The sequence below is a fragment of the bacterium genome (genome assembly GCA_035505375.1).
Classification (GTDB): Bacteria; Hydrothermota; Tepidihabitantia; order Tepidihabitantales; family Tepidihabitantaceae; genus UBA2258.
The window spans coordinates 1-44,286 of sequence record DATJQV010000038.1 but is presented as its reverse complement, the minus strand read 5'-3'; the positions used below and the strand labels follow the sequence as shown (position 1 = coordinate 44,286).

Sequence of the window (44,286 nt, the reverse complement as noted above, 5' to 3'; positions counted from 1 at the left end):
GGTTCGGATTGCAGGCTGCAACTCGCCTGCATGAAGATGGAATCGCTAGTAATCACTGATCAGCATGCAGTGGTGAATACGTTCCCGGGTCTTGTACACACCGCCCGTCACGCCATGGGAGTCGGCAATGCCCAAAGTCCCTCTTTTGAGGGCCTAAGGCAGGGCCGATGACTGGGGCGAAGTCGTAACAAGGTAGCCGTACGGGAACGTGCGGCTGGATCACCTCCTTTCTACGAGTTTTGCACGAACCCGGGCACGCTTTTTGTTGTTACATCCTGCATTGAAAGAACGAAGGCCGACACGGCCTTCTTTCTTTTTTCCGGCGGGCTTGGGCTAGCGGGAGGAGGCGAGAACGATGAACCGGCGCGGGATACCAGACAGCGGGAGCAGCACGTCGTGTGAACCGACGACACGTAGCCGGAACCGCGCCAGCAGCCTCGCCGCTTTCCGCAGTTCGGCCGCGCAGTCCTGCATCTTGTACAGCACAATCTTGCCGTCAGCCTTCAGGTGTCTGCCGGCCTGCTTGACCACGTCCGGCAGCGGGCCGGAAAGCCGGCTGAGCACTACGTCACATTCCAGCGGTGAAAGTGATTCCGCCCGTTCGTTCAGTACCTCGACGTTGCCGAGTCCCAGTTCGGACACTGCGGTAGCCAGGAACCGGCTTCGCTTCTGAGAAGACTCGATTAGCAGCGTCTTTAGGTCGGGCCGAACCAAGGCAAGAGGAATTCCCGGCAGGCCGGCGCCGCTGCCGACATCGCAAACCCTTGCGTCTTGAGGCAGCAACCGCTGCACGGCCAGCGAGTCAATCACATGATAGGACAGAATCCGGCCGGGATCGCGGCGGGAGACGAGGTTGATGCGCTGGTTCCAATCCCGCAGGATCTGCGTGTAGCGGGTGAGCAGGTCGTACTGCGACTGGGTCAGGTCGAGGTCGAATTGTTTGCAGGCGGACTGCAGGGTCGGGAAGTCCGGGTCGGCGCTCATCGCGCGGGACTAGGCTTCAGGCGGGTCTTTTATGTAGACGTTGGTATCCAGGTAGTTGTTGAAATCAGTCCATTTGACGTTCTTGTTTTTCTCAACCACCTCGCGGAAGATGGCCAGCCGCGAGTCCGCGTAGTCGAGGGAGAATACCAGGAAGGCCTCGGCGAACTTCGGGGTCTTCGGCGAGCCGTACTCAAGTTCGCCGTGATGGGAGAGGATGATGTGCCGTATCATCCGCGAGAGCTCGGCCGGGAAGTCCTTGATGGCCGCGATCTTGTCCTCGACCATCTTCGAACCCATGACCAGATGACCCATGAGCCTGCCGTCAGGCGTGTGGTCGATAGCAACTTCGTAAACGTATTCTTTGACCTTGCCCACGTCGTGCAGAATGACCCCGGCCAGAAGGAGGTCGCGGTCCACCTCCGGGTAGATCTCGGGCAGGGGCTGCGCGGCGCGGCACATCATCACGGTGTGTTCCAGCAACCCGCCGAGGCAGGCGTGGTGTACCCGGGCCCCGCCCGGCGCGAGGGAGAACTGCTCGGCGAAGTCCGGGTCGGTGAAGAATGATTCGAGCAGCGCTCGAATGTAGCGGTTCTTCACGGCGGCTACATAGCCGCGGAGTTCGGTCAGGAGCTGTCCTCGGTCAAAACGGGAGGCGGCGATGAAGTCGTCACGCGAGATGTCGGACGAATCGGCAGGGTAGATGAGGCTGACGGTGAACTGCGGTTTGCCCTGATAATCACCCATCCGGCCAACGACGCGGTAGAAGCCGCCGACCTCGACGCAGCGCAGGGCATCGTCGATCCTGTCCCACATGATGGCAGCGACCGATCCGGTCTTGTCGCGCAGTTCGAGTGTCAGAAAGGCGCCGCCGTCACGGCGTTCTTTCACGTCCCGGCGCGAGCAGTAGAAAACGTCGTCAACCTGCGTACCGGCTTTGACGTCCTTGAGGAATTGTTTCTTCACTTAAGTCTCTGCAGGTGCCGGCCTAAAGAGAAAACGCCAGCGAGAGGCGGTGGGCGGCCCCGAGTTCGATCATGGGGATGAAGCAATAGTCCAGTTCGTATCCGTGCCAGCGGAGTCCGAGTCCGGTGGTCAGCCCGGCCAGAATGTCAGTGCCACCTCCCGACTTGAGGTCAGGGCCGTAGCTGTCGTACCCGGCGCGCAGACACAGGACGTCCGTAACCCAGCCTTCAACGCCGGCACGGACCCTGACTTGATCAGCGGTCGGTTTGTGCACGTCAAGCACCAGATTGAGCGATGGGTTCGGCTGATATGCAACTCCCAGTCCGATATCCATGGGCAGGGGGTCAATGCCGCTCTGGAATGCTTTGAGCTGTCGCCCGACGTTTTCTACAGCTATGCCAGCGGTAAGGCCGTTGACCGGCAGCTTGTAATTCGCGCCGATATTGCCGGCCAATCCCATCGCGAAAAAGGTGTCGATCGAGCCGTATAGCCCCTGCACTCCCACTCCGACCTCCAGCGCCTCGCCGAATCGCATTGCTCCGCTCACGTTCAGATCGGCATAGGAAAGGCCGAACGTGCCTTCCTCATCGCCCTGCTGGTTCGTGCGCTTCATGGTACCGGAGTTCAGATACGTCACGCCCAGCCCGACGCCTTTGTCGCTGCCGACCGGCCGGCTGTACGCAGCGGAACCGGTCTGGACGCCCGCGACGTAGTTCAGGTATCCGACGTGCGCTCGCGGGCTCCCGGCCGACAAGACGTTCGCCGGGTTGTACCAGAAGCCCATCGGACTCGGCGTGCTCCCGATGGCTGCCCCGCCCATCGCCGCTTCGCGGGCGGTGGGAGTCAGCCGGAGGAAATCGAAGCCGGTAGTGCCGGCATCTGGATCAATTCCGACAAGGGTGATAACCAATGTCAGCGCGAGCATGGTACTTCTAAGTTAAGCTCGTTTGACGTTCTTGTCAAGCTAATCATCAGGCGGTGCGATGTTTGACATCAGCGTCTTCATACCTACAATAGTGTCTGGAACTGCAGGCGTCGAACCCGGAACGGTTCCCCGGCGGGTTCCGGCATCCAATCGACTTGACGACAACCGGTGCCGCGGCGCCGGCTGCTGAGGAGGATAGTTATGTCCGGACATTCTAAGTGGTCAACAATCAAGCACAAGAAGGGCAAGGCCGACCAGGCGCGCGGTGCGGCCTTCTCCAAGCTGATTCGGGAAATCACCACCGCCGCCCGGATCGGCGGCGGAGATGTGAACGCCAACCCCAGGCTGCGCACGGCGGTCGATTCGGCCAAGGCGATTAACATGCCGGCCGACAACGTCGATCGCGCCATCAAGAAGGGCACCGGCGAGCTGCCCGGAGTTACTTACGAAGAGACCATTTACGAAGGATACGGCCCGGGTGGAGTAGCCCTGATGATTCGTGCACTGACCGATAACAAGAACCGCAGTACGGCGGAAATCCGGCATGTCTTCGACAAGTATGGCGGCAGCATGGGCTCGGCCGGGTCGGTAGCATGGCAGTTCAAGCCACAGGGCCTGATCGTCGTATCCAAGGACAAGGCGGACGAGGACGCGGTGCTGACCGCGGCGCTAGAGGCCGGGGCCGACGACGTGCAGACCGAAGCCAGCGCTTACTCGATCCTGATTCCCATTTCCTCGTTTGAGAAGGTGAAGAAGCAGCTCAAGGACGCCGGCATCGCGTCCGAGAGCGCGGAACTCACCATGATTGCGGCCAACTCGGTCAAGCTGTCAGAGCAGGATGCCCCCAAGGTCCTCAAGCTGATTGAGATGCTTGAGGAGTTGGAAGAGGTCCAGCAGGTCTACGACAATTCCGACATCCCCGACGAGATACTGGAGAAGATAGCGGCCGAGGACTAGCCTCACTTGAGGATTCTGGGGATTGACCCAGGGCTGGGCGCGACCGGATACGGGATAATCGAAGACGGCGAGGCCACCGAGTTCGGCCTCATCACCACCGATACCCGCCAACCCATTGCTGATCGGCTGCGCTCGCTCGGTGATGGCCTCGAAGAGGTGGTCGGGCGCAATCGGCCGACGCACTGCGCTCTGGAGACGCTTTTCTTCAAGTCGGTCGGGGCGCGGAGCGTCATCCGCTCAGCCGAAGCGCGCGGCACGATTGTCTATGTTCTGGGCCGGAACCGCATACCGGTGACCGAATTGACCCCTGCCACCATCAAGCTGTCCGTGACCGGGAGCGGCCGGGCGTCGAAACACCAGATGAACTACATGGTCAAACGGTTACTCTCGCTGGGCGAGAGAGTTTCCGAGCACGCGGCCGATGCCCTGGCCGCCGCATACTGCCTTAACCGCAGGCTCCCGACAAAGGCGGGACGGCGATGCTAGCCCGGCTGCGCGGTGCCCTGGTCGAGAAGGAGCCGACGCGCGTCGTCGTCGAATGCCAGGGCGTCGGGTTCGACCTGAAGGTCCCGTTGTCGACATCACGGCGGCTGGCCGAGGTCGGTGGTGAGGTGGTCCTGCAGGTGCACACTCATTTTACCCGGGACGGGGTCCAGTTGTTCGGGTTTCTCGAAAAGGAAGAGATGACCGCATTCCAAAGGCTGACATCGGTTTCGGGCATCGGGCCCAAGGCCGGCCTGAACCTGTTGTCCCGATTCACTCCCGGGGAGATAGATTCGGTCATCGCCAACGGCAAGGCCGATGTGCTCCGAACCGTGCCCGGCATCGGGGCAACCAAGGCGGACAACATCATCAAGAAGCTGCAGGCCGAGGCCACGCCACCCGAGGCCGGCTCGGAATTGCTGGCGGATGCGGAGTCGGCGCTGGTCTCGCTGGGCCTCACCCGACGCGAGGCCCGGGACCGGCTGAGGCGGGTCGGTGCGGCCGAGAACCTGAGCCTGCAGGAGTTCCTGAAGCTGGCTCTGGCGCAGCGAGGCTAGCGGGGTGGTTCAGGCCGAACGGGTTTCGTCTCCCCAGCGGATGCGGGGAGAGGAGGCGTTGGACGAGGAGATCCGCCCCCGAATTCTCAAAGACTTCATCGGCCAAGACCGTCTGAAGGAGAACCTCCGGGTATTTATCGAGGCGGCCAAGCTGCGCGGGGAGCCCCTCGAGCACGTTCTGCTTTTCGGCCCACCCGGTCTGGGCAAGACTACTCTCGCCTACATCATCGCCGGCGAGATGGGCGCCGCGGTCAGGGCGAGTTCGGGCCCGATACTCGAACGGCCGGTTGACCTGGCCGGCATTCTTACCGGCCTTGCGCCGAAGGACGTCCTGTTCATCGATGAGATTCACCGGACCAACAAGTCGGTGGAGGAATACCTGTACCCCGCGATGGAGGATTTCTCACTCGACGTTCTCATCGACAAGGGGCCTGGAGCGAGGTCAGAGAAGATCGGCCTCCATGGTTTCACGTTGGTCGGTGCCACGACCCGCTCGGGCCTGCTCACCGCGCCGCTGCGTTCCCGGTTCGGCATGTCATTCCACCTCGACTACTACCCGGCAGAAGACCTCGTTCTCATCGTCCGACGTACCGCGCGCATCCTGAGCGTGAAGGTTGAGGACGACGCTGCGGCAGAGATTGCGAGAAGATCCCGGGGCACGCCACGAATAGCTAACCGCCTGCTGCGTCGCGTCCGTGACTTTGCTCAAGTCGCTGGTAAGGCATTGGTGGACAAGGAGATAACTCGCTACGCCCTGGCTCAGCTTGATGTAGATACGCTCGGACTGGACGAGATGGACAAGAAGATACTACTCACGATCATAGACCGCTTCAACGGCGGGCCCGTCGGTGCCTCGTCCCTGGCCGTGGCAGTCGGCGAAGATGTTGGCACGCTGGAGGAGGTCTACGAACCGTTTCTGGTTCAACAGGGCCTAATCCAGCGAACTCCGCGGGGACGCATCGCCCAGAAACGTGCCTATGACCACTTCAGCCGCAAGGTTTCGAATTCTCAACAGAGTGAGCTGGACCTCGGATAGGGTGTGATCCACAGATGTCCCAGGTTGTCACTTGCCAGTCTCGTGTCCCGCATGCGTAGGCGCCAGATTGCGTGTTTGAAATGCCTCAGCCGGCTTTCTGACCGACTGTCGACGGCCATCGTCTGGCCAGTGGCCAAGGTTGCCTATGGATAAGTAGCGCTATCACAATAGATTACACACCTGGAGTTTCAGTTGCCCGAACACGCCCCAAGGATTTTCTTGACACGAACGGTGAGATTTGGACTATATATCATGAGAAAATGGGCTGTAGGCCTGTTGCTGCTGGTGTCTACCTGTTTCCTGCCCAGGGCGCAGACCACAAGCGGCGTCGTTCGGACCGGCGTACAGCCGCCTGATTTTCTGCTTTCGGGTCGACAGGACAGCGTTGGGACGCCGCAGGCCCGCTACCTGGGGCGCTTCAAGATCACCTACTACTGGGCGGTTGATGAAGCCGAGTACCCTACCAGCAGATCTTCAGCAATCTACCTTGCCGACGGCCAACTTCTCGGCCGATTCTCCTCAGCCTTCGTGAAGGCCTTCCGCGAGGAGGCGGCAGCCTGTCTCAAGGACGGGCGTCGTATCAGCTACCTCAAGCAGGCGAATCGAGCCCAGGTAGTGGATGAGTATCTTGGTTGCAGCGGGCACAGACTCACGGAGCTCAGATCCATCGCGGTCGACCCCCGTATCATACCCTTGGGATCGATCGTGTACATCCCTCAGGCAGAGAATGTCTCAATTGACGGTCAGGTCTTGGGCGGCGTTTTCTACGCCCACGACGTGGGAACTGCCGTGAGAGGCAAGCACATCGACATATTCGTGGGACGGAAGCAGAACATGGACGCCTTTACATCAGCGGGGATGGGTAGTTCGAGTGGCGTCGATGTCTACATCCTGGAATAGCCGGCCAGAGTCCGACTTCGTAGTAACCCCCAGAAGTGTCCGCTTAAGTTTGTCCCGCCACCACTCGCGGTAGAGTTCCTCGAGCGTAACGACGCGAACCCGACGTTCGTGTATCCAGTCCAGAAGGGCAGCAAAGTCGGTGACCGGCCATTCTGTGAAGACGCGGGGCTTCTGGACAATCCGGTGCAGCAGGATGACGGTTGTCTTGTTTCGCCGGATGTGGGTCATGATAGCGGGCAGCCGGGCGTCGATCCTGAGTTCGACTTCCGGAATTCGATAGGGTTCTACCCAGAGGTTCGGTGTTCCCGCTCCGACTTCACGGGCCAGTTTGTAGCCGGCGCGGCGGACCAAGTCGCGGATCCTGCCGTTCATGTCGCCGTAGGGGTAGACAAAGGTTATCACCGGTCTGCCGAACATGGACTCGAGATGTCGCTTCGATTCGGTTATCTCCCACCATGCCGACGTAGTGCTGATCCGAGTCAGCCAGGCATGAGTAACAGTATGGCTGGCTATTTCGATGTCGCAGGAGTCCAGCATCTCCCGAATCTCGCGCTCATTGAGGAATCGGTCGGAAGGGCTGTAGGACGGCTTACCCTCGGTGATGCAGCCGGTGATGAGTGCCAGCGTCATCGTCATGTGATACCGCTTGAGCAAGGGATACACGTTCTCGTAGACAGAATGGTAGCCGTCGTCTACCGACAGGACTACGGTGTGGTCCGAGAGGTCAAAGGTATCGAGCCCCGGCGGGACCGCAATGTCCGGTCGCATCAGCTGTGCCGGCAGCAGCAACAATATTAAAGGGAACACTACGACAGATAATAAGCCCTGCGCCCGTTGTTGACAAGGGTTGCTGATTTGGCAGACTGAGTTCTGAAAATGACCGGACACAAGGATTTCCGGTGCCAGTGGCTCTGGCCTCGGACATGCGTATCCTTGAGACATCAGCCTATCACTCCATGAGAGTCGCTCTGGCTCAGCTGAATCCGGTAGTTGGCGACGTGCCCGGCAACGTCGGGCGCGTGCAGCAGTTGTTCCACCGGGCTTGTCAGATCAAACCCGACCTTGTCGTTTTCCCAGAACTCGTACTGACCGGCTATCCGCCGCGCGACCTGCTGGTCCGAAGCTGGTTCATCGACCGGGTGGAATCCGGTCTGGCCGACGTTGCGCGGATTTCCGAGCAAGCCCCCGAAATCGGGATCATCGTCGGGGCCCCAGTCCGTTCATCGCGCAGCCCGGGCAAGGGTCTGTTGAACGCCGCCGTGCTCGTGGCCGGAGGCAGGGAACAGTCCCGGCAGGCCAAGTCACTGCTGCCGACCTACGACGTATTCGACGAAACGCGGTACTTCGACGCTGCCGATAACGTGCGGCCGGTGAGATTCCGCGGCGAGATGCTTGGGATGACGATATGTGAAGACGCGTGGAATTCTCCGGAGATGTGGGAGCGGACGCTGTATGATCGCGACCCGATAGCGGAACTCGCATCAGCCGGCGCGACAGTGCTGATCAACATCTCGGCCTCGCCGTTCACTGTTGGCAAGGAGGCAGTCAGAAAGCGGCTGGTTTCCGGGCACGCGTCCCGGCACGGGCTGCCTTTTGTGTTCGTAAACCAGGTCGGCGGGAACGACGACCTGGTGTTCGACGGCCGGAGCATGGCGTTCGACCGGCGTGGAATGCCCCAGATGGTGCTGAAGTCCTTTGAGGAGGAGCTCACCGTGGTTGAGACCGAGACGGTCGGCGCGGAGAGCAACTATGCTGAGATCGATGCGGTTGGGTCCATCCACGACGCGCTTGTGCTTGGCGTGCGCGACTACGTGCGGAAGTGCGGGTTCAGAAAGGTGGTGCTCGGGCTTTCCGGCGGCATCGACTCCGCGGTCGTGTGCTGCCTTGCCGTGGCGGCGCTGGGGCCGGAGAACGTTCTCGGAATCACGATGCCGTCCGAGTACTCATCCCGCGGCAGCGTCGAGGACTCGCGCCAGCTTGCGACAAACCTCGATATCGATCTCCGCGAGATAGGGATCAGCGAGGCCTATCATGCCTACCTGTCGCTGCTCGAGCGCGATTTCGCGGGGCGCAAACCCGATACTACCGAGGAGAACCTTCAGGCCCGGGTCCGTGGCAACATCCTGATGGCGATATCCAACAAGCTCGGCCATTTGGTGCTGGGGACCGGGAACAAGAGCGAGATTGCCGTCGGGTACTGTACGCTTTACGGGGACATGGCCTGCGGCCTGTGCGTGATCGCCGACGTCCCCAAGACCACGGTCTACGCGCTGGCAAACTACATCAACCGCAGGGGCGATGTAATCCCTCATTCCATCATCCGCAAGCCGCCGTCAGCCGAGCTCCGACCTGACCAGACCGACCAAGACACGCTTCCCCCCTACGAGGAGCTCGATGCCATCATCGAGGCCTACGTGGATCAGGGCCGCTCGGCCGATGAGATCGTGGCGACCGGACACAGCCGCGACACGGTAGACTGGGTCATACGGGCCGTGACGAGGAACGAGTACAAACGGCGGCAGGCCGCGCCCGGTTTGAAAGTGACCAGCCGGGCGTTCGGCACGGGCTGGCGGATGCCGATGGCTGCGCGGTACTGAGGCCGGGGGCCAGAGGGCAGAGGCCGGGGACTGGGGTGACTTCAGCGCCGGTTCTGCGCAGCGCTGTCGAGGGCTGCGGCGCTGCGGAGTTCCGCGTTTGCTTCCTCGGTGCGGCCGGCTGCAGATAGAGAGTTCGCATAGTTGAGCCGGAGCGTGTGCGAGTTGGGGTACTTGGCGACCGCATACGCGAAAGTTGCCAGCGCGCTGTCTGGCTCACCCGCCTCGGTGAACGCCACGCCGAGGTCATTCAGTACCATTGCCGAGTTGGGGTCCAGATCTCTGGCAAGACGGAACTGGTGAATCGCGCGGCGATGGTCGCCTCTCTCGCTCAGCAGCCTGGCCGAGTTAACGTAGGCGTGGACATAGCCTTGGTCCAGCCGCAGCGCGTGATTGTACAGCGCGAGTGCGGAATCCGGCCGCTGCGCGGCTATAGCGTCAGCGAGGCCGGCGTAGGCCGTCGGCGCGTCCGGAGCTTCGCGGACCATCGCCGTGAACAGAGTTTCGTCGTTTCGCCAGATGCGCGAGCGGACCATTGTATCCACAGCCAGGAACAACACGATCGCGGCCAGCCCGATTCCGACCACCTTCCGAGCAGTGATTCGGAATGTGAGTAGACGCGACAGCACTGTGACCAGGACCATCACCATGCCCGCCGAAGGCAGGCAGAGCAGTCTTTCCGCGGCGAGCGGTCCAGGCGTCGCGATGCTCAAGACCGGGAGCAGAAACGCGATCGTCCAGGCGTAGCCCCAAAGCGTTGCCGTGAACCGGCGTTGGAGCGAGAGCAGGGGCACCGAGACCGCGAAAAGCAGGGCCAAGAGCAGGTTCGGAGTCAGCGTAAAGAACACGTTGCTGGCCGGGTATCTGACGCGGTGCGCGAGCGGCCAGAAGAACATCCGGATGTAAAGCCCGAAAGTATTGGCCGCAGCAAGAAGCCGGCGCCCGAATCCGGCCTGGATCGCGAGCGGAATCGGCGACCGGACCGCCGCCACGTGGAGCAGCAGATAGCCCGCCAGGACCGCCAGGGAAGCCAGCACCAACCACCAGTATCGACGGTCGTACCTGACGCCGACCAGGAGTGGGGTCAAAGCGACAAGCAGCGGAAACATGACCGCGGTCTCCTTGCTGAGCAGGGCGAGGCCGAACATGGGCGGAACTGCCAGCCGCCACCAGCGGTTGCGCTTGCGGAAGGAGCGGAGCAGCACAAAAGCGGCCAGCGCCGTTAACAAGGTCAGCATGATGTCGGTCCGGCCGGAGACGTAGGCGACCGTTTCGACGTGGGACGAGTGCGCCGTGAAAAGCAGGCCGCCCAGCAGCGCCCAGACCCCGGAATGCAGCAACTCCCACAAGACCAGGGTGACCGCCGCCGCGGCCAGTGCGAACAGCAGCACGTTGACGAAGTGGAACCAGTGTGCGTTGGTCCGAGAGAGCATTCGGTCCAGTCGGAAGCTCAGCGTTACCAGCGGACGGTAGTAGGCGGGGGATGGGAGTCGGGAGTCAGAGGTCGGGGTCCAGAATCCTGGTCCTTGGTCCCTGGCTCCGTGTCCGGTGATGAGTGACGCGTCGTCCCAGACGAAGTTGAAACGCGTGGCCGGGAGGTACATGGCCACGGCGAAGAGCGCGACTGCGGCCAGCACGACGGCCATGCCGGCACGAGTGCGCAATTTTTCCTGGAGGGACCTGCGGCCCATCGCCCCAAAGTCTTGCCGGAATCAGGCGGTATGTCAAGCAGACCGGGCAGCGAGGGTCAGGCGGTGACGGAAGTCAAATGAACGAGCGAGGTTTCAGATGGGCGTGGCTACGGGTGGCGGAGACCGCGCGTCAGCGCGGGGGCTCGTTCCAGGACGCGATTTCGGAAAGCGGTTTGCGGGGGCGTTCGCTGGTCGAGACGTCTGCGGCCGGGTAGCCGAGCGCGATGAGCGCGACCGGCTTGTACCCCTTGCCGCGCAGGCCAAGGTGCTTGAGCAGGGCCCGGCCGTCATACCAGCCAATCCAGCAGGTCCCGAGGCCCTGCTCGGCTGCGGCCAGCACGAAGTGCTCCCCACCGATGCCCGCGTCGACCAGTTGCCACTGCGTGCCCTGGATCATGCCCGCGACTTTGTTGACCAGCAGGTTCTCTTTGATGATCAGGCAGACAATGACCGGAGCGGAGGCGAACCGCTTCGATGGCGCGTAGGCGCCATGAAAGACCGCTTCGGCGAGTTGCGCCTTCTTCTCCGCGTCGTCGAACACGATGAACCGCCACGGCTGCATGTTGTCGGCCGAAGGCGCGCGCCGGGCTGCTTCAAGACAAAGCTCGATCTTCTCACGTTCCACCGGCCGGTCCGCGAACCGGCGCACCGACCGTCGGCTCCTGCAGAGCTTCAGGAACTGTGAATCATTCATCACTAGTCCTCCGATCTCCGTACTTCTGACTTCTGACTTCTAGCTTCTAGCTTCTCACATCTGACTTCGCTTGTCATAGCAGTCTCGGCAAGACCTCTCCGGCCTTGCCGCGCAGGTGCACGTCCACGAGCGAGCCGAGTCCCGTGTCGCGCGGGTTCACGTCAACGACCAAGGCCCCGGCCTCGCGCGCCAGCAGCGCCCACTGCACGATGTAACCGAACGTCGCTTCGGTGCCTACGATGAGGCAGAGGTCGATTCCTCCCTCCAGCATGTAGTGAACGATCTGCTCAACTGGTTGCCGGGGCAGTTCCTCACCAAACCAGACAATGTCCGGTCGCATGATTTCGCCGCACATGCACAATGGCGGGTTCTCGGACAGCGGTACTTCTCGGTTCTCGAGTACATTGCCGTCGCGCTCGCAGCGGATCCGCCAAAGTGAACCGTGGATGTGCACGACCTCTTTCGAGCCGGCCTGCTCATGCAAGTCGTCGACGTTCTGGGTCACGATGAACACGCGCCGGCCCGGACGTTGCATCGCGGCCAAGGTCTTGTGCGCCGGGTTGGGCTCGGCCTTTGCCATGTTGACCCGGCGCTCGTCGTACCACTTCCAGACTTTCACCGGGTCGCGCTTGAACGCCTCGTGCGTCGCGTAATCGAGCGGGTTGAACTCCTTCCACAACCCTTTCTCGTCGCGGAAGGTCGGGACCCCGGACTCGGCCGAGATTCCCGCGCCGGTGATGACCATCACATTCTTCGCCTTGGCGAGACGCTCGCGCACCAGCGCGATGCCATTGTCCAGCTCTGGCGCTGCTTCGGCCCCAGCTAGAGAGACCGGGGAAGAAGGTGTCTTGGTTTTTGGGTTTTCGGCCATGGCGCGTCGAGGAGTGATTCTACCCAGCCGCCAAAGTCAGTCAACGAATCGCGCTGCGAACCGCCTCGTGAACCGCAACCGGAGACGCGGTCAGAGTCGCCGTGAGAGTCGCACTGCGGGTGACGGCGCAAATCCCCGTCCAAGTCGCACTCCAATCCCGTCTGCCTGTGGCCTCAGAAGTCATGCCGACAATCGCCGCGACAGCCCCTCCGGTTTTCGAGCCGGGAGTCGGCGTCGAAATTGCCGTCCGACTGCCCGCATGAATCGCGGTCCGAACCACTCCGAGAACCGTTCCCGGGACGGTTCCCGGGGTGGTTCGCAGGGCGTCATCTTCGACCAGTTTCAAATGGACAATCGTACTAACACGCAGTCCTACAACGAGTTACAGGTATGACCTGTTACGGGAAGATAAAGATTCTTGAGCAAATCGGTCTCTGGCGGACACATAACTATATGAAGGGCCACACTCGAACGGTGCGGCTCGGCCGGAAGACAAAGATCTCTTCACAGGTTGTGCCTTCTGGCGAGTATGGCCATAGGAGGGCCGGTACCGAACCGGCCCCGATTGTGAGTGAATGACCGTAAACAGTAAAGGAGTTCCTATGTTTGACCCGAATCAGCGACTGATGAACTGGCAGATAAAGACCGATACCGGCAGGGTGAAGCAGATACTCGATGACCTAAGGCCGGACATGCTCAAACACTACGAGGCGGCGGTGGCCAGCCTCTGCGAGATGGAGACAAAGGCACGGCAGACGCTTAATGCGGCTGGAGTACACACCATCATGTACGTGCCGTACATTAACTATGCACGGCAGCTCTATAAGCTCTCGCGGCAGCAGGGTATTTCCGGGGAGAGTTTTGCGCTCGTGGCCCAGGTCCTGCTTGACAAATGGGCGAACCGCGGCTTGAACCCGGTCGTCCTGGCGCGCATCCGTACTGAAGTCTTCGATATCGTCGCTACCGCGCCATAGGCTCCGAGCCACCCGTGCCGTGATTGCTGTGTGCTGATTGCATTATCACCGGTCGCCGCCCGTCTTGCCCAGGAGCAGGACTACGTCCGGCGCCACGGTTCGGACCGAAAACGAATCCGCACCCGATACGCCTTGCGCTGAGATATTGACTGACTTGAGGAAATGACTAGACTTCGCAAACTAGCATGGAAGTCGCTGCGCAGCCTCCAGTTCGCCCACGGCTCCTGATACTGGTTGTTGCCTACTACGCCGAATCCACGCTCAGTTCGGTCCTCGAACGCATCCCAAGCCAGGTTCACCGGGATTACGACTGCGAGGTCCTTGTCATTGATGACGGGTCCGACGACCGGACGCTTGCCGTTGGTGACGACTACCGGCGGGGCCATCCCGAGCTCAATGTCACAGTCCTCCGCAACAGCTACAACCAGGGCTACGGCGGCAACCAGAAGGTCGGTTACCGTTATGCGATTAGCGGGGGCTTCGACCTCGTCGCCGTCCTTCACGGCGACGGGCAGTATGCGCCCGAAGCTCTGCCCGGTCTGCTGCAGCCGTTTCGCGAGGCACGGGCGGACGCGGTCTTCGGCAGTCGGATGATGCCGCCGCGGGCCGCACTTAAGGGAGGGATGCCGCTCTACAAGTTTGCCGGAAACCGGATCCTGACCTGGCTTGAGAACCGACTGCTTCGTACTCATCTGTCGGAATTCCACAGCGGCTATCGTATCTACTCGGTTCCGATGCTGGCGAAGCTGCCGTTCCTGCTAAACACGAACGACTTCCACTTCGACACCGAGATCATCATCCAACTGGTGAATTCCGGCGCACGGATAGTCGAGTTGCCGATACCAACCTACTACGGGGATGAAATCTGCCGGGTCAACGGCATTCGCTATGCGGGCAACGTGTTGATGGCCGTCCTGCGCAATGCAGCGCATCGGTCCGGCATCTTCTACGAGCGCCGCTTCGACTGCACCGGAGACGGCAATACCCGCTACGACTTGAAACTGGGATACCCGAGCAGCCACAGCTACGCGTTGCAGGCGGTTCCGACCGGAGTTTCGGTTCTCGATCTTGGCGGGGGGCCGGGTGGAATGGCGCGAGAGCTGGCGAACAAGGGATGCATGGTAGCGGTCGTCGACCGGTTCGAGCCGCCGGAGCGACTGCCCGGAATCGAATTCCACGTTCAGGATCTGGATTGTCCGCTGGATATCGATGCCCGTCGATTCCGCTACATCCTGATGCTCGATATCATCGAGCACCTGCGGCATCCGGAGCTGTTTCTGGACCGGCTCCGCAGCCAGTTTGACTACGCACCGCGAACGATCATTCTCACGGCCCCGAATGTCGCCTTCTTCGCCCAACGGATCATGCTTCTCTTCGGCCAGTTCAACTACGGCTCGGCCGGCATCCTCGACCGGACCCACTGCCGCCTGTACACGTTCCGTGGTGTTCGGCATCTACTGCGCGACGCCGGATTCCGGATCAGAACGATCCGCGGAATACCGGGGCCGTTTCCCAAGGCACTGGGTGACGGGTGGTTCAGCCGTTTCCTGCTGGGTGTCAATCTGGCCATGATCCGCGTCAGCAAAACGCTCTTTTCCTATCAAGTGTTCGTAGTCGCCGACGGTACGCCCGACGTCGACTTCGTGCTGGCCGATGCCCGGCACCGGAGTGAAGTGCGAGACGGTGCTTGATTCAGCGGCGATCGGCACGCGGGCAGCGTTGGCGATGAATTACGGTCGTGCTGCTGTGATCTGCTTCGCCCAGAGCGTGGGATCCTGACGAGATGCCGGGTCAACGCGTCGGCGCCGACATGGGGTACCGAGGTTCTTCGGACGGCAGTCTCGTGTCTTCAATCAGCGACTGGGTCGAACGGCACATGGCCATGGCCGTGCTGGTCGTTGTCGCACTCGGTTTTGTGCTCAGGCTTGTGTGCGCAACCAAGCAGTATTTCAACCCGGATGAGGCATTGCACTACCTGATTGCCAATCAGGCCGGTCTGGATCAGGTCTACAGAGCCAGCCTGACTACCGCCCATCCGCCGCTCTTCTTTATGCTGCTCTACTTCTGGCGGTTCCTTGGCAATTCCGAGCTGGTCCTGCGCCTCATCTCGGTACTTGCCGGGACTGCCGGTCTCTGGGTCGGGTTCAACTGGCTCGCCTATCGGTCCGGCACGACAACCGGCCTGGTCGGCCTGCTCCTGCTGGCGTTCAACCCGACCATGATTTCAATGTCAGCTGAGGTCCGCGGTTACGCTACGCTCCTGCTGACCATGATGCTTGCTCTCTACTACCTGGAGCGGGCTCTCCGCGAGAAGTCAAGGTGGATGCTGCTCTGGTTCGGCGTGGCTGCGTTAGTAGCGAACCTGATACACTATTCTGCCGTGTGGTTCACGATTGCGGTCGGGCTGTACGCACTGGTCCGCATCGTGCGCGAACGTCTGCCCGGCAGATGGGTCGGGGCTTGGGTCGCGATTCAGGCCGGCATCGCTGCGCTCTTGATTGTCTTGTACCTGACCCACGTCAGGACCATACACGGCAGCGGGATGGAGCGATATGCCCGGGATGGTTGGCTGCAGGAGTTCTACTTCCATCCAGGACGCGACAAAGTCCTGCCGTTTCTCGCGCGGAATCTCAGTTGGCTGTTCACGTATCTGTTTTGGTCCCGCGTTCCAGGGCTGGTGGCACTGGGTTTGTTCTTGGCCGGCGTGGTGACACTGTTCGTGCCCTATCGGAGAAAACCTGACACCTCGACACGCAATCAAGACCGGCGCTGGGTCGAAGACTCGAGCTTCGGCGTCCTGATAGTCGCGGCGTTCGTGGTCAACGCCCTGGCCGCACTCGCCGGGCTTTACGCGTTCGGGTACGATCGCCACGACGTCTTTCTCGGCCTGTTCGCGGTCGCTGGTGTCAGCTCTTTGTTCGGCCGCATGGCTGGACGACGCTCGGGCGCTGTCCTGCTTGCGTTCGCAGTCATCGTGCCCATGGTCAAGAGTACTAGCGCGAGCGCTGTATGGGACTACAAGCCGGAAGAACAGAGTAGAGCGGCCATGGGCGCAGCGATCAGGTACATCAAGGACTCGATTCCCCGGGCCAGCATTCTGTTTGTTGATTGCCAGACAGCAGACCTGCTCGGCTACTACTTGGGTCGTGACCAGATCGATAGCCTGACTGTGGTCCTGCAACGCGATTGTGAGAGCAAAGACCAGTTTCCTTCTCATGCCTCGGTGTCCGACGAGAAGTTCACTGAGTTGTCCTACGGCGGCTATCGCGTATTCGCCACCCCGCTGTGTGACTTCGTGCCACTCGATTTCTGCGCCGAGCTGGAAGCGATGAAGCAGCGCTACGGACTCGGACCGACGGTACCGGTCTGGGGCGTGGGTTGGAAATCGCAGCACTACTCTGATTCCTTGCTGTTCGATCACGCGCATGCCTTTCTTCGGTATCGTGCATTTGACCCCAGCCTGTCAGTTTTTCAGGTTCAGTAACGCCTATGGCGAATTGATCAGATGATCGGATGGTCGCGGGACGCTGCGTCATGTTTGACGCTGGCAGCTTGACGGCTATACTCCACACTGTGAGAAGCGCCAATCGCAGGTCGCCAATCGCAAGTCGCCATTCACCCAAGCCCAAGGTCGTTATCCTCTGCGGCGGACTCGGTACGCGGCTCTCTGAAGAGACCGCGGTCAGGCCCAAGCCGATGGTGGAAATCGGCGGACAGCCAATCCTCTGGCACATCATGAAGATATTCTCAGCCGGCGGGTTCAACGAGTTCGTGCTGGCGCTGGGCTACAAAGGCGAGGTCATCAAGGACTATTTCGTCAACTATCGCTACCGCTCTCGCAGCCTGACCGTGCGCCTGCCATCCGGCGAAATCGACGTTCACACCGAGGACGGCGACAACTGGACCGTTCATCTACTCGACACCGGTCCTGACACAAATACCGGCGGTCGCATCCGGCGAGCAGCAGGATTCATCGGGCGGGATACGTTTCTGCTGACCTACGGCGACGGAGTAGCGGACATCGACGCGCGGCGTTTGCTTGAGTACCACCGCAGCCACCGCAGCCTGGTCACGGTCACCGCCGTCCGGCCGCCGGCACGCTTCGGCGGCATCGTTTTCGATGGGGACAGCGTTTCCCGCTTCGCCGAGAAGCCGCAGGTCGGTGAGGGCTGGATAAACGGCGGGTTCTTTGTGGTGGAGCCGGAAGCCGTCGACTACATCAAGGACGATTCGACGCTCTGGGAGGGCGAACCGATGGAGCGGCTGGCCGGCAATGGCCAACTCGTCGCCTACCGCCACGAAGGCTTCTGGCAGTGCATGGACACCCTGCGTGACGTTCGTAACCTCGAAAGCCTCTGGCAGTCGGGCAAGGCAGCCTGGAAGGTGTGGAAATGAAACCCGCGGCCCCAGGTCAAAAGCCAAAAGCCGAGGGCGCAGCACCAATCGCCAATCGCCAATCGCCAATCGCCAATTCTTCGTTCTGGCATGACCGCTCGGTTCTCGTCACCGGCCATACCGGCTTTAAGGGGTCATGGCTTGCACTCTGGCTTGCCGAGCTTGGAGCGCGTGTGACCGGCTACTCGCTGGCTCCGCCGACCCAACCCAGCAACTTCGAAGCTACACGTCTGGGAGAGTCACTGGCCGGTCACTACGAGGCAGATATCAGAGACGGCGCGAGACTGTCCGCGGCACTGGCTGCCTGCCGGCCCGACGTGGTCTTTCATCTTGCGGCCCAGGCGTTGGTGCGGACCGGCCACGACATTCCGCGCGAGACCTTCGAGGTCAACGTCATCGGCATTGCCAGCCTGCTGGACGCAGTGCGGGAGCTCAAGCGGCCCTGCGTAGTCGTCGTGATTACCAGTGACAAGTGCTACGAGAACCGCGAGCAGGTGTGGGGCTACCGTGAAAACGACCCGATGGGCGGCTATGACCCCTACAGCGCCAGCAAAGGCGCGGCCGAACTGCTGGTTGCGTCCTACCGTCGTTCGTTCTTCAATTCCGACCGGCTCGCTCAGCATGGGGTGCGGCTCGCATCGGCCCGGGCCGGCAACGTCATCGGCGGCGGCGACTGGGGTAAGGACCGGATCATGACCGACATGGTCCTGAGTCTGAGTAAGCGGCAGCCGGTTCCGGTTCGGAACCCCGGGTCGGTACGCCCCTGGCAGCACGTACTTGAGCCGCTGAGCGGCTATCTAGCGCTGGCTTCAGCGATGCTGTCGAGTGAAGACCCGAAGTGGTGCGGGGCATGGAATTTCGGGCCAAGGCCCGACGACGAGGCCACGGTCAAAGACCTGGTCGAGCGGTTCTGCACCGCATGGGGAGGCGGCAAGTGGCGGGATGCAAGTGACCCGACCCAGCCTCACGAAGCCGGCGTTCTGCGGCTGAGCATCGACAAGGCGGTCCGCGAACTGGGCTGGCGTCCGCGTTGGAATCTGGAACAGGCAATCAATCATTCCGTAACCTGGTACAGGAGCTATTATCGTGACCCGACCGGCTCCATGTATGACGCCTGCCGCAAAGACATCGCCGACTACGAGGCGGTTCGACCTGCTGTCAGTACGTAGCGCCGTTGTTGCGTTCCGGCGTGGAGAATAAGACGTCAAGCGCCGCGAACAACGCACCGGCCGAACTCCGGCAGCAGATACTGGCACTCGTACGTGACTACTACGAAGCCGAGTTCGCGGGAAGGACATTCGACCCCGAGAAGGACATGGTGCACTACGCGGGCCGGGTTTTTGACGCTGAAGAACTGCGTTACCTCGTGGATGCAAGCCTTGACTTCTACCTGACCACGGGCCGTTACGCCGAGCGGTTTGAGACCTCTCTTGCCGAGTACCTCGGGCTTGCCAACGCGGTGCTGGTCAACTCCGGGTCTTCAGCGAACCTGGTCGCCCTGACCGCGCTGACCTCCCCAAAGCTCGGCGACCGCAGACTGAAGCCCGGTGATGAAGTCGTAACCGTCGCCGCCGGGTTCCCGACCACGGTCGCGCCGATAGTTCAGAACCGGCTCGTCCCGGTTTTTGTTGACGTCAACCTCGGCGATTACACCGCGAATCCTGAGGCTCTGCAACAGGCGGTTGGCCCCAGGACCCGCGCGATAATGATGGCACACGCGCTGGGCGTTCCTTTCGACCTTGATACGACGATGGACCTCGTGCGCAAGCACGATCTCTGGCTGATTGAAGACAACTGCGACGCCCTTGGTTCAAGGTGGCATGGGAAGCTGACCGGCACATTCGGCCACCTCTCGACATGTTCATTCTATCCGGCGCATCATATCACAATGGGTGAGGGCGGGTGTGTGATGACCGATCGCGAAGAACTGGCGCAGATCGCGCGTTCAATCCGCGACTGGGGAAGGGACTGCTACTGCGCGGGCGGCGAGAGCAATACCTGTGGCAAGCGTTTCAGCCAGCAGTTCGGCAGCCTGCCGCCGGGCTATGACCACAAATACGTCTACAGCCACCTGGGCTACAATCTCAAGCCGACTGACCTGCAGGCGGCGATTGGCTGCGCCCAACTGGCCAAGCTGGATGGATTCATCGCCCGCCGCAAGCAGAACTATGCCCGGCTGACCGAGATGCTCGTTCCATACGAAGATAGGTTGATGCTGCCAAAGGCGCTGTCCGGTTCCGACCCATCGTGGTTCTGCTTCGTCATCACCGTTCGCCCGAACGCCGGGTTCACGCGCAATGAACTCACCCGGTTCCTTGAATCCCGCCGTATCGAAACCCGCAACCTCTTCAGCGGCAATCTGCTGCGCCACCCTGCGTTCGCCGCCATTGACCACCGGGTGGTCGGCGGACTGGAAAACACCGAGACAATAACGTCAGGCACTTTCTTCGTCGGCCTCTATCCGGGAATCGGCGAACCCGAACTGGGCGCAATCGAGGACGCGTTTCGCCGTTTCATGGCCGGGGAGAGGATCTAGATGGCGCTGGTCCAGAAACTCCCGTGCCGGGTTCAAACACTAACCGCGCACGCGGACCACGTCTACACGCTTGAGCTCGTTCCGCACGCCGGGTACCGGATACCGCGGTTCCTGCCCGGCCAGTTCCTCCACCTCGCGCTCGACGACTGGGACCCGACCCGGTTCTGGCCAGAATCGCGCGTCTTCTCCATCGCCAACTCGCCGGAGGAGAGCGGGTTGCTGCGTATCACCTACTCAGTCCGCGGCCGATACACATCGAGGATGGAAAAGGAACTGACGTGCGGTATGGACGTCTGGGTCAAGCTTCCATACGGCGATTTCGTGATTGACTCGACGCACGCGGCGGCCCTGTTTGCCGGCGGTACGGGCATAACCGCCTTCACGGCTTTCCTGTCCTGCGCGGCATTTGCCCGGCCGGTGCTGCTGGCCTACGGAGCCCGCCGCTCTGAACTCCTGCTCTATCGCGAGCTGCTGGAACGACGCGCCTCATCCACGGCGCTACTTCGCGCGGAGTTCTTCAGCGAAACTCCGGCACCGGGCACAACCACCGGCCGTGTCTCAGTCGACGTGGTGTGGCCCGAGTGGGAGCAGCGGGACAAATGCGTCTGCTATCTCTCCGGCCCACCCGCAATGCTCAAGACCCTCACGGCTGAGCTGTCCAGCGTGGGAGTGGCCAGTGACAGAATCAGGACCGACGCATGGGAGTGAAACCTCTGCCGCCGCTTGACCGCACCGACCTCGACCATGTCATGGACAAGACCGCCGGACTCTGGGATGAACTGCACGGCAAACGGCTCTTTATCACAGGCGGCACCGGGTTCTTCGGCTGCTGGTTGCTCGAATCCTTCATCGCGGCGAACGACCGGCTCGGCCTGGACGCCCGGGTTACCGTGCTTTCCCGCGATCCGGTCGCATTCCAGGAAAAGATGCCCCACGTCGCCAGGCACGAGTCAGTCAGCCTGGCAGCGGGTGACATGTGCACGCGCGACCTGAAGGGGGAGAGGTTCGACTACGTAATCCATGCCGCGGTTGAGTCTTTCGTCCCCGGCCCCTCGTCCCTCATTCCTAACCCCTCTTCGTCTGACCCGCTCTCAGTGTTCGAAAAGAACGTTGCGGGCACGAGGAACATGCTCGAACTGGCTCGCCGTTGGGGGGCACGCCGGTTCCTGCTTGTCAGCTCCGGCGCGGTCTACGGACGGCAGCCCGTAGACATGACCCACGTAGGCGAGGAGTATGCGGGAGCGCCCGACTCGCTTGACCCGCTCACAACTTACGGCCAGGCAAAGCGCGTGTCGGAATTCATTTGCGCCGCCCACGGCGATAGACAAGGAGTTGGGGTTGTCGTGGCTCGATGTTTTGCTTTTGTCGGTCCGCATCTTCCTCTTGATGCCAACTTCGCCGCGGGCAACTTCATCCGGGATGCCCTACACGGTGGTCCGATTCAGGTCAACGGCGACGGAACGTCAAGGCGTTCATACCTGTACGCCGCCGACCTAGCCATATGGCTTTGGACAATCCTGATAAGGGGACAATCGGGACGGGCCTACAACGTCGGCTCTGACGTTGACCTATCCGTCTTTGATCTGGCGCATCTGGTGAGGAAGGTCGTGTCGCCGAGGTCGGAAGTCCGGGTCGCGCTGACGCCGGCGCCGGGGAAACCGGCCGAACGCTACGTCCCTTCAATCCGTCGCGCTCGCGCCGAACTTGGTCTCAACGTCTTCGTATCACTTCCAGATGCCATCGCCCGCACCGCCGCGTGGCGCGGACTAACCCCAACCCAACCGGCATGAAGCTCTCCGACTACGTCGTCCAGTTCCTCGTGGACCACGGCATCCATGATATCTTCCTCGTGTCGGGTGGTGGCATCATGCACCTGCTCGATTCGGTCGGGCGCAATCCGAGTATGCACTATTACTGCAACCACCACGAACAGGCCTGTGCGATCAGCGCAGAGGCCTACGCTCGGTCCACGAACCACGTAGGGGCATGTCTTGTCACGACTGGTCCGGGAGGTGCCAACGCGCTCTCGGGCGTCGCGGGCGCGTGGGTGGATTCGATTCCTGTGCTCGTGATTTCGGGCCAAGTCAGAACGGACCTCATGGCCGATTACTCCAAGTTGCGTTCATTCGGTCCACAAGAGGGTAACATAGTCGCGATGGCTCGGTCGGTGACGAAGTATGCCAGAACGATCAGGGATCCTAAGACAATAAGGCAGGAGTTGGAACTCGCACTGATTACCGCGACCAGCGGCCGCCCGGGACCAGTCTGGCTCGATATCCCGCTGGATGTACAAGGCAGCCGTATTGATGAGGCCGGTCTGGTACCCCATGGGCCTCTTCTAGCCAGCACGAACGGCGAACAACGAGTACGGGGTTTATCCCGCGATGTGAGCCTAGTAGTCGAGGCACTCCAAGCGGCCCGGCGGCCGATCTTCGTCGCCGGAAACGGGATTCACCTTTCCGGATCCGAGGACCTGCTGTTGCGTCTGCTCGAACAGTTGCCTGTGCCAGTCGTTGTATCCCATGCAGCGAAGGACTTGGTTCCTGAGGATCATCCACGGTACGCCGGCGTGTTCGGTCCGGCCGGCCAGCGCCGCGCAAACTTCGCCGTGCAGTGTTCCGACTGCCTGATCAGTCTCGCCGGCGGGCTCTGCGTCAGCAAGACCGGATTCGACTACCGGGGATTCGCATCCCGAGCGCGGAAGATCATTGTTGACATTGACGAGGGACAGCTACTTCATCAGGCGATCAAACCCGACCTGGCAATTCAAGCCGACATCCGGGCTTTTCTTGCCGAGCTTCTGCACCAGACCACCGGCATCGCCCTCCGGCCAAGAACCCGGTGGCTTGACGCCATCGCTGCCTGGAGGCAGCGTTTCCCGCTCATCCTGGATGACTACGATGGCGATCGGGAGCATGTCAACAGCTACGTCTTCATGGACAAGCTGTCGGATTTGCTTGCGCCCAGCGACGTGGTCGTAGCCGGCGCTGGCGTTGAGGCGGCCAGCTACTGGCAGGCGTTCAAGGTCAAGCGCGGCCAACGAACAATGATCAACGGGAATTGGGGTGCGATGGGGTGGGATCTGCCTGCTGCCGTGGGCGCGTGCGTCGGTTCAGGTAGGCGACGCACCATCTGCGTTACAGGCGACGGCAGCATTCAGATGAACGTGCAGGAGTTGCAGACAATCAGGCACTACTCGCTCCCCATCAAGACGTTCGTGTTCAACAACCGCGGCTACACCTGTATCCGCACTACGCAGAACTCGCTCTTTGATGGGCGTTTCGTGGGCGCCGACCCCGAGTCTGGAGTTGATAACCCGGATTTCGCACTCATTGCCCGTGCCTACGGCCTCGATTACCAGCACATACTCAACAACGGTGAGATGATTGGGAAGGTGCGGCAGTTCCTGAGTACTCCCGGCCCATCGCTCTGCGAGGTGAACCTCTCGGAACAGCAAGGGATAACTCCAAAGGCGTCCACATTCAAGCATCCCGACGGCACTTTGGAATCGCGGCCCCTCGAGGATATGTCTCCCTTCCTTCCGCGCGAGGAGCTGAGCGATAACCTCAGAATCTCCGATGATTGAGTTTCCGGAGTACGATGCCCGGTGGTCGGCTCGCAAAGACCCAAACCACCTGTCACCTTGCTGGCACCATTGTCAGGCATCAGGCCTCGGGTATACTGATTGTGCGTGTCCCGCGTACCGACTATGAGATCTGACGTCGATCGACTGTTCGTCCGGCTTGACACTCCGATTCACGAAGTCGTTAAGTGCATTGACCGAAGCGGACGTCTGAGTATTGCCCTATTGGTTGATGACAATGGCCGTCTGCTCTACACACTGACCGACGGCGACATTCGCCGAGGTATTCTCGCCGGCGTGGCGATGAACGCGCCCGCCGAGCGACTGCTCTCCAGCAAGGCCAAGATGCCACACTATGCTCCGGTGACCGCTTCGGTCGGCACCAAGCCTGACGCACTGCTCGCGCTAATGCGGGAGAAGGCGGTTCGCCACGTTCCGCTGGTTGATGCGGAAGGCCGGCCGACGGAAGTCGTCATCCTCGCCGACCTGCTAGAGCCGGGCGCTCGGCCCTTGCAGGCGGTCGTAATGGCCGGCGGATTTGGCGCCCGATTGCGGCCATTGACCGAGGACGTGCCCAAGCCGATGCTGCCGGTCGGGGGCAAGCCGGTGATGGAGCACATCATCAACCGGTTGGAGAAGGGCGGTGTGCGCAAGATTCACGTCATGACCCATTACAAACCGGAGAAGATCATCGAGCACTTCGGCGACGGGCGCAAGTTCGGGGTCGAACTCAGCTACCTGGACGAGGAGCAGCCGCTCGGAACAGCGGGCGCACTCGGAACAATGCCTCGGCCGACCGAGACGGTGCTTGTCATCAATGGCGATATCCTGACCGACGTCAGCTTCGATGCAATGCTCGACTACCACCGAGAGACAGAAGCCGAACTCACAATGGCGGTCCGCCACTACGACATAGCGGTCCCCTATGGTGTTGTCGAGTGCAAAGGACCTTTGGTGCAAGCATTGTCGGAGAAGCCGAAGCTCAGTCTCTTCGTAAATGCAGGCATCTATTTGATCGAGCCCACGGTATACCAGCACATTCCCGTGGGCGAACGACTGGACATGACTGACTTGATACAGCGACTGCTGGACATGGGGCATCGGGTGGCAAGTTTCCCGGTAGTCGAGTATTGGCTGGACATAGGTCGTCATGACGACTACTTGCAGGCGCAGCGCTACGAGGGACGCAACACAGAGACTGCGACCAACCAGGGAGAAGTAGATCATCCCTAGCATACGAATTGGCCATCGTGACATCGGACCCGAATACGTACCACTCGTGGTCGCAGAGATCGGTATCAACCACGAGGGAATAATGGACCGTGCGTTCCAGATGGTGGACGACGCTGCCGTTGCGGGATGCGAGTGCGTCAAGTTCCAGTCCCATGTCATTGAAGACGAAATGATTCCGAACGAAGTGATTCCCGGCAATGCCACCGAGAGCATTTGGGACATCATGACCCGCTGTGCGTTTTCCGAGGATCAGGAGCGGGAGCTCAAACGGCATGTGGAGAGCAAAGGGATGCTCTACCTCTGTACGCCCTTCTCCCGCGCCGCAGCCGTGCGACTCGAACGCATGGGCGTAGCTGCCTACAAGATCGGTTCCGGCGAATGCAACAATTACCCTCTTATCAAGCAGATTGCCGCTTACGATAAGCCGGTCATATTGAGCACCGGGATGAACGACCTGAACTCGATAGGGCCCGCGGTCGAGATTCTGCGGGCCGCGCATGTGGGATTCGCCCTGCTTCACTGTACGTCGATGTACCCGACGCCCTACGAGAAAGTGCGGCTGGGAGCGCTGAACGAGCTCGCCGCGACTTTTCCGGACGCAGTGGTTGGGTTGAGCGATCACTCCCTGGGCAACTACACGTCGTTTGCGGCAGCGGCGCTCGGGGCGAGCATTCTGGAAAAACACTTCACTTCCGACAAGACCTGGCCGGGTCCAGATGTCCCCATATCAATTGACCCTTCCGAACTCGGCGATCTAATACGCGGCTCGATGGCAATCCATCAGTCTTTGGGCGGGACCAAGCGCATATTGCCCGAAGAGCAAGCGACAATCGACTTCGCATATGCTTGCGTTGTAGCGACTCGCGACATAGAGCCGGGTGAATCACTTGCAGGAGATAACATCTGGGTCAAGCGACCGGGCACCGGTGAGATCAAAGCCGTCCACTACGAGGAACTCCTCGGTCGGACGGCGCACATCAGGATTGCGAAGAACAGCCAGTTGCGTTGGAGTGATGTTCAGTAGCCGAATTGGACACGCTGGATGAAGCGCCGAGTCGCCATCTATACCGGCAACCGGTCGGACTACGGCTTGCTCCACCCGGTCATCTCGGCAATCGCAGCCCGGCCGGAGCTCAAGTATTATCTGATTGTATCCGGCGCGCACCTCAAAACCCAGTTCGGTCGGACCATCAGCGAGATACGAGGCGATGGATTCCTGGTATACGCAAGAGCTGCTGTCAGCACGTCAGGCGACTCTCTGCCCGCGACGGCTCGGGCGGTTGGTAAGGGCATACTGGCTCTGGTTCCCATTCTGGACCGGCTCCGTCCCCACTTCCTTCTTGTCCACGGCGATCGCTTTGAAACGTTAGCAGCGGTGATTGCTGGCAGTCAGCTGGGCATCCCCATCGCCCACATCGAAGGGGGCGACTATACCGAAGGCGGAGCGCTCGACGATTCGGTGCGTCATGCGATCACCAAGTTGGCCCACCTTCATTTCACGACCAATCGACAGGCGGCCGAACGCGTCCGGCGTCTGGGCGAAGAGCCTTGGCGGATCCACACAGTGGGTCTCCCTTCACTCGACCTGATAGCAGCTGGTTCCTTCGCACCGCCGGCCGAAGTCTTCCGACGTCTGTCGCTGAGTCCATCACGACCGGTTCTGGTCTTCACGCAGCACTCAGTCGCCACCCAGTTCGATCGCGGACGGGCGCAGGTCCGCCCTTCCCTCGCTGCCCTGTCCGATGCCGTCCGCGCTTGGGACTGTCAGGTTGTCATTACCTATCCCAACGACGACGCCGGGGGCCGAAGGATGCTTGCTGAGATGCGGCGTTTCGCAGCCGACCACCCGTCGGCGGTACGCCTCATACCCAGCTTGGGGCGCCATCTCTATCATGGGGTTCTAAATGTTGCCGCCGCCTGCGTCGGCAATTCCTCCAGCGGTATCAAGGAGACGCCAGCTTTCCGCTGTGCCTGCGTCAACATCGGCAGTCGGCAGCAGGGACGGCTGCGAAGCAGCAACATTCTTGACGTCGACTACAACCGGGAGCAGATCCGAAAAGCCGTCGAGCGCTGTCTCCATGACCGACGCTTTCTTGCGCGAGTCCGGACCTGCCGGAATCCGTATGGCCAGGGCCAAGCCGGCCGATGCATCGCCGAAGTGCTCGCGAGCGTCCCGCTTGAGGCCGGACTGGTGCAAAAACGGATGACATTCTAGCAGGAGACTATCATGCGACACCATAGTCATCGCGTCAACCGGCGGTTAGCGGCGTGACTTCTGACGGCATGACGCATCGGCGGCACCGACATGAGTGAACTACTCTCCGCCGAACTCGATGCGCTGCTGGCGAGGGACCCTGACGCAGTCCGTCAATGGGAGCAGTCCGTGTTTGATGAGTTGACTGCACCCTTTGGCAATGCCCTCGTAGTCTTCGGTGCGGGTGGCCTCGGGCGCAAGACCGTGGCCGGCCTGCGCCGGAGGGGGATTGAGCCGCTGGCCCTAGCCGATAGCAATCCGGCACTGTGGGGTTCAACGATCGACGGTGTTGCGGTACTGCCACCGGCCGAAGCCGCGCGGCGGTTTCGGGAGCGTGCGACCTTCGTGATTGCCATCTGGACTGGTGAGGCGACCGACACCATGGTCGATCGCAAGCAGCAGTTGATGAATCTAGGTTGTACCAGCGTGGTCCCTTTCGTACCGCTTTTCTGGAAGTACCCCGATGAATTCCTGCCTCACTTCATGTGGGAGCTGCCGCACCGTGTGATCGAACAAGCGGACCTTGTCCGCAAGGCCTACGGGTTGTTGGCAGACGATGTCTCGCGCCGGGAGTACATATCTCATCTCCGACTGCGCATGCTTTCCGACTTTGACGGTCTGGCGGCACCAACTGCCGAGCGGATCTACTTTCCTCACGATTTGGTGGTCCTGTCCGATCGCGAAGTACTGGCTGATTGCGGCGCATTTGACGGGGACACAATCCGGGAATTTCTGGAAATCGCAGGTGATTCATTCAGTCGGATAGTAGCGTTCGAGCCAGATCCCCTCAATTTCCCGCGACTCCGCGACTATGTCCTGAGTCTTCCGGCAGCGACGCAGAGACGAATCGCGCTGTTTCCCAAGGCGGTTGGCTCTCGAGAAGAAACCGTCCGGTTCCTCACGCTGGGAACCGCCGGTTCCGCGGTGAGCGCAGAAGGTACTGCCGACGTAGACGTGATGCCGCTGGATTCGCTCCCATCCGATATCCAACCGACGTTCATCAAGATCGACATCGAGGGTACCGAGCTGGAGGCCATTCGCGGCGCGGCGTGGCTAGTCGAGCACGCGCGTCCGCTTTTAGCAGTCTGTGCATACCACAAATACGATCACCTTTGGCAGATACCGCTCTTGATACACTCCTATTCGTCCGACTACCGCTTCAGTCTGAAGACGCATCTTGTGGATGGCTGGGACTTGGTCTGTTACGCGGTGCCGACGGCGCGGCGCAGGGATAGCATCACCAGTCGCGTAGTCGCGTTATCCGAAGGACAGCGGCAGAGCGGATAGCGGCATGGCGCATGACAACGCGAGGAATGTGCGCCCGTGCCCCGTGTGCGGCGGCATGGGGCGCCGGCAGTTGTACCGGCAGTCCTTCGCCCAGATGTCGGAGGGGAACCTCCTGGCCAGCTACGACGTAGTGGTGTGCGCGGAGTGCGGCATGGGCTTCGCCGACCACATTCCAGAGCAGGCGACATTCGATGCCTATTATCGCGACATGTCGAAATATGAGGATGCCAGTCCACAGGGGCAGCCATCACCGGACGACCTCGTTCGGTTCCGATCGCTGGCTGACTTCATCCAGAAACATCTGGGCGACCGTCACGCGCGCATCATTGACGTCGGCTGCGGCACGGGCGGATTGCTGGCTGAATTGAAGCAACGGGGGTATGAGAATGTGGCCGGCGTGGATCCGTCTGAAACCTGCGCAGAACGGGCGCTCGCTTGGTACGGCATTCCGGTCCTCACCGGGTCAATTCAGAACGTCAGCGTTGAAGACGGTTCCAGAGATGCGGTGATCGTGTCCGGCGTGCTGGAACACCTCACTGAACCGGGACCGGCGCTGCAGCGCCTGAGCCGAATGCTCACCCATAGAGGACAGGTATTCGTGGTCGTACCTGACGCGGCGCACTTCGCGGAGGCCGAGAACGCGCCGTTCCAGGAGTTCAGCGTCGAGCACATCAACTTCTTCAGCCAGTTCTCACTTGTCAACCTGATGCGCCGCAGTCGCTTCCGGGAACAGGTAGTCGAACAGCTCACGTTGCCACTAGGATACCGAACCACATGGCCTGCCATCCGCGCTGTCTTTCAGAAGACGGACGACGATCTCCCGTGCGATCTGACGCAAGACGAGGAAACGTCAACCAGCCTGACGCGCTATGTTGAGCTGTCACAGCAGCGAGCCGAACCGATTCTCGCCACGATCAGCCGGCTTGCAGACCGGGCAACGCCGATCATCGTCTGGAGCGCCGGACTTCACACCCTACGCTTGTTGATGGTCAGCCGGTTGGGTGACATCCAGATTGTGGTCTTTGTCGACACGAACCCGCACTGCCAGGGAAAACTGCTGCGCAGCGTCCCGATCGTCGCTCCGGCTGAATTGAAGGGACGTACCGAGCCGATCCTGATCTCGTCGCGAGGCTATCAACAGGAGATCGAGCGACAGATACGAGATGAACTGCATCTGGACAATGAAGTAATCACACTGTATTGATAACTGTGCCGCCACCGTCATCCCGGTACGTGTCACGTCGCCATCCGTCGGGCGACGCTATGACGGCAGTCATGTGTGACGGTCGCTCCTGAGCATGAGCGAGAACGGGCATCAGGGAGTTCCCATGAAACTAGTCAGCATCGTTACGGGATGCTATAACGAAGAAACGAACGTGGGTGAGTTGTACGAGCGGATCAAGCAGGTCTTTGCTCAATTGGCAGGTTACGAATTTGAGTTGATCTGCGCGGACAATGCCTCGCAGGACAACACCGTTTGGGCCCTGCGCGGAATCTGCAAGCGAGACAAGCGGGTCAAGGTCATCGTGAATGCTCGCAACTTCGGGCACGTCCGTTCCGGGTACCACGCAGCGCTCCAGGCTCGCGGCGACGCGGTCGTGACCATGGCGTCGGACCTCCAAGACCCGCCTGAGCTCATCAAGGAGTTCGTATCGAAGTGGGAGCAGGGCTACAAGGCAGTGATGGCGGTGAAGAGCAAGAGCGAGGAGCCAGCACTCATCTACGCCATCCGCCGGTTCTACTACCGCCTGCTGCGCAGGCTCTCCGACGTCGAACTCGTGGAGAACGCCACCGGCTTCGGTCTCTATGACAAGCAGATATTCGACATCCTCCGGAAGCTCGATGACCCTTACCCGTATTTCCGCGGCCAGATTGCCGAAATCGGGTTCGACGTGGCGAGGGTCGAGTTCACCCAGCAACGCCGGAAGCGCGGCTTCACCAAGAACAACTTCTATACCCTTTTCGACATGGCCCTGCTTGGTATGACCAGTCACTCCAAGGTACCGCTAAGGCTGGCTACGATGCTCGGGTTCGCGTCGGCAGCGTTGAGCCTGCTCGTGGCGCTCTTCTACCTCGCGTACAAGCTGGTATTCTGGAAGAGCTTCGAGCTCGGGCTCGCGCCGCTCGTGGTCGGCATCTTCTTTTTCTCATCGGTCCAGTTGTTTTTCCTTGGTATCGTCGGGGAGTACGTCGGCTCAATTCATACGTACGTCCGTCACATGCCGTTGGTTATTGAGAAAGAGCGCATCAACTTCGACTGATAAGGACAGGGTTCGAGGGGTCAAGGAATCAAGGATTCCAGGGCAGTGGAATCGGGCGGCAGGACCTCGCCATCCGCCAAATCGGGACGGCGCTGGATTGCGGTCGCCACGGTGCTGCTCAGCGCGGTCCTGCTTTATCTGGCCATACGTGGCGTCAACTGGCGAGAATTCCTCGCGACAGTCAGGCACGCGAAATTCATGCTGCTCGCGGCGGGATTTGTGCTTGGCAATTTTACTCTGGTTTTCCGCAGCCTGCGTTGGCGCGTGCTGCTTGGAGCCGCGCCGTCCGACGGAGGCCAAAGGAGAGTCGCACCGCTGACGGTTTTCTGGGCCACGGCCGCCGGCTATCTGGGGAACAACTTCCTGCCTGCCCGGGCCGGCGAGCTGATCCGTTCCGCAGCGCTCGGGCACAAGGCCGGGCTGAGCAAGAGCTGGGTTCTTGCCACCGCCCTGACTGAACGGCTGCTCGACGCCGTCGCGCTCGTCCTGTTCAGCCTCATTGCCGTATTCTCGATGGGGCAGACGTCCGGCTGGCTGGTGAGAGCATGGAAGGTGATGGGTATTTTCGGAGTCGCGGGGGTTGTTGTCCTCTTCGCAGCCCCACGCTTCGAGCAGCAGTTCGCGAGAGTGCTGCGGCATGTGCCCGGCCCGGCGCGGTTCCGCGAACGCTTGCTCGGGATGTTGGCTCAGTTCCTCTCCGGCATGCGCGCGTTTGCCAACCCGTCCCGCGGCATCGCTTTTGCCGGGATGACGGTTCTTGTCTGGTTTTGCGATGCAGTGGGCACAATAATCGGGACCCGGGCATTCGGCCTCAGCCTGACGCTGCCGATAGCGGTGATGCTGCTTGCCGGACTCGGGCTATCCAGCGCCATCCCCTCGACTCCCGGCTATGTCGGTGTGTATCAGTTCGTCGCGGTGGCGGTTCTTGTTCCGCTCGGATACGCGCGCAGCGGGGCGCTTGCCTACATAACCGTGGCCCAGGTGCTGGGTTATGTCATGGTGACCGTCTGGGGTCTGGTTGGCCTGTGGCGGCTGCAGGTTAGACCTGCGTCGAGATGACGCGTGGACGCTCATACGGCACCGGCGCGGTGTTTCAGCGTTCCTCTCATTGTGTCCCTGACCGATGAAGCTGATTGAGCACCGGCCCGGCAATCGCTTCGACGCCTGAGATCTGAACGAGTCCTCTGACCGAACCGGGAATCGTTGCGGCACTTGACCCCATTCTTCTCTTACGATCCTGCCGGAGATCCCTCCCGGAGCTGAACTCGGCGTCGGCTCGCTTATCCGAGTCCCTGGTGGTTTCCCGCCTTGATCGGTCGCGTAGCACGCGAAACGGATACCTTGACTCCTTTCCGCGTTTTCCTAGCATGCCTAGCAGATGGAGAAAGCCAGCCTGCCCGGCCAGCCGGCGCGCCGAGGCGACGCGATGAAGCGGATTCTGAAGATAGCGCTGCTTTTCCTCGTTCTTGGTTTCGCGGCCATGCGGCTGGTGCATCTGAACGCTGACTTTCCCAGTGGGATTACCTGGTCGGGCGAGCTATATACGGATGACGGACAGAATGCGGCTTCGGCAATCCGACATGTGCTCACCGGGCATTGGTACATGCCGGGAGACGCAAATACGGCGGTCTACGCGCCCATCGGCCACATTCTCCATCGCATCTCCTTTTTTCTGTTCGGACTCAGCCTGACCTCGGTGCGCATCACGATTGTAGCTGCATTCCTGCTCCTTGTGACCATGACAGCATTGTTGGTCCGTCGTAGCTTCGGCGACTTCGCGGCATTGCTGACCGCCCTCCTGATGACGAGCAACTACGTCGGATTCGCCTATAGCCGCCTTGGGACAATGGACCTGGTGGCGACCTGCCTTGTGGTTGCGAGTCTCTATGCCGCTGGAGGCCTGAGGCAAAGGACCACGCTGCTCAGACTCGTGCTTGCCTCCTTCCTGCTCGTCCTCGGCATGCTGACGAAGCTGACTGCGGTTTTTGCCATCCCTTTGCTTGCATTCTGTGCCTGGCGCGGCGGTTCCACTATCCGACAACGCGTTACCTTCGTCGCTGTCTCAGGCCTGACGCTATTGGTGCTCTATGGTGGCTACCGGTTGGTCTCGGTGGCGGCGTTTCCCTGGGAGTACGTCGGGTACAATCGACAGACTGTCGGAGACATCTACACGAGCTTTCATGCCTTTGTTCGACACCTTCCCCGCAAGATCACGGATGCCGAGTACCTCGGGGCGGGGTTCGTGGATATCGCTGTGGTCATGATCTTCGGAGCTTTTGCGTTCTCGAAACGCTTCCGTTCGGAGCCGCTAGTCCACTTGTTGCTCGGCTATGTCGCAGCATATGCGGGCATGCTCACGCTTCACGTTTACGGGCCGCCGCGCTATTACCTCCCGTTGCTTGTTCCGCTCGCCGGACTTTGCGGGCCCGCGTGCACGGCCCTGGCTGAGCGGTTGCGACAAACGAGGCGTCCTGCCGCTGCAATCATACCGGCCGTTGTTCTCGCGGCGCTTTCCTTAATAGAAGGCTGGCGGATAGTGTCCTATCTTGCACGACCGAGATATTCCTTTTACAACATGACGCAGGCAGTCGGGAAGATCATCAGAGAACGGGAAGGCACTTCCCGCGGTGTCCTGTTGTATGGAGACATCGCGAGCTCCGTGTCGCTCGAGACCGGCACCAACGGAGTCAACACTCTGCCTGGCACAGACCAGTCCAAACGAATCGGGGATTGCCATCCCAGGTACATGATTGTGCTTTCATCCAACATAGTGCAGGTCGCGGAATGGGAGGGAGCGGAGGCCGTGGAACTCGGAAGATGGGACGTATTTGACAACTTCTATGCCGACCACCAGCCGGTGAGGCTCTACTCGGTCACATGGCCGTGAGCGCAGCCGTGACGCGCTGATGAGTACGGGTATCGAGTCTTCAACCCTGTCCGAACAGTGGAAATCCCGGCTCAGTTCGACATTCCCGTGAACGCGAAGCCACCCGACCAATGCCTGAGCGGGCGGTGACAGTAGCGGCCTGAAAGTCGCCGTCGAGGTCCTCCGGTACAACCATCGCCCTGTTATCTGCGAGTGATTCCTCTCCATCGTCTCAATTGCAGGTGCGCGAGAACAGAACCTGGGTCCACCGGGATATCCGACTGCGTCATCGTTTCGCGGGCAGTCGCCGTTGGGTGACAGCCACTTTTGCCGGACGTGCCCGAGCCGAGGATCCTGTCGCCCGGGTCGTGACGTGTCCGCACGCTCTCGTCGCCGACACCCAGCCGTCCAGTCTCAACAGGACGTGCTCTTCCGAGCGCCGGCGCGATGCAGTTGGCACGCCCTGCGCTGCTGGCTTTCTGCGCCCATTGTAGTCCGAGCCCATCGACCTGACTGCGCTTCCGGTTATTGACTTGTCTCCGATCGGCGACTGTCGTGACCGCGCTCTTCACCACAAGCGAGCGTGTCTCCTGCCGAAGACGGCTAGTATCTCAGGGGAGACAAGACCTGTACCGATGTGATTCTCTGCAGGCGACAACAGCCTTGAGTAGTCCTCGCCCCGAGTGGCTTCTGCCTGATAGCGCGGTGGCCCGTTTAATTGCAGCATTCTCTTGTCTTTGGCACGATTGATGCAATGTACGAGTTGCTCGGGGTTAAGGGATGTGGGATCATAAAGTGCATCCAGCCTGATGCTCAAGCCACGGGTTACATCGCGAACCGTCGCGGACTGCGGGAGATTCGCCTCTTTGGTCTCCGGCAATTGCCGCCTTAGCATGCAGCCGGACGTGCCAACCTCCACGTCCGGCTGCACGTGGCCTCAGGTGACCATGGATTGGATCAGTCAAGGTGCAGAGAGGTGAATTGGAAGAATTGCCGCGCTTCCGCATGGCATGACACGGGACGAGCTACGCGGGGCCGGCAGACAGGATGTATTAAGGATGACGCGGGACGTCCGCAGTGAACGTTAAGAGCGCACGAAGCGGGCTTCCCAGTAGTATTGACAGCAACATGGTAGGAGAAATAGAGAAGACGACGTTGAAGGCGGCCTTGGACAGGGCCGAGCGCGAGACCGTCGAGCGCGCGCTTCAGCAGACTGGCAACGATGTGGCGGAAGCGGCCGCACTGCTGGGCGTCGTTCGACCCAGCCTCTACCGGATCATGAAGCGCCACGGAATCGTTCCGCCGACTCATGCCCGGACCAAGAGCTGGTTCACCCCGCATGACGACGACGGCTACCTCATGCCGGAGGCCGTGAGTCTCCCGGTGGAGACAGAGCTGGTCACGGCGTCGGAATGACGGGCGGCTTGGAACTCGGCGAGGAATCGCACTCGCCAGTTCCGTAGCCATCGCTGCACGCGTTCGAACCCGGGCAAACCATCTCGGATTGTCGCATCGATCTAACATTCGAAGATACGGGCTGATAGGCTGCGGCGTTCTGCGCCACGGGCAGTGAAGCGCTTCTCACCCTTGAGAGCGTTCCTGTAACTGCCCGGAGACACACTGGTTGCCAGCCCACTGGACCCCAATCTCTGGCACGCCGCATGCACCTAGCTGTGATTAGTATCGCCCTCACGTACTAGTCGTGGCGGGCTGAGATACGAGTGTAAGTTCTTGGTCTGATGTACGGAGTCGACGCGCTTCAGCTCCCGTGTGTGCATTCGGTGGAGCCTGAAGTTGCGGGTCGTGACAGGACCACAACATGACGGGACCAGTGGGAGTCATCATGCTGCGTAGAGATCTCGGTGGCGTCAAGTCACTGCTGTCGGAAAGGAACGGTCCGAAGTTGATTGAGTTGATCGTGCTGGTGGTTTTCGTCGTCCTGGGGTCGATCATCACTTTCAGGACGATAAGGAGCAGCGTGCACCGCGGTGCCACGCCAACATCAGTTTATCCCGAGCCATAGACCGTGTGAGATTTGCAGCCTGTCACCCGAGCACAATCCAGCTCAGGCATCGCGGACTGCTGCACGGCTGCGTGCGCGGCCGGGGCCCTTCCGCGGGAGCCGGTTGGCGATCCGTGCCGCCCGGCCATGCCGGCGGCGTGTGGCAAGGCTCCGGGAAGAGAGAATTATCACTTGACTTCCCCGTCAGGGGTCACTAAACTACTGGACTCGTGACAGGAGCAATCCAGCCCGTGGTACACGACGCCGGTTCCACCGCAGCCGCGGTTCACCGCCGAGGACATGCGGGAGAGAGGCCATGAAGCAGCAGATATACGTCGCGTGTGAAGACCAGCAGATGGCGTCCGCGCTGAACAATGTGCTGGTGGGCGGTGGTTACTCGTGCCGGTTGTTCCCCGATGGCCAGAGCCTGCTTTCCATACTCAAGACCCAGATCCCCGACGTACTGCTCCTGAACATCGTGCTGCCCGACTTCAGCGGGATAGACGTGCTTGGGAAAGTGCGTCGGATGGCTCCCTCCGTGCCAGTGATCATGACTGCGCAGAAGTTGTCGGTCCAGACCGCGGTCGGAGCCGTGAAGCTCGGCGCGTTCGACATCCTGGAGCTGCCGCCCGAGCCCGGGCGGATACTCGTGGCGATCACGAATGCGCTTGAGAGCACCGAGCTGCCGCGCCAGGTCCAGCATCTGACCAACGAACTCCAGGAGCGATACCGGATGGTCGGCGAGTCGACCGGTATGAAGCGGGTCCGGAGCCTGATCCGCCGCGTCGCGCCGTCCCCGGCCAGCGTACTCGTGATGGGCGAAAGCGGCGTCGGCAAGGAACTGGTCGCCCGTGCCATTCACCTGCAGAGTCCCCGGGCGACGCGGCAGTTCGTACCTTTGAACTGCGCGGCGATCCCGAGCGAACTGATCGAGAGCGAGCTGTTCGGCCACGAAAAAGGGTCGTTCACCGGTGCTTCCGCCATCCGTATCGGCAAGCTGCAGGAGGCCGACGGCGGCACGCTGTTCCTTGACGAGGTCGGTGATTTGAACGAGGCGGCCCAGGCGAAGCTGCTGCGCTTCCTCGAAGACGGCGAAATCCAGCGGGTCGGCGGCAGCGGGGTCATTCGCCTCGACGTCAGGATAGTGGCCGCCACCAACAAGAACCTCCAGGAGATGAGCAAGATGGACCTCTATCGCGACGACCTGTACCATCGGCTCAACGTGGTGAGGATCGACGTGCCGCCGCTGCGGGAAAGGGTGGCGGACATCGAACCGCTTGCCAGTTTCTTCCTCGAGCGTTTCTGCGCGGACTACGGCCGTGCCGTCAGATTCGCTCCCGAAAGCTGGGCGGCCCTGAGGGTCTACTCGTGGCCGGGCAACGTGCGCGAGCTGCGCAATCTGATGGAGCGAGCGGTCATCCTGGCCGAAACCAATCCGGTCGAAGCCGAGGAACTGCGTTCATTCCTCGGGGCCGAAGCCAAGGCGTCGACCGACGGCACGCTGAAGGTCGCCCTGGAGCGAGCGGAGCGCGAGGCGGTTGAGCGCGTGCTCGAGCAGACGGGCTACGACGTGGCCGAAGCCGCCGCCATACTCGGTATCGTGCGTCCCAGCCTCTACCGTATCATGAAGCGGTACGGTATCACTTCACCCAACCAGGCCCGCAGCCGGACCTAAGCTCCCCGACCCTCGGCGGGCATGTCGCCCGCCGGATACCAGATTCTCTCAAGTGATACAGAACAGATATCATTGTCACAACCGTCGTCAATCCCGCCGGCAACGCGACAAGGTTGGCGTCGCAGTCTAAGAGAGCAGTTGTAACAGTTCGGCAACAGGCCGCGGTCGGCCCAGGCGCTTGCGCACGCAGTCGCCCCGGGCGGCTTGCAGGAGTTGACCGCCAACAGCGTTCAATGGCAGGCTCCCGGATTGCCTACGATAGTAGGCCGGTTGTCTCCAAAGCGATACAACGGTCTACTCATTACCGAGAACCATGTCGACCCTATGAGCAGTATCTTGATAGAGTCAACCCCGCGGCGGGGCGGCGTGGTTCGACACACGGTCCTCCGTTCAGTGGTGCGACGTCACGGTTGTCGCAGCTTTTCGCCGTCCCGTCGGCACTTGCCCGCATGCTCGCCGGGCTGTCACCGAATGGCGACAGCTGCCGCCGGTGCCGGCTGGGAGCGTAGATAGTAGCTACAGGTACGTCAACAGCCCGCGATCCATCACTCACGCTCCTGGCACGCCGCGTGCATAGTATGAGGCGAGTATCGCCCTCCCGAACCTGTCGCGGAGGGTGAAGGTACTGACGAAAGGCTTTAGCCCGCCGTCGAGAAAGAGTGCGAGCCGCCTGCGAGACAGTCGCAGAGACCGGGGCGCGACGTAGTCGGCGGTCGGAGGACTACAACATGGCATGGCCGAGGGAGTCATTGTGATGAGCAAAGTGACGGGGACCGGCAAGGCTCTTCTGCTGGACGAGAACGGTCAGACGATGCTCGAGTACGTGGTGATAGTGGTTTTCGTGTGTATCGTCATGGGCATTGCACTAAGGGTGGTCGGACCGCTTCTGCATCGAAGCATACAGACCACTTCGACGTCGATCGTGCCGGACTGATACGGTAGCAAACGGCGGGTTTCTCGGTTTGCAGCAGGCAGGACTGTCAAGCACCCGGAGAGCGGGCAGATGCGAGGTGCGGGCGGTGATGTGCCTGGGTCGAGACTCGCAAGCAGTTGGACGGTTCCTTTCGTCTCGCAGCGGAGACTCGCGTCACCCGAGTGAGACACAACATTACTCTTTGTCAGGATCAGTTGACCGACCGCGAGGGACGGCGGCCAGCGGCCGCCGCATCAGATTTCCGCGCCGGGTGCGACCGGCGCGGCTGTCGCAGCGCTGACGCGGGCGTCTCTGGTTGGAGACTCGTCAAGTCACCGGACCCGCAGGCCGGGTCGCGGTGGCACACTAAGTGCAAAACTCCGTGCGTGTCGCCTGCCCGGACTAGCCGTGGCGGGTGAAGACACAAACGGAAAGCCCGGTTCTGTCGCCGAGCGGACGCGTTCCGGCTCGCGGTACTAGACGCGCCGGTCCTAAACGCGGGAGGCTGAGGCAGGATCGCAGCAAGACGAGACCTTAAGGGGGTCATATCATGCTGAACCGAGCGTTCGAGGCAGGCAAGGCCCTGCTTTCGGATGAAAGCGGCCAGACGATGCTCGAGTACGTCGTCATAGTCGTTTTCGTCGTTGTCGCGGCGATCGTCGCCTTCAGGCTGGTCAAGGGCACAGTGCACCGCAGCATCGAGAAGGCATCGACGTCGATCGAACAGTAGTCGTGAGGCAGGGTTGGCTGGGACAGCGAAACTACGAGGCGCGTCTCCCGTCGGAGACACGAGTATCGCAGGAGAGACAAACCACGTTCTCGGTCAGAATGATGGTTCACCTCGCTGCTGACGATAACTAGCAGCCGCAGCCTACGAATCCGACAGACGCAGCGCCGCTCGGCGCTGCGTCTGCTTCTTGCGCGCCACGCGACCGGAGCGAACGAACGCGCCTGTCAGGGCCGGCAATTAGCTCCAATGGGTTCGAACAGGGCGACCAGAATTCATCAACAAACGAGTGCACTTACCGCTGCTGGCCGTATCTGTTCGGAAACAGGAAAGCCCCGCGGACGCGCGGTCCGGGGCATGGTGGCACGCGACGTGCATTACCTCCAGCGAGCGTCGCCCGTCTGGATTAACCACGGCGGGTGGAGATGCGACCGCAAAACCTGGGTCTGCTGTCCTGAGCCGCCACGTTCCAGTCACCGCTGACGTGGACGCGCTGGGGTGGACGCGGCTGGACGTGGCAGAACCGCAACATGAGTAGACCTAAGGGGGTCATATCATGCTGAGCAGAGCGTTCGGGGCCGGCAGGGCCCTATTGTCGGATGAGAGCGGCCAGACGATGCTTGAGTACGTTGTGATCGTGGTATTCGTCGTCGTGGCTGCCATTGTCGCCTTCAGGCTCGTCAAGGGAATCGTCTCGAAGAGCATCAACAAGGCGTCCGCCTCGATCGAACAGTAGCCGGGCGAGCTGGGGTACAGCCAATATGATGTCAGGATCACGAGAGCAATGTTCGAGCCTCTTGGGGTGGACTCTCGTGGTCCTGGCATCCCCGGCTAATGCGGTCTGGTTCGAAGGCCGGTCGGTCCGAACTGAAGAGGCATAACATGACAGGTACGACTTACATCGCAGTCGATGTCTTCGCTCTCCTCTTGCTGGTGTTGTGCGCTTACTGGGATATTAGATATAGGAAGATTCCCAACTGGGCTACTCTGCCCAGCATCGTCCTTGGGTTCGGAATGAGCTGCATGTTCCATGGCTGGGGCGGAACGAAGGCCTCGGGTCTCGGTTTTCTTTTCGGCTTCGCGTCGCTCCTGGTGCTATTTGTGCTGGGCTGGATGGGCGGAGGCGACGTCAAGCTGATGGCCGCAGTCGGCGCACTGAAAGGCTATCCATTCGTGGTTTCGGCGCTGTTCTACTCGCTCATCGTGGCGCTGGTGATCGGTATCGTCCTGTTGATATGGAACCGCAAAGCATGGCGGACGTTCAAGAGCCTGTTCTTCGTCGTGGGTTCCCGCGTGTCGCGCCTGGTTCCGAAGCAGGACATCAACCGACAGGAGACTCAGAAGATACCTTTCGGACTTGCCATAGTGGTTGGTACTGTTTTTGCAATGATTGGAGGCTACGCATGGAGTCCACTAAGCTTCGTCGCCCATTGACCGCCTGCCGGCGGCTGTCGTGTCTGGGCCGCAATACCGACGGCACTTCCATGCTCGAGACCGTTATCGCGTTCCCGGTGCTCCTGCTGTTCATCATGGTGATCATGGAGGTGTGCCTGTTGGCCAATGCGAAGCAGCTTGCCAATTACGCCGCCTTCTGCGCAGCGCGGACGGCAGCGTGCTACGGAGTCACTTCTACGACAAATACTCACCTCGCGGCGGCGTTGGCGATGAGCGCCATTGCCCCGCCGACCGTGTCGAACAGCTCGGCGGTCCTCAGTGCTTTCGGGCTGTCGAATCCGAATCAGACGGTGGGCACAATCTGCAGCATCTCCGGGTTCCAGGGCGACAGCGCCGCTTGGCTCGGGCGCCTGGCAAGCGCATTTATCAGGACAAGCCAGCCGAACTGCACCGTCGGCACCGCTCCGGGCAAGACGCACAAGTATGTGTCCGTGGACGTCACCTACATTTATCGTTGTTCGTTCACTCCCTTCGGCAAACTCTGGGGCCACACCGGACTCAATTCCTACATAGCCACTCTACAGGGACTCCCTTTCTACACGACGATTCAGTCTTCCGTAACGCAAATCAGCAACACTTGGCAATGGAATGTCCCGGTGCACGGCCACGCCGTCACCGATTACTGGGCGGGGTAGCATCATGGAAGTACAAGGTCAGAATTGCGGCGTCCAGAGTCCGAACCCAGGCGTTGCCCTCGGCGGGGCCTGTCGGACAGTGCGGTGCTCGGGGGCCGGGCTTATTCGTCACGCCGGCCTGCCGCTGCGCCACGACATGAGCGGTCTATGGGTCAGCGTGGCGCTTGCCGTTGCCCTGCTCGCATCCCTGTTGGTGGTCCATGCAAGCACGGGCCGGCTCCCGGTTTCCGGCCGAGGGCCGGGGCTTCATTCGCTGACCGGTAATTGCGTTCCACAACTCGGCAACTCTCTTTCGGACCACCGGAACTGGGGGTCAACATGCTCGTGACTAAATTCATCCGGCGGCTGCTTCACGACACCCGCGGGCAGGTTCTGTGGCTCGGGGTTGTCCTGGCGGTCGCGCTACTCGCCTTCATGCTGGCGATGTCGGTCGGCACGCGGGCCGTGACCCAAAAGGTGCGCGTGCAGAACGCCGTTGACGCCGGCGCCTATACCGGTTCGGTCTGGCTGGCCCGTTCGCTGAACCTGTGCACGAACATGAACGAAGGCATCAGAAGTGTCTACACCTGGATGACGGTGCTGACGGTGAGCGAGGCCCTGGCGCGAACCCTCTACGCCGATACGGACGACGCATCGGTCAAGGCGACGGGACAGAACATCACGTCGGCGCTGTTCGGGAACTCCAACCCGGTCAGCGTGCACAGCAACGAGTACGCGGGTTCTGTCCGCAAGCTCGACACCACCGCGCAGTGGCTCTACTCGCTGCAGAACAGCATCGCCACGAGCTTTCAGTCCATCGCGGCCTCAGCCGGTACCCAGGCGGCCTGTCAGAACATGCATGCGTATCCGGCATCTCAGTCCGCTGGCGGTCGGGCAATCGTCACGACCAACGACACGACACCATTGCTTGTAGCCAGTGCCTCCGGCGACAGCCTGGTGTATGCAGAAATCTGCCGGTGCGGGCAGGTCCTGAACTCAATTCCCACGCTTGACGTCAACATCACGAATGCCTGCGGCCGGGTGGTCATCGACTCGTCGACGTGGAACGTCCGGGCGTACTGCTCCGACACGAGCAACTGGTTCGACCGAGTGGACACCTTGGATCGTGATTGCCAGTATGCTGTCTACCAGACATTCCAAAGGTACGTCCATCAAGGCTGGCAGTGGTATACCTACACCGACACCGTCATGGAGTGCAGGGCCAATTATGGCTGGTGGCAGAACTGGTATCTGAACGGCGATAGCTGGGGGAGCACGGTCGTGTACTGCGGCGAACCCGATGGTCATACCCCCATAACATGGCCGAACGGGAAGCCCACGCCACCGTACAAGAACAGCCCAACCTGGCAGTTTATCTCAGCGCGTACGGACAATAACTGGACACATCATCATCACTGGATGCGGGACACGATCTTCTGCTGCCACCATTGCGCCTTGAGGTCCGACACTTACGCCATGCGGAACTGGATATGTCACTCTGAATCGTCCTGCCTCAGTCAACGTCATGACACGATTCATTGTCACTATTGGAAGCCCACCGGTTGCTATACCGGCGCTGAATCCACCTGCGGCCTGGTCGGAACGAAGGTCAGGCCCCGCCAGGTGAATCCCAACCGCGAGTTCAACACCATCGCCTATGTCTGGTACCAGGGAGCCACGACGTCGCCGTATGGTCTGGGTCCGGCCTTGGGCGGGAAGCTCTTTCCGCGAAGTAAGGTTGCAGCACCAAGCCCGCTGTTTGCGGTTGCACGGTCCACTCCCTACTTGTCTTATGAAAGCTGCTACGTCATGCAGGTCTTCACACAAATCATATCCTGCCACGGTACTGACACGGCGTACAAGCACTTTCCTTCAACCGGGGGTTCGACATGGAATTCGTACATGAGGGGAGACAGTTGGATCGCGCCCTACACGCCTTCCACCTGGAATCTCGCACACTGCGACTCCGGGACGGCGCCATGCACCCAGGAAGTCCACTTCTTTGCCCCGTTCTGGGACGTCGAGCTCAATCCGCTTGACTCGGCCGGGATCGCGCTCATGATGAGCGATACCGCGTACGCCGGCCACACCCATAATTGCTTCAGTAACCTACAGAACCTGCGTAAGTATGCACTACTACCATAGGAATATGCCGTCGCAAGCCTCAAGCCTCAAGCTCCAAGCGCCAAGCTCGAAGTCGCGGACTGCTGGCCTCTGGCGCGTTGCGTGCCGTGTGCTGCGCGACGAGACGGCAGTGACGGCCACTGAGTATGTGGTCGCGACGCTCGCCATCGCCTTCGCATCTCTTGCTGCGTCACGAGCGATTGCCGGTGCGCTGATTCCGTATCTCCACCGTATCTACCTGGTGGTCACGCTGCCGATACCTTAGCAAGGAGGATTCGGATGAAGACTTCATGTTGCTCAAACAGGAGAGGCAGGGCCCGGCCGCGGCGCTGCTTGAGAGGATGCGGGCCGACTGCCCTTACATCAGGTCCGGCCGGTATGCCTGGAGTTCGCTGATGCCCTACCGCCGTCGCCGTTTACCGCACGTGGGGGACAGCAAGCTCAGGGCCGCGAGCTTCATCAGGCCGCAAGCCTCAAGCCCCAGGCTTCAGGCTCCAAGCTCCGAGCCACGAACTCCGCGCCTGCGGCTCGTCGCCTGGGACTGGTGGCGGGACCATCGGGGCGTGGCATCGATCGAGGGGATAATCGTCGTGTCGCTGCTCGGGGCCGTGTTTCTCTGCTGCCTGCTGCTCGCACAATGGGGAGTGCACGTACAGTCGGCGCAGATGGGCGCACGATTGCTGGCGTTCAACTCCGGGGACGCGAATCTCGCCAGGTTCGGCCGGTCGGCAG

Annotated in this window: 42 protein-coding genes and 1 rRNA gene; 36 read left to right on the top strand and 7 right to left on the bottom strand. The window is 60.9% G+C overall.

From position 1 onward, the window contains the following. Nucleotides 1-230 (top strand): 16S ribosomal RNA (locus tag VMH22_06195); the annotation flags it as partial. A 103-nt stretch (nucleotides 231-333) separates the two neighbouring features. On the opposite strand, the gene rsmG is transcribed toward VMH22_06195, so the two are convergent. Genes rsmG through VMH22_06180 form a run of 3 tightly spaced genes read right to left on the bottom strand, consistent with a single transcriptional unit; the run spans nucleotide 334 to nucleotide 2,872 of the window. Beyond that, nucleotides 334-984: a 16S rRNA (guanine(527)-N(7))-methyltransferase RsmG gene (rsmG, locus tag VMH22_06190; protein HTW91283.1), complete on the bottom strand. Its 651-nt coding sequence runs from the start codon at nucleotides 982-984 to the stop codon at nucleotides 334-336. A gap of 9 nt (nucleotides 985-993) precedes the next feature. After that, entirely contained in the window at nucleotides 994-1,947 is a 954-nt protein-coding gene (locus VMH22_06185) for an HD domain-containing protein (protein HTW91282.1), read from the bottom strand. 22 nt (nucleotides 1,948-1,969) lie between these two features. After that, nucleotides 1,970-2,872, bottom strand: a complete 903-nt coding sequence (locus VMH22_06180) for a PorV/PorQ family protein (GenBank protein HTW91281.1) — start codon at nucleotides 2,870-2,872, stop codon at nucleotides 1,970-1,972. Nucleotides 2,873-3,073: 201 nt separating this feature from the next. Here VMH22_06180 and VMH22_06175 point away from each other — a divergent pair, with 201 nt between their 5' ends. The 5 genes from VMH22_06175 (at nucleotide 3,074) to VMH22_06155 (ending at nucleotide 6,805) form a co-directional block, all read left to right on the top strand. Then, nucleotides 3,074-3,829: a YebC/PmpR family DNA-binding transcriptional regulator gene (locus VMH22_06175; GenBank protein HTW91280.1), complete on the top strand. Its 756-nt coding sequence runs from the start codon at nucleotides 3,074-3,076 to the stop codon at nucleotides 3,827-3,829. Nucleotides 3,830-3,835: 6 nt separating this feature from the next. Continuing rightward, on the top strand, nucleotides 3,836-4,315 hold the full coding sequence (locus tag VMH22_06170) for a crossover junction endodeoxyribonuclease RuvC (protein ID HTW91279.1): 480 nt from the start codon (nucleotides 3,836-3,838) through the stop codon (nucleotides 4,313-4,315). After that, nucleotides 4,309-4,869 carry a Holliday junction branch migration protein RuvA gene (ruvA, locus tag VMH22_06165; GenBank protein HTW91278.1) on the top strand — a complete coding sequence of 187 codons (561 nt, stop codon included), beginning with the start codon at nucleotides 4,309-4,311 and terminating at the stop codon, nucleotides 4,867-4,869. Before VMH22_06170 ends, ruvA begins: the two co-directional genes overlap by 7 nt. Before the next feature lie 40 nt (nucleotides 4,870-4,909). After that, on the top strand, nucleotides 4,910-5,905 hold the full coding sequence (gene ruvB, locus VMH22_06160; protein HTW91277.1) for a Holliday junction branch migration DNA helicase RuvB: 996 nt from the start codon (nucleotides 4,910-4,912) through the stop codon (nucleotides 5,903-5,905). A 252-nt stretch (nucleotides 5,906-6,157) separates the two neighbouring features. After that, complete coding sequence (locus VMH22_06155) at nucleotides 6,158-6,805, top strand: 3D domain-containing protein (protein ID HTW91276.1); 648 nt, start codon at nucleotides 6,158-6,160, stop codon at nucleotides 6,803-6,805. On the opposite strand, the gene VMH22_06150 is transcribed toward VMH22_06155, so the two are convergent. Then, nucleotides 6,755-7,612, bottom strand: coding sequence for a polysaccharide deacetylase family protein (locus VMH22_06150; protein HTW91275.1), 858 nt, complete (start codon nucleotides 7,610-7,612; stop codon nucleotides 6,755-6,757). The genes VMH22_06155 and VMH22_06150 overlap by 51 nt on opposite strands. Before the next feature lie 92 nt (nucleotides 7,613-7,704). Here VMH22_06150 and VMH22_06145 point away from each other — a divergent pair, with 92 nt between their 5' ends. Continuing rightward, entirely contained in the window at nucleotides 7,705-9,402 is a 1,698-nt protein-coding gene (locus VMH22_06145; GenBank protein ID HTW91274.1) for an NAD+ synthase, read from the top strand. 41 nt (nucleotides 9,403-9,443) lie between these two features. Here VMH22_06145 and VMH22_06140 read toward each other — a convergent pair whose 3' ends face one another. The 3 genes from VMH22_06140 to VMH22_06130 all read right to left on the bottom strand — a co-directional run bounded on the left by VMH22_06140 (nucleotide 9,444) and on the right by VMH22_06130 (nucleotide 12,655). Beyond that, on the bottom strand, nucleotides 9,444-11,090 hold the full coding sequence (locus VMH22_06140) for a tetratricopeptide repeat protein (GenBank protein ID HTW91273.1): 1,647 nt from the start codon (nucleotides 11,088-11,090) through the stop codon (nucleotides 9,444-9,446). 130 nt (nucleotides 11,091-11,220) lie between these two features. Beyond that, nucleotides 11,221-11,784 carry a nitroreductase family protein gene (locus tag VMH22_06135; GenBank protein HTW91272.1) on the bottom strand — a complete coding sequence of 188 codons (564 nt, stop codon included), beginning with the start codon at nucleotides 11,782-11,784 and terminating at the stop codon, nucleotides 11,221-11,223. Nucleotides 11,785-11,857: 73 nt separating this feature from the next. After that, entirely contained in the window at nucleotides 11,858-12,655 is a 798-nt protein-coding gene (locus VMH22_06130) for an NAD-dependent deacylase (protein HTW91271.1), read from the bottom strand. Between the two features lie 259 nt (nucleotides 12,656-12,914). On the opposite strand from VMH22_06130, the gene VMH22_06125 reads away from it, so the two are divergent. The 29 genes from VMH22_06125 to VMH22_05985 form a co-directional block, all read left to right on the top strand. Beyond that, nucleotides 12,915-13,049, top strand: a complete 135-nt coding sequence (locus VMH22_06125; protein ID HTW91270.1) for a hypothetical protein — start codon at nucleotides 12,915-12,917, stop codon at nucleotides 13,047-13,049. A gap of 208 nt (nucleotides 13,050-13,257) precedes the next feature. Next, nucleotides 13,258-13,629 carry a hypothetical protein gene (locus tag VMH22_06120; protein HTW91269.1) on the top strand — a complete coding sequence of 124 codons (372 nt, stop codon included), beginning with the start codon at nucleotides 13,258-13,260 and terminating at the stop codon, nucleotides 13,627-13,629. 185 nt (nucleotides 13,630-13,814) lie between these two features. After that, nucleotides 13,815-15,320, top strand: coding sequence for a bifunctional glycosyltransferase/class I SAM-dependent methyltransferase (locus tag VMH22_06115; protein ID HTW91268.1), 1,506 nt, complete (start codon nucleotides 13,815-13,817; stop codon nucleotides 15,318-15,320). Between the two features lie 119 nt (nucleotides 15,321-15,439). Then, nucleotides 15,440-17,113, top strand: coding sequence for a glycosyltransferase family 39 protein (locus VMH22_06110; protein ID HTW91267.1), 1,674 nt, complete (start codon nucleotides 15,440-15,442; stop codon nucleotides 17,111-17,113). A gap of 89 nt (nucleotides 17,114-17,202) precedes the next feature. After that, on the top strand, nucleotides 17,203-18,024 hold the full coding sequence (rfbF, locus tag VMH22_06105; protein ID HTW91266.1) for a glucose-1-phosphate cytidylyltransferase: 822 nt from the start codon (nucleotides 17,203-17,205) through the stop codon (nucleotides 18,022-18,024). Beyond that, the gene (gene rfbG / locus VMH22_06100; protein HTW91265.1) at nucleotides 18,021-19,193 is read left to right on the top strand and encodes a CDP-glucose 4,6-dehydratase; all 1,173 of its coding nucleotides are present in this window, start codon (nucleotides 18,021-18,023) and stop codon (nucleotides 19,191-19,193) included. The genes rfbF and rfbG overlap by 4 nt, the downstream gene beginning before the upstream one ends. Nucleotides 19,194-19,213: 20 nt before the next feature. Further along, a complete protein-coding gene (gene rfbH, locus VMH22_06095; protein HTW91264.1) occupies nucleotides 19,214-20,560 on the top strand; it encodes a lipopolysaccharide biosynthesis protein RfbH in 1,347 nt (448 codons plus the stop codon). After that, nucleotides 20,561-21,268, top strand: a complete 708-nt coding sequence (locus tag VMH22_06090) for an FAD-dependent oxidoreductase (protein HTW91263.1) — start codon at nucleotides 20,561-20,563, stop codon at nucleotides 21,266-21,268. Further along, the gene (locus VMH22_06085) at nucleotides 21,259-22,350 is read left to right on the top strand and encodes an NAD-dependent epimerase/dehydratase family protein (protein ID HTW91262.1); all 1,092 of its coding nucleotides are present in this window, start codon (nucleotides 21,259-21,261) and stop codon (nucleotides 22,348-22,350) included. The genes VMH22_06090 and VMH22_06085 overlap by 10 nt, the downstream gene beginning before the upstream one ends. Continuing rightward, a complete protein-coding gene (locus VMH22_06080; protein HTW91261.1) occupies nucleotides 22,317-24,146 on the top strand; it encodes a thiamine pyrophosphate-binding protein in 1,830 nt (609 codons plus the stop codon). Before VMH22_06085 ends, VMH22_06080 begins: the two co-directional genes overlap by 34 nt. A 123-nt stretch (nucleotides 24,147-24,269) precedes the next feature. Further along, nucleotides 24,270-25,376 (top strand): nucleotidyltransferase family protein, encoded by a 1,107-nt coding sequence (locus VMH22_06075; protein ID HTW91260.1) that lies wholly within the window; start codon nucleotides 24,270-24,272, stop codon nucleotides 25,374-25,376. 46 nt (nucleotides 25,377-25,422) lie between these two features. Continuing rightward, nucleotides 25,423-26,400, top strand: coding sequence for an N-acetylneuraminate synthase family protein (locus VMH22_06070; GenBank protein ID HTW91259.1), 978 nt, complete (start codon nucleotides 25,423-25,425; stop codon nucleotides 26,398-26,400). A gap of 18 nt (nucleotides 26,401-26,418) precedes the next feature. Further along, the gene (gene neuC, locus VMH22_06065; protein ID HTW91258.1) at nucleotides 26,419-27,591 is read left to right on the top strand and encodes a UDP-N-acetylglucosamine 2-epimerase; all 1,173 of its coding nucleotides are present in this window, start codon (nucleotides 26,419-26,421) and stop codon (nucleotides 27,589-27,591) included. Nucleotides 27,592-27,681: 90 nt separating this feature from the next. After that, nucleotides 27,682-28,917: an FkbM family methyltransferase gene (locus tag VMH22_06060; GenBank protein HTW91257.1), complete on the top strand. Its 1,236-nt coding sequence runs from the start codon at nucleotides 27,682-27,684 to the stop codon at nucleotides 28,915-28,917. A 4-nt stretch (nucleotides 28,918-28,921) separates the two neighbouring features. Further along, nucleotides 28,922-30,121 (top strand): class I SAM-dependent methyltransferase, encoded by a 1,200-nt coding sequence (locus VMH22_06055; protein HTW91256.1) that lies wholly within the window; start codon nucleotides 28,922-28,924, stop codon nucleotides 30,119-30,121. A 124-nt stretch (nucleotides 30,122-30,245) separates the two neighbouring features. After that, entirely contained in the window at nucleotides 30,246-31,178 is a 933-nt protein-coding gene (locus VMH22_06050; protein HTW91255.1) for a glycosyltransferase family 2 protein, read from the top strand. A gap of 45 nt (nucleotides 31,179-31,223) precedes the next feature. Further along, a complete protein-coding gene (locus VMH22_06045) occupies nucleotides 31,224-32,237 on the top strand; it encodes a lysylphosphatidylglycerol synthase transmembrane domain-containing protein (protein ID HTW91254.1) in 1,014 nt (337 codons plus the stop codon). A gap of 319 nt (nucleotides 32,238-32,556) precedes the next feature. Next, nucleotides 32,557-34,065, top strand: coding sequence for a glycosyltransferase family 39 protein (locus VMH22_06040; GenBank protein ID HTW91253.1), 1,509 nt, complete (start codon nucleotides 32,557-32,559; stop codon nucleotides 34,063-34,065). Nucleotides 34,066-35,199: 1,134 nt separating this feature from the next. Further along, a complete protein-coding gene (locus VMH22_06035) occupies nucleotides 35,200-35,460 on the top strand; it encodes a helix-turn-helix domain-containing protein (GenBank protein ID HTW91252.1) in 261 nt (86 codons plus the stop codon). Nucleotides 35,461-35,887: 427 nt separating this feature from the next. Continuing rightward, nucleotides 35,888-36,067, top strand: a complete 180-nt coding sequence (locus tag VMH22_06030; protein HTW91251.1) for a hypothetical protein — start codon at nucleotides 35,888-35,890, stop codon at nucleotides 36,065-36,067. Nucleotides 36,068-36,362: 295 nt separating this feature from the next. Next, nucleotides 36,363-37,721 carry a sigma-54 dependent transcriptional regulator gene (locus VMH22_06025; protein HTW91250.1) on the top strand — a complete coding sequence of 453 codons (1,359 nt, stop codon included), beginning with the start codon at nucleotides 36,363-36,365 and terminating at the stop codon, nucleotides 37,719-37,721. Nucleotides 37,722-38,475: 754 nt separating this feature from the next. After that, nucleotides 38,476-38,655, top strand: a complete 180-nt coding sequence (locus VMH22_06020; protein HTW91249.1) for a hypothetical protein — start codon at nucleotides 38,476-38,478, stop codon at nucleotides 38,653-38,655. Nucleotides 38,656-39,184: 529 nt separating this feature from the next. Beyond that, on the top strand, nucleotides 39,185-39,364 hold the full coding sequence (locus tag VMH22_06015; protein ID HTW91248.1) for a hypothetical protein: 180 nt from the start codon (nucleotides 39,185-39,187) through the stop codon (nucleotides 39,362-39,364). Nucleotides 39,365-39,917: 553 nt separating this feature from the next. Continuing rightward, the gene (locus VMH22_06010) at nucleotides 39,918-40,097 is read left to right on the top strand and encodes a hypothetical protein (GenBank protein HTW91247.1); all 180 of its coding nucleotides are present in this window, start codon (nucleotides 39,918-39,920) and stop codon (nucleotides 40,095-40,097) included. Nucleotides 40,098-40,243: 146 nt separating this feature from the next. After that, nucleotides 40,244-40,795 carry an A24 family peptidase gene (locus tag VMH22_06005; protein HTW91246.1) on the top strand — a complete coding sequence of 184 codons (552 nt, stop codon included), beginning with the start codon at nucleotides 40,244-40,246 and terminating at the stop codon, nucleotides 40,793-40,795. Continuing rightward, nucleotides 40,765-41,451, top strand: a complete 687-nt coding sequence (locus VMH22_06000; protein ID HTW91245.1) for a TadE family protein — start codon at nucleotides 40,765-40,767, stop codon at nucleotides 41,449-41,451. Before VMH22_06005 ends, VMH22_06000 begins: the two co-directional genes overlap by 31 nt. Nucleotides 41,452-41,769: 318 nt before the next feature. Further along, entirely contained in the window at nucleotides 41,770-43,575 is a 1,806-nt protein-coding gene (locus tag VMH22_05995; GenBank protein ID HTW91244.1) for a hypothetical protein, read from the top strand. Between the two features lie 88 nt (nucleotides 43,576-43,663). Continuing rightward, nucleotides 43,664-43,819: a hypothetical protein gene (locus VMH22_05990; protein ID HTW91243.1), complete on the top strand. Its 156-nt coding sequence runs from the start codon at nucleotides 43,664-43,666 to the stop codon at nucleotides 43,817-43,819. 25 nt (nucleotides 43,820-43,844) lie between these two features. Continuing rightward, a partial coding sequence (locus VMH22_05985; GenBank protein HTW91242.1) for a hypothetical protein occupies nucleotides 43,845-44,286 on the top strand: 442 nt, incomplete at its 3' end.

Coding starts and splice junctions, on each gene's coding strand:
- rsmG (HTW91283.1), bottom strand. CDS start 984: ATGAGCGCCGACCCGGACTTCCCGACCCTGCAGTCCGCCTGCAAACAA.
- VMH22_06180 (HTW91281.1), bottom strand. CDS start 2,872: ATGCTCGCGCTGACATTGGTTATCACCCTTGTCGGAATTGATCCAGAT.
- VMH22_06175 (HTW91280.1), top strand. CDS start 3,074: ATGTCCGGACATTCTAAGTGGTCAACAATCAAGCACAAGAAGGGCAAG.
- ruvA (HTW91278.1), top strand. CDS start 4,309: ATGCTAGCCCGGCTGCGCGGTGCCCTGGTCGAGAAGGAGCCGACGCGC.
- ruvB (HTW91277.1), top strand. CDS start 4,910: ATGCGGGGAGAGGAGGCGTTGGACGAGGAGATCCGCCCCCGAATTCTC.
- VMH22_06155 (HTW91276.1), top strand. CDS start 6,158: ATGAGAAAATGGGCTGTAGGCCTGTTGCTGCTGGTGTCTACCTGTTTC.
- VMH22_06140 (HTW91273.1), bottom strand. CDS start 11,090: ATGGGCCGCAGGTCCCTCCAGGAAAAATTGCGCACTCGTGCCGGCATG.
- VMH22_06135 (HTW91272.1), bottom strand. CDS start 11,784: ATGAATGATTCACAGTTCCTGAAGCTCTGCAGGAGCCGACGGTCGGTG.
- VMH22_06130 (HTW91271.1), bottom strand. CDS start 12,655: ATGGCCGAAAACCCAAAAACCAAGACACCTTCTTCCCCGGTCTCTCTA.
- VMH22_06125 (HTW91270.1), top strand. CDS start 12,915: ATGAATCGCGGTCCGAACCACTCCGAGAACCGTTCCCGGGACGGTTCC.
- VMH22_06120 (HTW91269.1), top strand. CDS start 13,258: ATGTTTGACCCGAATCAGCGACTGATGAACTGGCAGATAAAGACCGAT.
- VMH22_06115 (HTW91268.1), top strand. CDS start 13,815: ATGGAAGTCGCTGCGCAGCCTCCAGTTCGCCCACGGCTCCTGATACTG.
- VMH22_06110 (HTW91267.1), top strand. CDS start 15,440: ATGGGGTACCGAGGTTCTTCGGACGGCAGTCTCGTGTCTTCAATCAGC.
- rfbG (HTW91265.1), top strand. CDS start 18,021: ATGAAACCCGCGGCCCCAGGTCAAAAGCCAAAAGCCGAGGGCGCAGCA.
- VMH22_06090 (HTW91263.1), top strand. CDS start 20,561: ATGGCGCTGGTCCAGAAACTCCCGTGCCGGGTTCAAACACTAACCGCG.
- VMH22_06085 (HTW91262.1), top strand. CDS start 21,259: ATGGGAGTGAAACCTCTGCCGCCGCTTGACCGCACCGACCTCGACCAT.
- VMH22_06075 (HTW91260.1), top strand. CDS start 24,270: ATGAGATCTGACGTCGATCGACTGTTCGTCCGGCTTGACACTCCGATT.
- neuC (HTW91258.1), top strand. CDS start 26,419: ATGAAGCGCCGAGTCGCCATCTATACCGGCAACCGGTCGGACTACGGC.
- VMH22_06060 (HTW91257.1), top strand. CDS start 27,682: ATGAGTGAACTACTCTCCGCCGAACTCGATGCGCTGCTGGCGAGGGAC.
- VMH22_06055 (HTW91256.1), top strand. CDS start 28,922: ATGGCGCATGACAACGCGAGGAATGTGCGCCCGTGCCCCGTGTGCGGC.
- VMH22_06050 (HTW91255.1), top strand. CDS start 30,246: ATGAAACTAGTCAGCATCGTTACGGGATGCTATAACGAAGAAACGAAC.
- VMH22_06040 (HTW91253.1), top strand. CDS start 32,557: ATGGAGAAAGCCAGCCTGCCCGGCCAGCCGGCGCGCCGAGGCGACGCG.
- VMH22_06030 (HTW91251.1), top strand. CDS start 35,888: ATGCTGCGTAGAGATCTCGGTGGCGTCAAGTCACTGCTGTCGGAAAGG.
- VMH22_06025 (HTW91250.1), top strand. CDS start 36,363: ATGAAGCAGCAGATATACGTCGCGTGTGAAGACCAGCAGATGGCGTCC.
- VMH22_06020 (HTW91249.1), top strand. CDS start 38,476: ATGAGCAAAGTGACGGGGACCGGCAAGGCTCTTCTGCTGGACGAGAAC.
- VMH22_06015 (HTW91248.1), top strand. CDS start 39,185: ATGCTGAACCGAGCGTTCGAGGCAGGCAAGGCCCTGCTTTCGGATGAA.
- VMH22_06010 (HTW91247.1), top strand. CDS start 39,918: ATGCTGAGCAGAGCGTTCGGGGCCGGCAGGGCCCTATTGTCGGATGAG.
- VMH22_06005 (HTW91246.1), top strand. CDS start 40,244: ATGACAGGTACGACTTACATCGCAGTCGATGTCTTCGCTCTCCTCTTG.
- VMH22_06000 (HTW91245.1), top strand. CDS start 40,765: ATGGAGTCCACTAAGCTTCGTCGCCCATTGACCGCCTGCCGGCGGCTG.
- VMH22_05995 (HTW91244.1), top strand. CDS start 41,770: ATGCTCGTGACTAAATTCATCCGGCGGCTGCTTCACGACACCCGCGGG.